Genomic DNA, 57,671 nt, shown 5'->3' with positions numbered 1-57,671 from the left:
CCCTTTGCCCGCCGCCTGTCGACATTGGATCACCTGACCAAGGGGCGCATCGGTTGGAACATCGTCACGTCTTACCTCGACAGCGGCGCGCGTAACCTCGGCCAGAAGGCGCTGAGTGATCACGATGCACGCTACGACTACGCCGACGAATACCTCGAGGTGCTCTACAAACTGTTCGAAGGCAGTTGGGAGGAGGGCGCGGTGGTGCGCGACCGTGAGCGCGGCATCTTCAGCGACCCGGGCAAAGTCCATGAGATCCGTCACCAGGGCAAGCACTTCCAGGTGCCGGGTATCCACCTTTGCGAGCCGTCGCCGCAGCGCACGCCGGTGCTCTACCAGGCAGGGGCATCGAGCCGTGGCAAGGATTTCGCCGCCGGCCATGCGGAATGTGTATTCGTCGCGGCGCCGTCGAAGGTCATCCTGAAAAAGACCGTGGCCGATATCCGCCGACGTGCCGCCGAGGCCGGGCGTGATCCGCGCAAGGTGCTGATCTTCAACCTGCAAACGGTGATCGTCGACGAGACCGATGCCAAGGCACAGACCAAGTGGCGGGAGCTGAAATCCTACAGCAGCTATGAGGGCGCGCTGGCGTTGGTTTCCGGCTGGACTGGCATCGATTTCAGCCAGTACCGACCCGACCAGGTGCTCAAGCACATCCATACCAACGCCATTCAATCGGCCGTGGAAACCTTCTCCACCGCCGACCCCGACAAACAATGGACAGTCCAGGAACTGGCCGATTGGGTCGGCATCGGCGGCTTTGGTCCGTTGATCGTCGGCGGCGCGCAAACCGTCGCCGACGAGTTGCAGGCCTGGGTCGAGGAAACCGATGTGGACGGCTTCAACCTGGCCTACGCCCTGGCCCATGAGACCTTTCGCGACGTGGTCGAGCTGCTGGTGCCCGAACTCCAACAGCGCGGCGTGTACAAGACCGACTATCGCCCTGGCACCCTGCGCGAGAAGCTGTTCGGCGACGGCCCGCGCCTGCCCGCCAGCCACCCGGGCGCTGGTTATCGGGACTTGAATCGCCTGGCCCAGCGCGCTCGTGTCGCTGAGCCGGCCCTGGTTGAGGAGTAAGCGCATGAGAATTTTCGAAGTCAATGCTCCATTGCCCGAAAGCGTGACGGACAGCGCCCTCGTGGCGTTGCAGCGCTGGGCCAGTGAGCGTCCGACGCAGATCGCCATGCGTCATCGACGCCTCGGCGCCTGGAGGGCCTGGCGATGGATCGATGTGCAACGCGAGGTCGAGCGGGTTTGCGATGGCCTGCGCCAACAAGGCTTCGCCCCTGGCGCGCGGTTGGCTCTGAGCGGTGCCTTCGAGCCGAGCCTGCTGATTCTGACATTGGCGGCGCGCCAGCTGGGTGGACACAGCGTGGTCGTCGACCGCGACAGTCAGGGCGAGGATCTGCAACGCCAGTTACGTCTGATCCGCCCGGCGTTCGCCTTTGTCCAGCGCCGCGAAAGTGTCTCGCACTGGCTGCAGTGCGGCCTGGATGAAGAGTGGCCGCTGCGGCTGTATTCGGCCCAGGCCAGTGCGGCGCGTCGTGGCCTGTGGCAGGTGCAGTCACTGTCGGTGCTGTTCGTCACCGAGGCGCCGGCAGCGCAGCGCCAGGGCTGGGCCCAGGTCGCCAACGACGCGGTGGTATGGATCGATGAGGGCACTGAATGGCGTGATGGGCTGACTCATCTGTTCCGTCGCTGGCTGGAGGGCGGCGAAGGCCTGGCCTTTCCGGAAGCTCGCGAATCGGCCAGCCGCGATCGCCGCGAGATTGCCCCGACGGCCTTGCTGTTGTCCGCTGCGCGAGTCGAATCGCTGGCGGCGGAAATCGAAGCCCGGCTGCCGATTGCGGGCAGTTGGCGGCGACGCCTCTGCGAATGGACCCTGGATGATCCGCGACGTGGCCTGCGCCGCTGGCTCAAGGCGCGGGTGCGGCGTCTGCTCGGGTTCCAGCGGCTGCGCCGGATCGAGGTGCCAAGCGCGCCCGCAGACGCCTTGTTGCAAGGCTCGGCGCGCCAGGCCTGGTTGCAGGAATATCTGGAGCGAGCCGCATGAATGCGCTGTTGGAGGTGCGGAATGTGTCGCTGTCGTTCAGGGGCGTGAAAGCGATTTCCGACCTCTCGTTCAGTGTCAGGCTTGGCGAGATCTGCGCGTTGATCGGGCCGAACGGTGCGGGCAAGAGTTCGCTGCTGAACATCCTCAACGGGGTCTACCGGGCCGATGCCGGCCAGGTGTTCTTCGCTGCCGAACCGTTGCGCCGTCCGCATCCACTGAAAGCGGCGCGGCTTGGTATCGGCCGGACGTTCCAGAACAACGCGCTGTTCAAGAAAATGAGCGTGGTGGACAACCTGCTCACTGGCCTGTCGCGCTTGCAGCGTACGTTTTTTCTCGAGCAGGCCTTGGGCTTGCCGCGCGCCCGGCGCGAGGCGCGGGCGTTCGCCGAGCGGGCCGAGCAGGTGCTGGAATTCCTCGAACTGCAGGCCTGGCGTGACGTCGCGGTGGGCAGCCTCGCCTACGGTTTGCAGAAACGCGTGGAGCTGGGCCGGGCACTGATCGCGCAGCCGACCCTGCTGTTGCTCGACGAACCGATGGCTGGCATGAACGCTGAAGAAAAACAGGAGATGAGCCGCTTCATCGTCGATATCAATCGCGACCTTGGCACCACGGTGATTCTCATTGAACACGACATTCCGGTGGTCATGGGGCTGTCCACCCATGTGGTGGTGCTGGACTACGGACGCAAGGTCGGTGACGGCACGCCCGCGCAGGTGCAGGCCAACCCCGATGTGATCGCCGCTTACCTGGGGGCCTCGCACTCATGAATTTCTTTCTGGAAACCCTGGTTGGCGGGCTGCTGGCCGGCACTCTGTATTCACTGGTGGCCATCGGTTTCGTGCTGATCTACAAGGCCAGCGGCGTGTTCAATTTTGCTCAGGGCGCGATGCTGCTGTTCGCCGCGCTGACCTTCGTCAGCTTGCGTGAGCAGGGCCTGTCTTTTGCCCTCGCGTTGGTCCTGACGGTGCTGGTGATGATCCTCGGCGCATTGTTGATCGAGCGCCTGGTGCTGCGGCCGTTGGTCAACCGATCGCAGATCACCCTGTTCATGGCCACCCTCGGCCTGTCGTTCATCATCGAGGGCCTGGCCCAAGGACTGATGGGCGCCCAGGTGCGTGCGCTGGACCTGGGCATCGAGGACGTCCCGCTGTTCGTGGGGGAGATCATGATCAGCCAATTCGACTTGATGGCGGCGGCAGTGTCCGGACTGACGGTGGCGGTGCTGGCCTTGCTGTTCAACCAGACCCGCATCGGGATCGCCCTGCGCGCCGTGGCCGATGATACCCGTGCGGCGTTGTCGCTGGGCATCAACCTCAATCGCATCTGGCAGATTGTCTGGGCCGTGGCCGGGGTGGTCGGCCTGGTCGCCGGGTTGCTCTGGGGCGCGCGGCAGGGCGTGCAGTTCTCGCTTTCGCTGGTGGTGCTCAAGGCGCTGCCGGTGCTGATCATCGGCGGCTTCACCTCGATCGGCGGGGCCATCGTCGGCGGGCTGATCGTCGGTGCGGCGGAGAATCTTGCCGAGGCTTACATCGGTCCGCTGATCGGCGGAGGCATCACGCCCTGGTTCGCCTATTTCCTCGCCTTGATCTTCCTCTACATCCGTCCGTCCGGCCTGTTCGGCGACCGGATCATTGAACGGGTATGACGCCATGACCGCTACTGTTACGCGCCTCACTGCCAGCTTTGACGACTCACCCCTGACCCTGGTGCGCCGGCGTTGGCGGCCGGGCCTGTTGTTGCTGCTACTGGTGGCTTTTATCGGGTTGCCGTGGCTCGGTAATGACTACTGGCTCAACGCGATCCTGATTCCCTTCCTGGTGCTGTCGCTGGCGGGCCTGGGGCTGAACCTGTTGACCGGCTACACCGGCCAGACCTCGGTCGGCGCCGCCGGCTTCATGGCCGTGGGCGCGTTCGCCACATACGGCCTGCTGCTGCGCGTGCCCGGGCTGCCGTTGCCACTGGCGCTGCTTGGCGGTGGGGTGATTGCCGGGTTGGTCGGGCTGCTGTTCGGCATCCCCAGCTCCCGGATCAAGGGTTTTTACCTGATGGTGACCACGCTGGCCTCGCAGTTTTTCCTGGAATGGGTGTTTGCCAAATTCCCCTGGTTCTACAACTACGCCTCGTCCGGCACCATCAGCGCGCCACGCCTGGAGCTGTTCGGCCATAACCTCGGCACCCCGGTCGGTCGCTACCTGTTGACCCTCAGTTGTGTGGTGCTGTTGACCTGGATGGCGGTCAACCTGGTGCGCAGCCAGATTGGCCGCAACTGGATGGCCATCCGGGACATGGATACCGCTGCCGCTGTCATCGGGATCGCCGTGGAGCGCGACAAGCGCATGGCCTTCGCCGTCAGTTCGTTCTACCTCGGAATCGCCGGGGCGCTCTGGGCGTTCGCGTACCTGGGGACCGCCAGTGCAGGCAGCTTCGACATCAATCGTTCGTTCCAGATTCTGTTCATCATCATTATCGGTGGCATGGGCAGCATTGCCGGCAGCTTCATCGGCGCGGCCTTCATCAGTCTCGTGCCGATCCTGCTCAGCCATGCCGGCCTATGGCTGTTCAACGGCAACGTCGACGCCGGGCAACTGCAGAACCTGCAGAAGGTGCTCTTCGGTGGCCTGATCATCTGGTTCCTGATCAAGGAACCGGAAGGGCTGGCACGCCTGCTCGGTGACCTGCGTGAACGCATCAGGGTCTGGCCGCTGCGGTTCTGAGCGCCTTCCCACAACCCAACGAACCTTGACCCTACCGAGGGAAAGGAGGTTTCCAACACTGCACAAGACCCAATCGAGAAGACCAACATGCATGCAACTTTAAAACGCAGCCTCGCTGCCATCGGCCTGGCACTGGGCGCCTGCGCAACGCTGGTACCGGTTGCCCAGGCGGCCAACGAACAGTTCTTCCCCCTGGCCACCTACCGGGTCGGGGCCTATGCCTCCAGCGGCATTCCAGTGTGGGCCGGAATGATCGACTATCTGCGCTACATCAACGAGGTGGAAGGTGGGATCAACGGTGTCAAGCTGGTCTGGCAGGAGTGCGAGACCGAATGGACGGCGGAAAAAGGCATCGAGTGCTACGAGCGCTTCAAGAACGGCCTTAACGGCGCGCCGGTGGCGGTCTACCAGCCCAACGGTGCACCGGCGGCCTATGCCCTCGCGGACAAGGCCGAAGCCGACCGGATTCCGCTGATCACCCTCGGCTATGGCCGTACCGAGGCCACCGATGGCAGGGTGTTTCCCTACAATTTCCCGGCCATGCTGACGTTCTACAGCGAGGCCTCGGCATTCATCAATTACGTGGCTGAGCGCGAGGGCGGGCTGGACAGGCTCAAGGGCAAGAAGATCGCCACCGTCTACCATGACTCGGCCTATGGTCGGGAAACCCAGGGGCCGCTGGCTCTGCTGGCGCAGAAGTATGGCTTCGAGAACATCCAGATCGCGGTGGCGGATCCGGGCAACGAACAGGCCGGGCAGTGGCGCCAGGTGCGGCAGCTCAAGCCGGACTGGGTGTTCCTGCGTACCTGGGGTGTATCCACGCCGGTGGCGATCAAGACCGCGGCGCGTTTCGGCTACCCGGTGGAGCGCATCGTCGGTGACATCTGGGCCAGTTCCAACGAGGACGTGTTGCCGGCCGGTGAGGCCGGCAAGGGCTACCTGGCGTTGACACCCTATCCAGGCGGTGCAGATTTCGACATCCACCAACGCATTCGCCAGTACATCCTCGATACCGGCAAGAGCGATCTCAAGGATCCGAAGAGTTTCGGCAGCGTCTATTACAACTCCGGCCTGGTGAATGCCGCCATTGCCGTCGAGGCGATCCGCACCGGGCAGAAAAAGTTCGGCAATCGTCCGCTCAACGGTGAGGAAGGTCGCTGGGGCCTGGAGCATCTCGACCTCGATGACGCGCGTCTCAAGGAGATCGGTTTCCTTGGACTGATGCAGCCGCTGAAGCTGTCTTGCAGCGACCATGAAGGTGGCGGGGCAGCCAAGGTACAACAATGGGACGGCCAGCAATGGAAACTGATCACCGACTGGGTCCAGGCCGACCGCGCGACGTTGCGCCCATTGATCGACGCCAAGGCCGCCGAATATGCGAAAGAAAAGGGCGTAACGGCCCGCGATTGCGCGGCGCAGTAGCCGTGCGCACGAGGAGGAACAACCCATGACCATTGCGGCCCTTGCGGGCACAGCAAGCAGCGAGTTGCTGGCGGTGCACGACATCGAAGTCATCTACGACGGCGCGATCCTCGCCGTGGCCGGGGTTTCCCTGCGGGTCGGGCAGGGCGACATCGTTGCGCTGCTGGGCGCCAACGGGGCTGGCAAGAGCACCACGCTCAAGGCCATTTCCGGGTTGGTCCAGGCTGACCGTGCGCAAGTCAGCCGCGGCCGGATCACTTTCCAGGGGCAGGATACCGCCGGCGTCGCCGCCAACCTGCTGGCCCGCCAAGGCATTGTCCATGTGCTGGAGGGGCGCCACGTGTTCGCCCACCTGACCGTCGAGGACAACCTGCGTACCGGCGGTTTCCTGCGTAACCCGACGCGCCGGGAACTGGAACAGGATCTGGAGCGCATCTACGCCTGGTTCCCTCGTCTCAAGACCAAGCGCAAGACCCAGGCCGGGCTGACATCCGGCGGCGAGCAGCAAATGCTTGCCATCGGTCGGGCGCTGATGACCCGACCTCGGCTGGTATTGCTGGATGAACCTTCGATGGGGCTGGCGCCGATCCTCGTCGAGGAGATTTTTGCCATCGTCGCCCAGCTCAATGCCCAGGAAGGCATGAGCTTCCTGGTGGCCGAACAGAACATCAACGTTGCGCTGCGCCATGCCACCTACGCCTACGTCCTGGAAAACGGTCGGGTCGTGGGTGAGGGCAGCGGTGCGGAGTTGGCGGCGCGGGAAGACATCCAGCATTTCTATCTGGGCGGCAAGACCGGTTGAGTGCCGGTTTCCCGCTGTCTTGTGGGCAACAGTGAATCCGCAGTTTGCTGTTGCAGGGGCTTTGTCCAACCCGCTGCTGGTTCACAACTCTTTGAAAAAAAAGGGTTTAGAGGGTTGGTACGGACTGTGCTCTGGCTGTTGATGAACCCGTTACGAAAGGAGCAACACATGAGCCATTCAGCGACTATTGATCCATCCGAGCAGGTTCGTCCGGTGCCTCGGCGCCCGGCCCATCTCATTCGCAGCGACGCCGAGGCGATCGAGGTGGCGCACCGTGTGGCCGGGGATTTCGCTCGCGAGGCGGCAACCCGCGACCGCGACCGACGTCTGCCCTGGGAAGAACTCGAACGCTTTTCCGAAAGCGGGTTGTGGGCGATCAGCGTGCCGAAGGCCTACGGTGGCGCCGGGGTGTCCTATGTCACCCTCAGCGAAGTGATCGCCATCATTTCCGCGGCCGATTCATCCCTCGGCCAGTTGCCGCAAAACCATTTCGGCGTGCTCAGCAATCTCGGCTTGACCGGCAGCGAAGAGCAGAAGCGGCGCTACTACGCCAAGGTGCTCCAGGGGTATCGCTTTGGTAACGCTTTTTCCGAAGCGCGAAGCCAATACGTTACGACCTTCCAGACGCAGATCCGCTTCGATGGCGACACGGCGGTGCTCGACGGCGAAAAGGCCTACTGCACCGGCGCATTGTTCGCCCATATCGTGCCGGTTGCCGGGGTGGACGAGGCGGGGCATGTACATATCGCGCTGGTTCCGCGCGATGCCGCCGGATTGACGGTAATCGACAGTTGGGACGGTTTCGGCCAACGCATCACCGCCAGCGGCCAGGTGCGCATCGAAGGCGTACGCGTGCCTGCCCGCGACGTGGTACCTGCTTGGAAAGCCTATGACCAGCCCACTTCCGATGGCCCGATTTCGCAGATCATCCAGGCCGCGGTGGACACCGGCATTGCCCGGGGTGCCTTCGCCGAGACCCTGCGTGTCGCCCGCCAGGCGCGTCCTTGGGTCGACAGCGGCCTGCAACACGGTTGGCAGGATCCGCTAGGCCAAGCGCTGATCGGCGAGCTGGCCTGGCGGCTGCAAGCGGCCGAGGCGATTTTGCAGCGCGCGGCCCAAGCGGTCGATCTTGCGGTTGCCGAGCCCAGTGAGGAACGGGTCGCCGAAGCCTCTGTGGTCGTAGGCCAGGCCAAGGTGCTGTCCACCGAGATTGCCCTTGAGGCTTCCAGCCGCCTGTTGGAGCTGGGCGGCACGCGCAGCGTCTCGGCCAGCCAGGGCCTGGACCGGTTCTGGCGCAATGCGCGGACCCATACCCTCCATGACCCGGTGCGCTGGAAATATCACCTGGTCGGCAACCAGCTTCTCAACGACATCAAGCCGCAACGTCACTCCTGGAACTGAGGTATCGAGCATGTCCCATTCACACTCCCAGGGTCGCAGCGACCTCGTCCATGCCCGCCACGTCGAGGCGGCTCTCCTTGACTACCTGCGCGGGCAGAGCGCGCGACATGAAGCCCTGGTGGTCGCCGCGGTCGGCAACCTGCGTATCCGCATCGACGCCGCCGATGCGTTGCTCGAACGCGCCAACGCTTCCCAATCGTCCGCCATTGCCTTTCGTCTGGCTGCTGCCGAGGCGGCGCGTGTCGGTGCGCATCTATTCTTCGAGCTGGCCGGGCGCAGCTTGCCGCGGCCGTTGCCGGATGCAGCCGAGCCGGCGTTACTGACCCAGCGTCGGCTGCTGGGCGACCATTACCTCAACGGCGCGGCGCTGGCTGATGGACAGGGAGGGCAGGCATGACGGCTGCTCAAAAGTCCTTTCAACGCCCGGACGATATCGAGGGTCAATTGATCCGCGATGCGCCCTGGCACTGTCCAGGGCGTAGCCACCGCGCAGGCATGTCCAGCAGAACTGATTGGGCTCCGGCAACCAACTGAACGTGCCTGTCTGCCCGCTGGGATAGGGTGATTGCGCTGAGCCTGGGCAGTGATGACTCAATGCCCCTGATTGTTCCTGATCAGCTCATAAGCCCGGCGCACCAGTGCGTTGACGGTGTTCGGCCGGATCCACAGGTGATAGGTCACATCCGGCAGTCGCGGCAGCCCATCGTTCTCGCCGAGCACACGCATGTCCGGGCCGAGCATTTCCATGCTGCGGGGCGTGACGCCCAGGCCGGCGCGGGTCGCGGCCTTGATGCCGATCAGGTTCGAGGCCAGGTAGGCCTGGCGCCAGGGGATATTGGCGCGCTCCAGGGCTTCGAGGGCATAGCGCCGATAGATGCTCGGCTCGTCCACGAGGATCAGCGGCAGCGGTTCGGCGGGGTTGTGGAGGTACTGCGCCGAGCAGATCCACCACACCGGTGAGGTACGCAAGGCGAAGCCTTCGAGGTTCGGATCCTGGCGGGTGGAAATGACCATGTCGACCTTGCCGCGATGCAGGTCGTCCATCAGGAATGGGCTGCGGCCGACATCGATTTCCAGGCGCAGGCGCGGGGCCGAGCGGGCGATGTGGCTGAGGATCGGCGGCAGGATCGTGTCAGCAATATCGTGGGGCGAGCCGATACGCAACACACCGCTAAGGCTGCTTTCGCGCAGGGAATTGAGCGCATCGTCGTTGAGCGACAGCATCTGCCGCGCGTGCCGCAGCAACTGCTGGCCCGCTTCGGTGAGCTGCTTTTGCCGGCCACGTTTTTCGAACAACGTGACCCCGACCTGCTGTTCCAGGCGCTGCATATGCTGGGTGACTGAAGATTGCGTGCGGGCCAGTCGGGCACCGGCTTCGGCAAAGCTGTGGTGATCGACCACGGCGATGAAGGTGCGCAGCAATTCGAGATCCAGGGTCGCCATGGCTATCGCTTCATATCAAGACTGAAAACCTAAACATTACAGTTTTTTATGTATTGATTGCATTTCCTTTACGTGAACTTCGCTGTGGGCTAATAAAATAACGGTTATATGTTTTTCGCCTGTAAACCAAACCGGGCGAGTTATAACGATATGAGATATCTGCATTTCCGTTGGCTCCAAGCGGTACCTAGGATGCCCACTCATCAGGTCGGGGTACGCCGATCATCCATGAGGGGAAATCCATGTTGTTCGAGCGCTCACCTGTCAAACATCTCCTGCCTGTGTTGCTGGGCGCCTTGGTCTCGTTGGCAGCCGTCGACATTGCCCAGGCCGACGCCACCCTGGAGAAGATCGAGCAGCGCCACGAGTTGGTGGTTGGCGTGCTGCTGTCCGGCGGCCCGTTCGGCGGCATTGACCCCGCTACCCAGAAACCTCGCGGCCTCAACGTTGACCTCGCCCAGGAACTGGGCCGGCAACTCGGCGCCGAGGTGCAACTGGTGCCGGTATTGCCCGCCAACCGCGTGCAGTTTCTGCAGCAGGGCAAAGTCGATCTGTTGATTGCCAACATGGAATGGACCACCGAGCGCGGTGAAATCCTCGGGTTCGTGCCTACGCCGTTCTACCGTGTCGGCGGCACCGCGGCGGTGCTCAAGGACAGCCGGATCAGCCGCTGGGAAGATCTGAAGAATCAACCGGTATGCACCTCCCAGGGCAGCAGCTACATCAAGCCGCTCACCGAGTTGGGCGTGCAGATCAAGGCCTTCAAGAGCTCCTCGGAGTCGCTGCTGGCGTTACGGGGCAACAACTGTGTTGCCGCCGTGCATGACGCCACGTTGATCAATCCACTAATTGCCGACATCGCCGAATGGCAGGGCTACCGCGCCCTGAGCCCGGAGCTGAACCCGGCCCCCTCGGTGATCTGGACGCGCAAAGGCGAAAACGATACCCAGGCCAGGCTCGATCCGATCATCAAGCAATTGCACCGCAGCGGCTGGTTGATCGACGCCCAGGCCCGTAATCGCATCACCCCGGCGTCACCCGCCCTGGTCGAGTTGCAAAAGCAGTTCCAGGCCAACGGCGCCTGAGCAGCGGCGCTTGCAGCTTTCTCAACGACCCTCGACCGACGCGCAAGGTAATCGCCCATGTCTTCATTTTTCTCCCCTCGAACGCTGGCCGCCCTGTGCCTGGCCTTGACTGCCGGCTGCGCTGCCAGCCTGGCCCAGGCGGACGCCACGCTGGACAAGATCGAGCAGCGCCACGCCATCAGCGTCGGGGTGATGCTCAGCGGCGCGCCGTTCGGCACCATCGACCCCAAGACCGGCGAGCACCGGGGCTATAACGTCGAGTTGGCCCAGGGCATCGGCAAGGCGCTGGGGGTGGAGACGCAGACCGTTTCCGTGCTTGCGCCGAACCGCGTGCAATTCTTGCAGCAGGGCAAAGTCGACATCCTGATCGCCAACATGCAGTTCACCGAAGAACGCGGCGAGATTCTCGACTACGTGCCGACACCTTATGAAGAGGTCGGTGGCGCGGCGCTGATACGCAAGGGGGCCGGCATAGCGCAATGGGCCGACCTCAAGGGCAAACCGGTGTGCGTGTCCCAGGGCAGCAATTTCATCAAGCCGCTGCAAGAAACCTATGGCGCACAGATCAAGGCTTTTCGCAGCCAGTCCGAGTCGCTGTTGTCGCTTCGCGGCAATGGCTGCGTGGCTGCGGTGCACGTGAGCCCGACCATGCACGCACTGTTGAGCGAAGCCGAGTGGTCAGGCTTTGAGATCCCGCTGCCGGGGGACCTGATTCCTTCGAATTCGGTGATCTGGCTGCGCAAGGGCGAGCACGACACCCAGGCCAGACTCGATGCTGTCGTGCGCGACTGGCATCGCAGCGGTTGGCTGATCGAACTCGGCGAGCGCACCGGCATGGCACCGTCCCAGGCCCTGCGTGATCTGCACGCCAGGTATCAAGGTGCGGCTCCCTTGGCCTCGCAGCCATGAGCCATTCACTCTTTTTGACCTTGCAGGCCCTGCTGGGCGCCAGGCATGTGCAACGCGGCGAGGAAGCCGCGCCGTACCTGACCGACAAACAGGGGCGTTACGTCGGGCGAGTAATCGCCGCGGTCCATCCGGGCAGCACCGAAGAAGTCGCGGCGGTGGTCCGGGCTTGCGCCGCGACGGCTACGCCGGTGGTGGTGCAGGGCGGCAACACCGGACTGATGGGCGGCGCCACCCCGGATGCCAGCGGCCGCTCGGTGTTGCTGTTGCTCGATCGGATGAACCGGATCCGCGCCGTGGACACCGACAATGACACCCTCACCGTCGAGGCGGGCTGCATCCTGCAAACCGTCCAGGACGTTGCCCGCCAGGCCGGACGCCTGTTCCCCTTGAGCCTTGGCGCCGAAGGCAGTTGCACCCTCGGCGGCAACCTGGGGACCAACGCCGGCGGCACCGCGGTGCTGCGCTACGGCAATGCCCGTGAACTGACCCTGGGCCTGGAAGTCGTAACCGCCGAGGGTGAAATCTGGAACGGTTTGCGCGGCTTGCGCAAGGACAATACCGGCTACGACCTGCGGGACCTGTTCATCGGCAGCGAAGGCACGCTCGGCATTATCACCGCCGCGACGCTGAAATTGTTTCCGCTGCCCAAGGCGCAGGCCACCGCGCTACTGGCGTTCGACTCCCTGGAGCAGGCGGTGGCGTTGTTGTCCCATGCCCGTGCCGGTTTTGGTGCCAGCCTGACGGCGTTCGAGCTGCTGAGCGCCGAGTGTCTTGCGCTGTTGCGCGAGCAGTGTCCCGATGGTCCGCGGCCCTTCGCCAATGCTCGCCAGCCTTGGTTCGCGCTGTTGGAGCTGTCGGATAACCACAGCGAAAACCATGCCCGGGAAATCTTCGAACAGGTGCTGGGCGAAGCCTTCGAACAGCAGCTGCTGGCCGATGCGCTGATCGCCGAGAACCTCGTCCAGAGCCAGGCATTCTGGCAACTGCGGGAGAACATCAGCGATGCGCAAAAGCGTGCCGGTCGCAACATGAAACATGACATCTCTGTGCCGATTTCTCAGGTCGTCGCGTTCGTTGCCCATACCGATGCGTTGCTCCAGCAACATTTTCCCGGCGTGCGGCATTACACCTTCGGGCATCTGGGCGATGGCAACCTGCATTACAACGTTGCCCATCCGCTGGACTCCACGATTGACGCACACATGGCCCATTACGCCGCGCTCAGTCAGCGGGTGCACGACAGCGCCCATGCTCATGGTGGCTCGATCAGTGCCGAACACGGCATCGGCCAGCGCAAGGTGAACGAGTTGGGGCGCTACAAAAGTGCCGTAGAACTGGACCTGATGCGCCGGATCAAGCAAGCGCTGGACCCACGCAATCTGCTCAATCCGGGCAAGGTACTGGAGGAGGCGCGGCCATGACGCTCCATCTGTCCCAGCGCGTGCAGCGTGTCTCGCTGTCCGCCAATGCCGCCGCCAAGTCCCGTGCCACGGCCCTGCGTGAAGCCGGTCGGGACATTCTCGACCTGACCACCGGCGAGCCGGATTTCGACACGCCGGTGCACATCAAGCAAGCGGCCTGTGCCGCCATTGCGGCCGGGGCCACCAAGTACACCCCGACGCCGGGCGTGAAAGCCTTGCGTGTGGCGGTGCAAGCCAAGCTGCGCAGGGAGAACCAACTGGACTATCCGCTGGCCTCCATCGTGATTGCCAACGGTGCGAAGCAGATCATTTTCAACGCCTTCGCTGCGACCCTCGATGATGGCGACGAAGTGCTGGTGCCGACGCCGTACTGGCCGTCCTTTCCGGACAGCGTGCGTTTTAATGGCGGCGTGCCGGTGTTCATCGAGTGCGGGTTGGAGCAGGGTTGCAAGCTCACGCCACGACAGCTTGAGCAGCATATCGGCGAGCGCACTCGCTGGCTGATCCTCAACAGCCCTGGCAACCCCAGCGGTGCGGTGTACAGCGAAGCCGAACTGCAAGGCCTGGCCCAGGTGCTGCGCCGATATCCCGACGTGCTGATTCTGCTGGATGAACTCTACGAACATATTCGTTTCGACGGGTTTGCCGTCCAGAGCCTCCTCAATGTCGCGGCGGATTTGCAATCACGCTGCCTGGTGGTGGGCGGGGTCTCGAAAACCTATGCCATGACCGGCTGGCGCATCGGTTTCGGCGCCGGACCGCAGGCGCTGACCGACGCCATGAGCGTGGTGCAATCGCAATCCACCTCGGGGGCTTCCTCGGTCGGGCAGGCGGCGGCGCTGGCGGCGTTCGAGGGTGGCCTGGATTTTCTGCCGGAACAGGTCGCGGCCTATCGTCAGCGCCGCGATGTGCTGGTGAGCCGCTTGCGTGATGTCGCAGGCCTTGAAGTGCTTGAGCCGCAAGGTGGCTTTTTCGTTTTTGTCTGCTGCGCCGGGCTGCTGGGGCGCTATCGCCCGGACGGCCAGCGCCTGCAGCACGACGCCGATGTGGTTGCGTATCTGCTGGAAGAGGGCGTCGCCGGCGTCGCGGGCAGTGCTTATGGCTTGTCGCCGTGGTTCCGCCTGTCCATCGCCACGGCGACCGAAACCGTCGCCGAAGCGGGGCGGCGTATCGCCCACGCCTGCGGCAAATTGAGGCGCGAGCCATGAGCCATTGGCTGGAGCAACTCGTCCAGTGGAGCGCCGGGCTCGGCCTCAACTACAACTTTCTGCTCGACGCCTATCAGCGCGGCACGCTGGAGCAGGGCGCGCTGACCACCCTGTGGCTGTGCCTGCTGACGATTGCCGGCAGCTTGCTGGCGGGTGTCGGATTGGCCGCCCTGTTGACTTCCGGCAAGCCTTGGCTGGCCAGACCTGCGCGAGTGTTTATCGAAGTCACCCGCAACACGCCGACGCTGGTGCAGCTGTATTGCGCCTTCCTGGTGCTGAACATGCTGCTGACCCAGGCCGTCGGCGCGGCCAACCCGCTGACGCCCTTCGCGTGGGTGGTGATCGTGATCTCGCTGCACAAAGGCGCCTTCCACGCCGAGGCCCTGCGTGCCGGCATCGAAGCGGTGCCGACGGTGACCCTGGAGGCGGCCAGTTCACTGGCTTTCAACCACCGCCAATTGTTGTGGAGCGTGCAACTGCCCCTGGCCCTGCGTTTTGCCTTGCCGTCGCTGATCAACAACCTGATCGACCTGGTGAAAATGACCGCCGTGGCCTCGGCCATCGCGGTAGGCGACATCACCTACGCGGCGATCATGATCTGGACCCAGAGCGACAACGTGCTGGAGCTGATGATTTTGATCCTGGCGTTTTTCGGCCTGCTGAGTTTTACCGTCAATTGCGTCGGGCGCTGGCTCGAAGCCCGCCTGAGGATGCCCGGTTATGGCCATTGATTCCTCCGCTGTCCTGCCCGTGGCCTGGCCGCGGCGCCATCTCGGCAAATTGCTGCTGGGGCTGGGAGCGCTGTGCTGGCTGGCTTATCTCGCGCCGAACAGCCCGGTGCTCAAGGCGCTGTGGCAATGGTCGCCGGCGTTGGTCGCAGGGTTTGGCCAGAACATCCTCATCAGCCTGCTGGCCATCGGTCTCGGCTCGGTGATGGGGCTGCTGGTAGGCGCCATGGTGCTGTCGCCGCTGCGGCTGTTGCACTGGCCGGCGCGGATCTGGGTGCAGGTCTTTCGTAATGCGCCCTGGCTGGTGCTGATCTATTTCACCACCTATGTGTTCCCGTTCGAGATTCGCATTGGCACGGCCTATGTCGCGTTTCCCGACTGGGTCAAGGTGACCCTCGGCCTGGCCCTGCCGGCCAGTGCGAATGTCGCGGAAATCTTCCGTGGCGCCATCGCCTCGATCCCCAGCACCCAATGGGAGGCCGCGCGATCTTTGGCGTTCAACCGTGGGCAGATTTTTCGCTCGATCATCCTGCCCCAGTGCTTCAAGCGCATGTTGCCGCCGTGGATGAACCTCTATGCGGTGATCACCATGGGCACCGCGCTGGCCTCGCTGGTGGGCGTGCATGACGTGATCGATACCGCGCAGATCGCCAGCAACACCGTGAACCTGACGGGCTTCACCGTGCTGATCTACCTGAGCCTGCTGGTGCTGTTCTTTGCCTACTGCTACCCGATTTCCCGTCTTACCCAATACCTGGAGCGACGTTATGCCTTCTACTGAAACCGTCGCCGAGCCCCTCGTCAGCCTGCGCGACCTGCACCTGTCGTTCGGCAGCAACCCGGTGCTCAAGGGCATCGACCTGGACGTACGCCGTGGTCAGGCCGTGTCGATCATCGGTCCGTCCGGCTCGGGCAAGTCGACAATCCTGCGTTGCATCACCGGGCTGCTGCAGCCCCAGCGTGGCAGCATCCGTGTCGGTGCCACCGAGGTCCATACGCTGGCCCAGGAGGCCCAGCGCATCGAACTGCGCAAGCGCGTCGGGTTCGTGTTCCAGCAGTACAACCTGTTCCCGCACCTGTCGGTATTGGAGAACCTGGTGATCGCGCCGCGCAAGGTGCTCGGCCGCAACCGCAGCGATGCCGAAAAGGACGCGCGGGCCTTGCTCGCCAAGGTGCGCATGGAGCACAAGGCCGACGCCTATCCGGGGCAACTCTCGGGCGGCCAGCAGCAACGCGTGGCGATCGCCCGCGCGCTGGCGATGCGCCCGGAGCTGATTCTGTTCGATGAAGTGACCTCGGCCCTCGATCCGGAAACCGTCGGCGAAGTGTTGACGGTGATTCGCGAGCTGACCGAGGAGGGCATGACCTGCGTGCTGGTGACCCATGAAATGCGCTTCGCCGAAGAGATCAGCGACGTCGTCTATTTCACCGAGAACGGCGTGATCGTCGAGCACGGTAGCGCCGCCCAAGTCTTCCAGCATCCCGCCAGCGAGCGCACCCGGGAATTCCTGCGCCACGCCCTGGGCGACCCGGGGCGCCGGCCGCCTCTCGTCCAGGACGACCCGTATCTGTTGACCAACCTGAGCCGCTATAGCCTGTCCGTCTGAAAAGGAACCTGCCATGAATACCCGTAACCGTGCCGATGTGATCGAGGGCTTCCTCAAGCAAGTGCGCGTCATCCATCAGCGTGGCGTCGACCGCGCCGCGCTCAAGCAGATCGTCGTGCTGCTGGAAGGCCTGGCCGAACGCCGCGACCTGTTCAATTTCGAGGCGTTCCCGGCGCCGCAGCCGGGGCAGGGCAGCACCGCGTTTCGCTATCGCCTCAACGATGACGGCGACACCCCGACGCTGTACCTGAACTCGCTGCTGCCGGGCAAAAGCACCATCCCCCATAACCATGAGACCTGGGCCATCATCAGCGCCATCGAAGGCCAGGAAATCAACTACGTCTACCAGCGTGATGACGAAGGACGCGAGCCTGGATTCACCACGCTGCACTTGGAAAAGGAAGTGATCGTGCAGCCTGGAACCTCCATCGCTTTCCTTGGCGAGGACCTGCATGGCATTCGGGTCGCAGGCGAGCAACCGACCCTGCATTTCCATCTTTATGGCCTGCCGCTGGAGTCGCTCAACGGCCGTTACGGCGTCGAAGCCGATGGGCGAATCCTCAACTACAACGCCTCGCAGATGGCGCCGTCGATCAAGGCCTACGCCTGACGGCCTCTTGCCTTGCAGCCTTTCAATTTTTCCAGCGGGACTACCATGAGCCAGACCTTGACTCCCCAGCAACTGCAGCAGTGGTTGTTCGACGGGCAGGAAATCGCCCTGTTTGACGTGCGTGAGCACGGCCAGTACGGCGAAGCCCATCTGTTTTTCGGGGTGAATCTGCCCTATAGCCGCCTGGAGCTGGAGGCTCGACGGCTGGCGCCGAACCTTCAGGTCCGGTTGGTGCTGCATGACCAGGATGGCGGCGACCTGGCGGAGCGCGCGGCGCAGCGCCTGCACGTGCTGGGCTACGCCAACGTGCACATCCTCGAAGGTGGCGCCGACGGTTGGCAGGCCGCCGGCTATCAACTGTTCGCTGGCGTGCATGTGCCGTCCAAGGCTTTCGGCGAGCAGGTGGAGGCGGTCCGTCACACGCCTCACGTCAGCGCTCGCCAACTGGCGCAATGGCAGGCTCGGGGCAAGCCGTTGGTGATCCTCGACGGCCGGCCGCTGGAGGAGTATCGCAAGATGACCATTCCCGGTTCGATCTGCTGCCCGAATGGCGAACTCGGGTACCGCGTGCATGATCTGGTGCCGGACGAGCAGACCCCCATCGTGATCAATTGCGCCGGCCGGACCCGCAGCATCATCGGCGCCCAGACGCTGATCGACCTCGGTCTGAAAAACCCGATTTATGCGCTGGAGAACGGCACGCAGGGTTGGCATCTGGAAGATTTTCACCTGGAGCACGGCAGCCAACGGCGTTATGCCGACCAGGTGTCGAGCGCCACATTGCCGACCCAGCGCCTGGCGGCGACACGCCTGGCCGAGCGGGCCGGGGTGCCGACCGTGGAGGCTGCCCAGGTCGAGCGGTGGGCGGCGGAGGCCGGGCGCAGCCTGTTTCTCTGCGACGTGCGCACCGCCGAGGAGTTTGCCGCCGGCACATTGCCGGGCGCGCAGCACGCGCCGGGCGGACAGTTGATTCAATCCACCGATCTGTATGTGGGCGTTCGTCAGGCGCGGGTGGTGCTGTTTGACAACGACGGCGTGCGTGCACCGATCATCGCCAGTTGGCTGCGGCAGCTCGGGCATGAAGCTTTTGTATTGTCGGGCGGATTGAGCAGTGGCCTGGCGTTACCGCTTCCAGCCGTCTTCGCGCCTGCGGAACTGCCCGGGATCAGCGCGCAGGCCGTGGCGGATGCCCTGAGGGATGACGCGGTGGCGCTGATCGACCTGCGTTCGAGCAACGCCTATCGCAAAGGTCACATTGCCGGGGCGCGCTGGTCGATTCGACCCTTACTGGCCGGTGCGCTGGCGGGCGAGCGGCGGCTGCTGGTGCTGGTCGCCGATGATCCTCGGCTGGCGGCCGTGGCGGCGCTGGAGCTATCGCGAACCGATGTTCATTGGCTCGATGGCGGGGTCGATGCGTGGCGCTCGGCCGGCCTGGCGCTACGAGAAGGCGCCGACACGTTGCCGGATGAACAGTGCATTGATTTCCTGTTTTTCACTCACGACCGGCATTCCGGAAACAAGGACGCGGCGCGCCAGTACCTGGCGTGGGAAATCGGCCTGCTGGCGCAAATGAACGAAGCGGAGATCGCCAGCCTCAACCCGTTGCAGGGCCCGCCTCAAAGCGCTGCCGATGCGCGGCTTCGCACCCGCCTGGTTCATGGCGCGCACAGCGAGAAGGGCACCGGCGCCCGGTCCGTCAATGTGCCGGTCAGTCGTTTGAGCACGGTGCTGTTCGACAACCTCGCACAGATGCGCGACGCCCGTTCCCGGCGCGACAGCGAGCGAGTGCTGACTTATGGCGCTCGCGGCAACCCGACGGCCTTCGCCCTCGAAGACCTCGTTACCGAACTGGAGGGCGGCTACCGCACCCGGCTGTTCGGTACCGGGTTGGCTGCCGTGGCGCAAACCTTCCTGGCCTACCTGCGGCCCGGCGATCATGTCCTGATCACCGATGCGGTGTATGCGCCGGTACGCCGCGTGGCCCGGGATTTCCTCGAAGCCTTCGGCGTAGAAGTCGGCTATTTTGCCCCCGACGGCAGCGACCTGCCCGGACGGCTGCAAGCCAACACCCGGATGGTCTACACCGAAGTGCCCGGCTCACTGCTGTACGAACTCTGCGACTTGCCGGCCATCGCCGCGCTCTGCAAGCCGCGCGGCATCCTGCTTGCCGTGGACAATACCTGGGGTTCGGGCGTGCTGTACCGGCCGCTGGCATTGGGCGCAGACATCTCGATCATGGCCCTGACCAAGTACCTGAGCGGCCACAGCGACGTGGTCATGGGCAGCGTGTGCACGCGCCAGGAGGCTTGGCCAGCACTGGCGGCCATGAGCGACACCTTCGGCAACACCGTCAGCCCCGACGACGCCTATCTGGTCCTGCGTGGCGCACGCACCCTGGCGCCACGCCTCGACACTCATGAGCGCCAGGCACTGGCGATCGCCCATTGGTTGCAGGCGCAGCCGCAGGTGAAACGGGTCTTCCACCCAGCACTGCCCGATCATCCCGGTCACGGTCTGTGGTTGCGGGACTTCAAGGGCAGCAATGGACTGCTGTCTTTTGAGCTTCGCGAAAATGACGACGCGTACCTGGAGGGTTTTATCGATGCGTTGCAGGTGTTCGGGTTGGGGGCGTCCTGGGGTGGGTTCGAGAGTCTGGTGACCGTTGCCGATACCCAGGATCGGCAAAGCGCCGAGGATCGGGCGTTGAACCCGGTGGTGCGCTTGCATGTGGGGTTGGAGGATGTCGAGGTGTTGATCGAGGACCTGCAGCGGGGCTTTGTGGCTGCCGGATGATTTACCAGACTTCTGGTTTCTCCAATGAGGCAGGCATGAGGTCTACCGCCGAAAAACGCTTGGCCCAGAGATGCTCCTGACGAAATTGCTGAACGGTGGCATGGTCGCTTTGACTGGCGAGCGCTGCAACGACGGTGTTGCGCAGGTCAGTGCCTTGATCCACGATCCAGACGCCCGGCTCCCGGTCGCGCAGGGCCATTTCACCGAAGCGGGTCGAGATGACAGGCAGGCCGAGGGCGCGGTACTCGTAGTATTTGATCGGGTCGACCGAGGCGGTGAGGCGGTTGAGCTTGAACGGAATCAGGCCTACCGAAAACGTTGCCATGGCCGTCATTGCATCGGCATGGGAACACTCGGGTAGCAGCTCGATGTTGGCGGGCAATACGCAGGGCGCCGGTGTGAAGACGGGGCCGATCAGCCGGATCCGGTTTCCAGGATTGGCCTGGGCCAGCGCGGTGACCAGGTCCCAGTCGAACCAACGACCCAGGGTGCCGACATAACCAAGCACCTGTTGTTTGGCGGCCAGGTCCAGGCTTTCGGCCGGCGCCAGTCCGCGCACGTCACAGGCATTGAGGGCCAGTTCCACCTGGTCGGTCATGCCCAGGAGTTTGTTGCGCAGAGGGCTGGAGGAGGCCAGCACTTTGCCTACCTGTCGAATAAGCTGCGCCTGGCGACGCTCCATGGACCGGCGTGACAGGCCCTGATAAAAGGCCGGAAAATCATCCATCGCGTCGTAGACGGCAGGGCTTGCAGGCATGCGTGCCAGCAGTTGCAAGGCCAGTTCGGAAGGTTTCCCGACACCTATCAGGCAGGGGCCGGCGGCGGCAAACGCCGCAATCTCCTTGAACAGATTGCGCCACAGTCGCTTGAGCAGCAGTGCCGAGCCTGGAAGCGGCTCAATGGGGAGGCTCCGGGGTTTGCAAACGTGCAACCAGGGGGGAACGGTGACGCTGTGCTGATCGGCAACAGGCGGCTTGGACCTGATGTCGTTCAACGTGGGCAAGCGCGTCGGGTATGGATCGATCCAGAGCACCTGTGCGCCAGTCTGGTGGTGATACCAGTTGACGAAATGATGCGGGCGCTGGCTGAAACTGGCCCATGGCACCGGGGACAGGTAGATCATTCTCATGGCTGAAAGTGCTGGCGCAGGACGTCGGCAATACGCGTTGCGGCCCTGCCGTCGCCATAGGGGGAAACGCCCCGCGCCATGCCCTGATAGGCCTGAGGGTCATCCAGGAGATGCTGTGCCTGTTCAACGATGGTGTCTCGATTGGCGCCCACCAACTTGACTACGCCGAGGTCGACCGCTTCGGGGCGTTCGGTTTCTGTCCTGAGTACCAGCACCGGCTTACCCAGGGCAGGGGCTTCTTCCTGCACGCCCCCGGAATCGCTGATGATCAGGTATGAGCGCTTGATTGCCGCGACAAACGGAGCGTAGTCCAGCGGTGCGCAGAGGATGATGTTCGGGGTTCGGCCGAGCAGTTGATGGGCGACGTCCTTGACGTTCGGGTTGGGGTGGACGGGATAGAGGATCTGGATGTCCGGGTTCCGTTCGGCCAGGCGCTTGAGTGCCTGGCAGATATCCTGGAATGGTTCGCCGAAGTTTTCCCGACGATGGCAGGTCACCAGCACCATGCGTCTGTGCGCATCGAGTGGGACGGTCAAGGCTGAGTCCTGTGCCGCGGTCATCAGCAAGGCATCGATGACAGTATTGCCGGTCAGGGTGATATCACTGGCGGCAACACCTTCGTCCAGCAGGTTGGCCACGGCGCCCTGGGTCGGCGCGAAATGCCAGCGGGCCAGCTTGCCGGCGATCACCCGGTTGGCCTCTTCGGGGAACGGATTGTACAGGTCCCCGGTACGCAGGCCCGCTTCGACATGGCCGAAGGGTATTCGCAGGTAGAAACACGCCAGTGCGGCACTCATGACGGTGGTCGTGTCACCTTGAGCCAGTACCACATCCGGTTTCTCGGCTTGCAGGACGCCGTCGAGTTCACGCAGCAGGCGTGAGGTCAGCGCTGCCAGAGACTGGTTGGGACGCATGATGTCCAAATCGAGGTCGGCATTGATCGCAAAGCCCTTCAGTATCTGGTCGAGCAGGCCGCGGTGCTGGGCGGTGGCGAGCACCCGGCACTCGATGTTTTTCTCGGCCTTGAGGGCGTTGATCACCGGGGCCATCTTGATGGCTTCGGGGCGTGTACCGACGATGCAGAGTACTTTGCGGGTCATGACTGCTGATTTCCTATCATTGTTGTCAGAGAGCGTGCTATCCGGTCCGCGTTGGCCATCAGGGTCAGCGTGTGCGATTTCTCGGTAAGGCTGGGCAGACAGGCGCCGTCGACGACATGCACGCCGTCGAGGCCTGCGACCTGGCCAAGGCGATCGGTCTGGCCAATCTTCGGCGTCGAGTGCATGGGCAGGGTTCCCGCATAGTGGATATCTGCTCCCGGTCTGCCGACGGTGAAGCTCATGGGCATCAACAGCGCGCCCATCTTCCAATAGATCCGCCGCAGCCTGGTCTCGGCGGCTTTCATGATCCCGGGGAGCTCGGGATGCACTTGGCCGGTGATGCTCAACGAACCGTCGGGGCGCAGCAGCGCCGTATTGCTGGACAACTGCCCGGGAAGGAAGATGTTGCCGACGACGCACGCGCTGAGCAGGTTCCTCAGCAATTCGATGCTGTAGCGTTTGCTCATGGGAATCCGGCTGACGAACTCGGTCATGGGCAAGCCCGTGGTGCTGAACGTCGAACCGAAAGCTGTGGCGCCGGACTTCAACTCCAGGGTGAACGAGAGCTGGCCCAGGCCAAATACCGGCACTCCCGGGGTGCCGAGCATTCTTGGCAACCATAGTAGGAAGGCCGCCGTCGGCGATGACAGCAGCGGTACCGGTGCCGAATGGTTCAGGCACTTGAGGACGAGCCGGGTCGAGGCCAGCGTGCCCGCCGCCAGTAACAGGCGGGCACCGCGCAAGCGCCGGGCGGAGCGATGATCGGTGACGGTCCATGAGTCGTCCTGTTTCAGCAGATCCTCCACCAGGAAATTCTGGACGTGCTGGAACCCAGGGTATTGCTTGAGTTTTCGCAGCTCTTGCGAGGCGCTGTACAAGGCTTGGTGGTGACAGCCCCACAAGCAGTTTCCAGAAAGATCGCAGGCCTTGCGCTCGTCGAGGGGCTGGCTCAAGGCGGCGACCCTTGAACGGCCAAGGCGAAACCCCAGGTCGGGAAACACCGCTCGGCGCCGGGTGTAGCGGTCGAGCAAGCGCTGATGCAGGCTGTCCAGCGGCAGGGGTGGTTGCGACCACTCATCCAGACCGAAGTAGCTGGAGAGATCGTCGTCGAGCCGGCCACTGATACCGATCCGGCGCGCAATCGTTTCGTAGGACACTTGCATCTCGGAATAATCGATGGGCAGCCCGGCGAAGTCACCGGCGCCCAGCGCTGCCACGCCGCAACCCCAGGCATTGGACAGGCCTCCGGTGGCCAGTGATCCGATGCCGATGAAGTTTTCGGTCTCGATGCGATTGCCGGCGCTGAACCCTTCGAAGACATGGGCGTGGGTCGGCGTCTTCAGCTTGGGCGATACGGCGTCCAGTTGGTCCAGGGCGTGGAAGTTTTCGCCGATCATCCATTTCCATTGATGCGCGTCGTTGGTCCTGGCACTGAGGAATGGGCGGGTTGGCGGCACCGGTGAGTCGCTGTTGGCCTGGGCATCAACCATGAGCACTCGCAGGCCCGCCTTGACCAGCGGATAGGCCGCTGAAGTCCCGGCTGGGCCGCTGCCGACAATGATCACATCGAACTCAGGCTTCACGGTGGGCTTCACTTCCAAGCAGCAGCGGGCGGGCAAAAGCACGGCACGACAACGCCGCGATCTTCCACACCAACGCTTTGACCGAGGTCAGTCCCAACGCAACCAGCGTGGCGACAAGGCTGCGCGGCCATCGGGTGCCGAGAAACACCTGCGCGCCTTGGGGGCTGGCTTCGGCGATACCGAGTGCAACCTGCAGGCGCCAGGCCAGTTCCTGGCCCTCGGGCGTGCGCAGGACGCCGGGGTTGTCCAGCAGCGTCAAGAGTATCGGCCAGCCCATCAGCAGGCGTGAGTGGATGACGGGACGGGTTTTGCCCGCACGCTCCAGTGCCCTTGCATAGCGCCTTACCAGGCTTTTTTGCGGCGGGCGTTTGAGCAGGTAGCCCAAGAGCACCGCCGCTTCCTGTAGCAGGCCTCGACGTTGCCCATGGCCGGAGCGATGCATGCCGTGGGCAAGAGGGCGCAACGCGATGCCGAGTTTTTCCAGGGAACGCTCGCTGTCCATGGGCGGCAGATGAATAAGGGAAAAGATCCGCTCCAGGCCCAGTTTTCTGCTCAAGGATCGTCCGAGTAACAGCCGCAACAGCCTGAGCAATGCCACCGGCAGGGGGATTGGCATGCGCACGGCGCGGACCCGGTGCGTCGCAATGGCGCTCAGGAAGCGCCCAAAGGCAATCGGTTTTACGGCACCCAGCTTGAGGACCTCGCCATGAATGTCGCCCCGCTCGGCGATGGCCAATATCGCGGCCGCGAGGTCGTCGACATGGATGGGCTGCACGCAAGGCGCCGGCAAGAGGATCGGAATGAACGGGCTCCGGCGAACCAGCCCGGTCAACAGGCCAAAGAGCCCGCACTCGGGACCGCCGTACACTTGTCCGGGGCGGATTACGTTACCCCCGGCGGCAAGCACATGCTGTTCGATACGCCACTTGGTCCGGCCATAAACGCTCGGGGCCGTGGCCCCGGCGGTTTGGCTGGAAATGAAGATGAACCTGGCCGAGCCTTGTCGGGCGCAATCGATCAGCGCCAGGGCCGCGTTTATTTCAGCGTCCGCGTTAGTGTCAGTATGGGGCGATGTGTCGGCCGCCAGATGGATCACCGCCTGAGTGCCGGCCGGGCACTCGGGCGCCGGGCCCCGCAGATCGTAAGGAAGCCAGGCATAGGGGGCAGGGCACGGCTTGCGGGTGGCGCAAATGACTTCGTGACCGCTTGCCGCCGCGAGGGCAGTCAAGCGTCGTCCAATGTAGCCGGTCGCGCCGGTGATCAGTAGCGTCATGGTCGTGCGCCTTGGGCTCGGTCAGCGGGAGCCGGCGGGTGCGTATCGGTACGAAACACGAACCGCTTGCTGATCCAGTAGGTCAGCGCTACGCAGATCACGTCGCTGACAAATTTCACCGGGACAGGGTTATCGATGAGGTACAGCCCCGCGCTGAGCAGCACCGAAGCGAGCGGAATATTGATGGCGAGCAACGAAAAATAGCGCAGCGCTTGAGCCTTGCTGCCGACGCGTGTCGTCTGGAATGTGAAATGCCGATGCGAAAAGAACGCGAACGTCCCGGCCACGACTTTGCCAGCGACGTTGGCCAGCACGGGTTGGTTGTCGAATAGCGCGAGCAGCAACAAAAACGCCCCCATGTCCAACCCATAGGCCACGAGTTGGATGGCGCCGTATCGGATAAAGGTCAAGACGTCCTCCGGATCACCACGATGTGGTGCAAGGCCAGTATCCGGCGCAGCGGATACAGCAGTTTTTCGATGACCTTGAGCACAGGGATGAATACGTCAGGCAGTAGCTGGCGAAAGTTCAGGCCGCCGGATATCAGGTAGCGAAGATAATTGCCGCAGATTTCCTGGTGGACGATCTCCAGACCCGGGTACTTACGCTCGAACGCCTGCCGATCGCGAACGAAAACGATGTAGCTGAGGGCCTGGTTGGCGCCGTTCATGGGGCCGGTTGACGGTGTATGCCAAGAGGGGAAGTGCATGTCGAAGCCTTCGGACTTGAACAGGCGCTTATAGAGGAACGCGGCAAAGGGGCCATGAAAGGGCTCGATCAAAATGGCCCCGCCGCCGATCCTGAGCGTCCTTTCCAGCTCCGTGAAAAAGCGCTCGGGGTGAGGAAAATGATGAAAACAATTCTGGCCATAAAAGGCCCTGACCGAATCATCGTCCAGGCTCATTGCCTGGGCATCGAGCGCCATGTCGAGTTTCTCGCTGGCGACAACGTCCGTGGCCAGGACTTCAGGGTACGAATCGCGCATGGGCGCGATGCCCGCCCCCAACTCCACCTCAAGACCCCCGACCTGGAAATAGCGGTCTGCCAGTCGACGGAACGCGTGGTGGAACTCTACGAAGACGTCCCGAAGCATTTGCTTGCGCTCAAGCACTTTGCCGTGAAGTTCAAGGCGCTCGCAGCCATCGACATCCAGCGTCTTGAGCGACGGGTCCGATAAAAAATCTCTTAGCGCTTTAATGACTTTTCTTCCCGCAATGAAGTGGCCCTGCGCCTGGAATGCCGAGGCCTGTTGGGGACCGAGGCGATGTCGTAACCGAGAAACGCCATGATCAGTTGCAGCCCCATGAGCATGGGCAATGCGCTGAGCATCACGGTGCCGGCTGGCGTCGCGACGCCATGCTGGGCCGACTCGAACCAGTGATAACTGCCGAACAGGATGCCGAACACGAACATCAGGATCCCGATCGGCAGCTCGATCGAAGCCAGGGACATGTCGCGCAAGTAGTAGTTGTAGAGCACGCGCTTGGTGAAGTTGCGCAGATGCTTGAAGAGAAATTCGCCCACGATCTTCGAGATCTTCAGGTGACTGACTTCATCGCCGTAGCGGGCTTCCATCGGAATATCCACTACCACCGCGCGCACGGTGTTCAGCCGGAACAGAATGTCGGTCTCGAAAAAATAGCGTTGGCTGACCTTGTCCAGGGGCAGCAGCCTGGCGACGTCACGGTGAATCGCGGTATAGCCGTTGGTCGGGTCGAACAGATCCCAGTAACCCGTCGACAGTTTGGCCATCAACGACAACACGGCATTGCCGAACAGACGAATTCGCGGCATCGACTGGACTTCCTCCAGGTCGAAAAACCGATTGCCCTTGGTGTAGTCGGCTTCACCCGCCAGGATCGGTTCGATGAACAGCGGAATCAGGGTCGGGTCCATCTGACCGTCGCCGTCGACCTTGACGATGATACTCGCGCCGTCAGCGAGGGCTGCTCGATAGCCGGTCATGACCGCACCCCCCACACCTTTGTTGATGTCATGGGGCAGCACCTTGACCCGAGGGTCGTTACAGGAGGCCAGGACATGCCCGCCCGAACCGTCCGGGCAGGCATCGTCAATGACATAGATGCGCCAGACTTCCGGCCCGATGGCGTCGATGACGCCGACGATATGTGCGGTGACCCGATAGCTGGGGATGACGACGGCAACGCGTAGTTCATCCGTGAAAATCGCTGTTGTTGTGTTCATCGATTTGCCAACTATTGCCTGAATGAAAGTGATTTGAACTCCAGGGGAGTGTCGGTATGCCCGGACGCATAAATGACCGCGGACGTAGCATTAGCCGGGGCAATGACACTCATCTCATGGGTCTCCCAATGCGTGGTGCAATCAAACGTTGCGATGCTGGCGCTGATGAAGTCGCCTTGGTCGTCAATCCAGTTGGCCTGGATTCTTCCGGTAGTGGCTGCCTCCGTGCAGCGTGCGGACACACTGTTGGTGTAGGTCAGCCCCGGCGTGACGTCGACGCGCTGTGTGGCGGGTGTCTTGACGTTGACGGTGAGGATCTTGCGCGAGGTGTCATAGGTCGAGGGTGACAGCAGGTTCCAGCCGTCGAGGCTGGACAGGTCCGGATTGAGCAGGAGCTCGTAGTGGGTGGCGTTGAGTTTGCGCAGGTCCAGGTTACCCAGCCTGGAATACGACGTGGACACGGCGAGCAGGCGGTCGAGCTGTGCCTGGGGAAGAGACTTGAGATCGATCACCAGCCAGTTCACCTGGCGCTGGCGCAAGCGCCGGGTAAGCTCCGCCGGCGAGGTCGCTGCGTCGAATTCGCCCTTCCACTTCAGGTTGTACCACGATGCGTAAAGGGCATCGCCATGCAAACCCGCCATCAAGGGCGACGCAAAAACCGCCACGGGTTGATAACCGCTGTTCAAGGCGTTGACGGTGTCGACCAGTTTCCGGATCGGCAGGCGCTCCAGCAGAAAGGCCTCCCGACCGGCCTGGCTCAACAGTGCCGAGGGTTTGATTTCGCCATAGTAAGTCGCGGCCTGGATGAAGCGAGTGTTGGCCAGGACCAACACGGCACCGGCCGCGATGGCGAGGCTGCGGGGGAACGCCCTGGCGTCGGAAAAGGGCAGGGCGAGGATCACCGAGAACAGCGCAAAGGAGGGAAACACATAACGCAGGTAGGCCGTTGACTGGAACGTCATGAACATCGCGCCGGCGCCGACCAGGAGGATGCACAGGGCTTTTTTGTTGCCGCTCAGCAGCACGGCGACGGCCGCTGTGGGTAGCAGCAGCCACTGGAAACCCGCCGCGCCGACCCGCCCCTCGATGAACTGCGGCGACTGAAAGACCATTCGATAGAGGGTGTCCCAGGTCATCCCGGTACCGAACGTGGCGGGCGGTTCGAAGTTCATGTCCGGCCAGAGCGGCGAATGGAAAACCCCGTTGAAAAATGGGAACACCGGATTACCGGTCAAGTACCCGGCGCAGACGTAAGGGGTAGCGCCCGCCAGCAGCAGGCCGGCGCTACCGAGCATGAGGGTCTTGGCGATTCCTCGCACGGCCCAGGCCTTGTACTGCAGCAAGAGGACCAACAGCAGGACCGGCAGGACACTCAGGGTCACCGCCTTGGTCGCCATGGCGAAACCCAGCAGGACACCGGCCAGGACCAGTTGCGAAAGGCGTTCCCGAGGATCCGCAGTGAAGCCTGACACCTTCAGGATCGCCAGGGTCCCGGCCAGCATGAAGGCGGTCCACGCCGACTCTATGTGCAGGCTGCTGCTTTCAGCGAAGGCGAGGGGCGTCGACAGGAAGATCAGGCTTGCCCAGCGAGCGCTCGTGGCGGAGCCCCCGGCCCAGAGGGTCATGTTGCGAATCTGCCACGCCACCAGCAAGGCGAATGCGCTATTGCTCAGGCGTGACGCCGTTTCGCCCGCCAGCATATAGACGATGCTATAGATCCAGTCGGCCAGCATGGGCATTACGGCCCACACATAGGTGTTTGCATCGAACGACCATTGGTGCCGCTGGGCCAGGTGTGAAGGGACGAAGAGGTGCATGGCCAAGGCGTCGTGGCCGACCTCCGGCATGAAGGCTACCAGCACGTAGAGGCAGGCGAAGCCGCCAATCAATACATCGAGCCCGGTTTGCATGGGCGTATGTGCCGAGCGGGTGGCCTGGATTTGTGCCAGCAGTTCGCGACCTATCGACAGGACCTGTTTGCGCCCCAGTACAAGCGGCAGTGCCAACATCGCGCCATACAGCCAGGGATAATTGATCGGCATATACGCAGCCAGGCCTGTCAGCGTACCGAACGTGCCGGTGCCCATCAGCAGATGGATGCTCCAGTCGGCCGGATTTTCTTGCCTGAGCAGCCACCTGCCGAGCACGGTGGCAGACAGCGCGAAGACCGCGACGACAACCACCGGCCAGATCTGCGAGCAGGCAATGGTCAGGCACGCCAGCAGGCCAAGGCAAAGAACGATCGGCGGCTTGCGAGTGAGGGCGGTAAGGGCCGCCAGGACTGCCACTGACAGCAGTATCGTGCGGCTGCTGCTGTTCATGGAGGCCAGTTCAAGCGTCGAAAAACCGTACACGCCGACCGCCGTACTCGCCAGTAAAACCAACAGCACCACTGCGTACTTCAGGCTGAATCTGGGCAAAATATCGTCTCGGCTGAAGGAACTCGCTTAAGGCTTTCTCGATTCATTGTGGCGAGGGAGCTTGCTCCCGCTGGGCGGCGCAGCAGCCCCAAAAGCTGAATGCAACCTACCTGGCACGCTGCGGTGGCCGGGTTCAGGGCCGCTTCGCAGCCCAGCGGGAGCAAGCTCCCTCGCCACGGTTGGTCAACGCTCGTAAACAACGTTGCATCCAAGAGGGGCCTATACATCTCGGTACGTGTGCGGAACCCAGGATCCCCATTTGTTCTCGTAGATCGCCCGGTTCTTCTCGAAAAGTGCCTGTTTTTTCCTGGCACCCAAGGTGTTGAACGAGGCGGACAGGTGGTGATGGACGAAGACGTCTTCGGCGCAAGCCGCGCGCAGGCCGCGACGCTGCACGCGGCGGCAATAATCGTCATCCTCGAAGAACCCCAGGCCGTACTCCTCGCACAGGCCCCCAATCTGCTCGTAGGTCGAACGCGGGAACATCACGCAGAAAAACGCCAGGGTGTTGATTTCAAACCACTCGCCCATGCGGGCACGGGTCATTTGCGCGGCTTCGGCGGGCATATCCTCCATCCGTCCATAACGGGTGCGGACTTTGGCTTCGTTGCCGATGTTGTTGGTGACCGGACCGATGATGCCGATTTCCTCGTGGTCCTTCAGATGACGGATCAACCCCTTGATCCAGCCGGCGGTGACAACCGTATCGTTGTTCAGGATGACCAGGTAATCGCCACTGGCTGCCGCGAGCCCTTGGTTGTTCCCTGCGGCGAATCCCTTGTTATCTGGATTGAGGATGACGATCCGTTCGGGATGTCCCTTGGCCCAGGCAGTGAGATAGGTCGGGGTCTGGTCGCTGGAGCAGTTGTCGACCACGATGATTTCAAGGTTCGGGTACTGGCTCTGGGTCAACAGACTGTCGAGGCAAGCCTTGGTCAGTTCGAGGTTGTTGTAGGTCAACACCACGACGCTGACCTTGGGCAGGGGCAATGACGCGATGGCCTTGCGCAGGCTGGCGGCCCGATGCTGCCAGGTCTGGCCCTGGGCGAACGATTGACGCGCCCTTGGCGTTGCGCCGACCTCTGGCAGAGCGTCGAGTACACCGCGTATGGCCGAGATGAACTCAGCCGGCTGTTCAACCGTCCAGACCAGTTTGCCGAACTGGCTCAACTCCGGCAGTTTCACCGACACTACCGGTTTTCCTGCGCTCAGGTATTCATAGACCTTGACCGGATTGGTGGCGAGCGTCAGGGGCATGACCTTGAACGGAAGCAGGCAAACGTCCATGGCGTAGAGGTAATAGGGCAGGGAGGCATACGGGACTTCGCCTTCCAGGACCACATTCGGGCAGGCCTTGAAATATTTTTTCGCCTGGACGATATCGCTGCCGATCAACAGGATCAGATGCTGCGGGAAGGACTGGGCGACGCGTTTGACCAGTTCCAGGTCGAACCATTCGGCGATGACGCCGTAGTAGCCGATGATCTTTCTGTTGGCCGGGTCCCGGTAGATCTTGTCGGGGCGTTGGCTGAAAAAACCGTATTCGCAGGCGTTGCGGATCACCTCTACGTTGCGGTTTTCCCGCTTGCCGTGTTGTTCGATCCAGTCGGAAGTCGCCACCAGCAGATCGGCCCGGCGCATCAAGGCGATTTCCAGGTCGAGCAGTTCCTGGGCAACATTGCCGAAACCTTCGTGATGATCCATGCAGTCATAGACCAGCGTGGCGTTGGGGACACGTCTTGCCAGCGGGAACCAGTAGGCGTGCTGGACGATGCAATCCACGGCACCGACGTTCGCCGCGTCCAGCAACATGGCCAGTCCCTGGCGCAACTGGCGGATCGCGGCGGCTGACGGCGGGGCATGATAAATGGCCGGAGCCCCGCGCACCTTGAAACGGATCTGGAACAGCCGCTCGGAGCCCTCCAGGCGCTCCGCCTCGAAGCCGGGGGCATCACCGTCGATAAAGTGGTTGGAGATATAAAACGTCGTTTGTCCCGCCCGCGCCAACTCCTTGGCCAGGTTTTGTGGGCGCTGGATGCGAAAGTGCCAGTCGATTACGCCGAACATCAGGATCATCGGCTGCCCGTGACTGGATGGCACGGCAAGGTCAATCGGTGGTGGCAGGCGCTGCAGCGGCGCGAGGCTTGGGGACGCCGATGATTCGCCGGGTGTCGCGCTGGTGGGTCTCAACCAGCTTCGAAGCCGCTGGGCCAGCCTGCTTTTCCGATGTGCGGTGAGCGGCAACCAGGCGTAGATCCGGCGCGATAATTTATACAGCTGCTTGCGTATCGAATAACGCAGCGGTGCGCGTTCGATGGCGTTGGCCCAGTCGGAAAGCTTGAACAGCTCAGTCTGTTTCGCCGCCAGTTGTGCGCGCAAATCCACTGCCCAATCGGACAGCTCCACGGCTTGGCGTTCTTTTGCGCGAAGTAATGCCTGGGTGTCTTTGAGGCGCCGTTCGGTCACCTGCAACTGCTCGCGCAATCGCCCGGCCTTGCCTTCCTGAAGCGACAGCCGAGTGCGAAGCGCTTGTGAACCCAGGTTCAGTTGTTTGATCAGCCGGTCCCGATTCTCGATTTCCTTGACCAGCTGCAAGGCTTCAATGGATCTGGACTGTGTTGAGCGAGTCAGTTTGTCAATGTGATCGACAAGACGGTTGATATGATCCATGCGTTCTTCCAGTCCCTTGGACATTACGGCAACGCACCCCGGGTCTTGCAGGTGTGTTGTCGACTTCAATAACCAGGTAGGCCCAGATTCCAGCCGTGCCACCCATCAGCATAGCGGCTGCTGGACGAGGCGCCACGTCAACAAACTCATATGACATCGGCAAAGCCTTTGCGTGTCCTCTGGAACCAGGCGAATCCGGCACAGGCAATCGACAAGGAAATTGCCGAATAAGTTGCCAGGTGCGCCCATTGTGGCGTCCTGCCCCAGAACAGTACGTCACGAACCATTTCCACCGGCAGCGTCAGGGGGTTCGCCTGCAAGGCGGCCTGATAGCTTTGTGGAAGTATCGAAAGGGGATAGAAAATCGGCGAGAGAAAGAGCATCGCCGTGATGACAATGCCAATGAACTGGCCGATATCGCGCAGGTATACGCTTATCGAGGCGAGGAACCAGGAAATACCCAGCGTCAACAACACCAACGGAAACAGTACCAATGGCAGCAGAAGGGCGGTTGCCGGAGGGGTTCCGAACAGGACGATATAGAAGAGCAGCCAGGCCAGGATGCTGATCGCCATGTGGAACAGCGCCGCGCCGAGCGACACCATCGGCAGGGTTTCCAGTGGGAAGACGATCTTCTTGACGTAGTTGGTATTGGCCAGCACCAGGCCCGGCGCGCGGTTCAGGCATTCGGAAAACAGGTTGAACACCAGCAAGCCCGCGAACAGCACCAGGGCGAATTCGCTCTTGGACTCGCCGCCACCCGACCAGCGGGCCTTGAAGACCACGCTGAACACGAATGTGTAGACCACCAGCATGAACGCCGGGGTGAAGAACGACCATAGGATACCGAGCATCGAGCCTTTATAACGACCGATGATCTCCCTGCGGATCAACACGTAGATCAGGATTCGATTGACCAGCACACTCTTGATCATGGCGGCAGGGGAAGTGCTGAACGACTGCATTGGTACTGGGGCCTCAGGACAAAAAAATCGGAACTCGGTGAATCGCATCCTCATGGAGGGTAGGCCAAGTTCAGGGCATTCGAAGTTTTTTTCCCGTTTTGTGCTTAACTCATCGGCAGTGCCCAGCGAAGGAATGATTCAGTAGTGCCGCAAATGGAAGTGACTCATGGAAGGGCTTTGCCGATGTCGTTTGAAGTGGCCATCAGCGCCGAGAACCTGAGCAAGTGTTATCAGATCTACGATGCACCCAAGGACCGCCTGTTGCAGATGCTGGCGCGCGGCAGGAAGCGTTTCTACCGCGAGTTCTGGGCCCTGGACGATGTTTCCCTGACCATCGCAAGGGGGGAGACCGTCGGCATTATCGGCCGTAACGGCAGTGGCAAATCCACCTTGTTGCAACTGATCTGCGGAACGTTGATGCCGACCCGGGGCAGCGTCCGCGGGCATGGCCGGATTGCGGCGTTGCTTGAGCTCGGGTCGGGCTTCAATCCGGAGTTCAGCGGCCGCGAGAACGTCTATGTGAACGCGGCGGTGCTGGGCTTGAGTCGCGCGGAAATCGACGCTCGTTTCGATGACATCATCGCCTTCGCCAACATTGGCGACTTCATCGACCAGCCCACCAAAATCTATTCCAGCGGGATGCTGGTACGGCTGGCTTTCGCCGTTTCGGTCTGTGTGGAACCGGAGATCCTGATCGTCGACGAGGCCCTCTCCGTCGGTGATGCATCCTTTCAATTCAAGTGCCTGAACCGCCTGGAAGAACTGGCTGCCAAAGGCACCACGCTGCTGTTCGTCTCCCACGACATGAGCATGGTCAAACGGTTTTGCCACCGGGTCATCTATCTGCGCGCAGGCCGCGTCGTTGCCAGCGGCTCGCCCGATGAAATGGCCGAGCTGCATTTGCTCGACATGCGTGACGAGCAACGTCGATGGGCCAGTGGCGGGGTCATACCGGTTACCCAAAAGTCGTTTATTGGCGGTCAGCAGGGGATGGCCTTTGGAACCGCGGAGGGACACATCAGCGCCGCCTGCTTCACCAACACTCGGCAGCTTTCTTCGAGTTACCTGTACGGCGACGACATCGAGATTCGTGTTGAAGCGTTACTGCATGAGTCGATCACTCAACCCAACATCAGCTTCACTATCCAGGAAGCGAGGCTGCTGGTGATCGGCGGGGGCAACTTTGCCCTGCAACCGGGCCCGGTCGAAAACGGCTGGCGGCATACGGCCATTACGGTGCGCTTCCCGGCTAACCTCGCCGAGGGGCGTTACCACATCACGCTCAAGCTGTTGCATGGCGCGACGGAAGACACCTCGCAACTGATCGAGAAGCAAGTCGCGCCCTTGGCGTTCGACATGTTGCCCAGCCACAAGCATTTCCTCGGCATGGTTGACCTGGGATTGCAGAGCGTCGACCCGCGAGCGGCCGAGTCGCTTCCCAAGACTTGCGGGATTCAAGCAGAGGAGGACCTGGCGGAACACTTGGATGAGCGCACGTGGCAGGTGGCTATCTTCGGCACCTTCGACGTAGAAAACTATGGTGACCTGCTGTTCCCCATCATCGCCGAGGCAGAGCTGGCCCGGCGCTTGGGTTCGGTCAATCTGCAGCGGTTTTCCTATCACGGGAAAAGCCCATCCGAATGGCCCTATGCCGTGACGTCGTTGACAGAGCTGCCCGCTGTAGCGGCAAGCCTGGATGGCGTGTTGATCGGTGGTGGTTTCCTGATCCGTTTCGATAAAGTCGTTGCCCATGGCTATGGTCCGACCACTGCGGACATCCATCACCCTACCGGTTATTGGCTGACCCCCGCGCTCATCGCGCTGCAGCATGCGGTTCCGGTCATGTGGAATGCACCGGGGATGCATTGCAACAGTATCCCCGATTGGGCCAGGCCGTTATTGACGATGGCCCTTGAGCAGAGCCGGTACGTGCGCGTCCGTGATGCCCTGTCGCGCGATACCCTCGGCGCGCTCAGCCAGCAAATCGAGATCGAAGTGCTGCCCGACACCGCGTTCGGCTTGCCGCGCCTGATTGATGAGCAACGGCCCTCGGCCGAGTTTGTTCGGCTGCGCGAGCATGCCGGGCTGACCGGGGCCTACATCGTGATCCACGCCATCCATGTGGTGGAGTCCTTTGTAAAATTGTTCGAAGACCACCCCGAGGCGTTCCTGGGCTACCAGTTCGTGGTGGTGCCGATTGGACCGGTCCTGGGTGACGATCCGTCAGTGATTGCCGGTCGGCTGCCCGGATCCATCACCTTGCCGTTCTGGCCGGAGCCGTTGCTCATGGCCGAAATTCTCAGCCAGGCCCAAGCGGTGATCGGCCATAGCTATCACCTGGCGATCACCGCCCTGGCGTTTGGCGTGCCGGTGTTTTGCTCGGCGGACCTGACCACGGGCAAGTACACGGCGCTGGCTGGGTTCGACACGCTGCATGCGTTGCCGAACGTCGCGACGGTCGATCCGCAATGGTTCCTCGCCCGCGTGGGCAAGACTCAGCCATCGCCCTTGGCGCGTGCGGCGGCGGATCAGTTGGTGGAGCATTGGGACCGGGTCGCTGAGATCATTCGCCAAGGTAAAACGGCGTCGCAGCCGGTGCTGGGGGCTTTTCTACAGCACTTGCCCAATCTGCTCGAAGCCGCGGCCGAGACGTACGACCCAGTGCCAGCTGAGTCGCCGGTGAGTCCGGTCATGCCTGTGCCGCAGATCAACGAACCCGCGCAGGATCTGGCAGCACGGGAGCTTGCCCAACAGCAACGGATCATCCAGCTCCGTGAGCAACTGGCTCGCAGCGATGCCAGGATGCGTGAGCTGCAGAACTCCAATTCATTCCGAATGACCGCGCCACTGCGTTCCATCGCCCGTGGTATCAGAAACCTGACAGCGAACAAGAACCGACAATGCTAGATCTCTCTCGTCTCACGCCAGCGGCGCTAAAGGATCAGCCGTTCTCATGGGCTGAAATCGGCAACCTTTACTCGGCCGAGGATGCCGCCGCGTTGACAGCGTCTTTTCCTCATGATCACTTCAAGACGGTGAGTGGTTATGGCGGTGAAAAAAACTATGACTACGAGGCACGAGCCTTGTTGGGCATGGGCGACGATACCATCGCTCATGCGCAGGAATTGAGCGAGGCATGGTTGCGGCTGGCTCGGGATCTTGGCTCGGCTGGTTATCGCGAAGCCATGTCGCACATGACTGGGATCGATCTGCGCAGCGTGCCGATGGAGGTCAATGTCTTTCATTATGGTCCGGGTGCGAGCCTGGGCGCCCATCCGGACCTGCCCGATAAACTGGTCACCCATATCCTCTATTTCAATGAGTCCTGGGACCGCAACGACGGCGGTTGCCTGAACATCCTGCACCGCAACGATCCCAGCGCAGTGGCGGCCGAGATCGAGCCCCTGGTGGGTAATTCGGCGATCCTGGTGCGCTCGGATAATTCCTGGCATGCCGTCACGCCCGTAGTCAGTGGCTGCCATTCTTCCCGTCGTAGCCTGACCGCAACGTTCTACCGGCCGGGCTCGCGCAGTTCCATGTGGCCGCCGGATGACAGCACGCCGCTGCATCGGTACCCGCATGCTTAAGCCCGACAGCACCTTGATCGACCGGGACGCCGCCTTGGCTCAGCGAGATGCGGCCGTCAATGAGCGCGATACCGCGCTGGCGAAAGTCGACTTCCTGCAGAACACCCGTTCGTGGCGTTTCACCCGGCCACTGCGTACGCTGTTCCGGGTGCTGCGTTATGGGTTTGCCGCGACCCGGGAATTTCCTGAAACGGCCCCGGCAATCGTCTACCCGGCAGCGCCGGAACCGTTGCCGAACGTTGAGGTACAAGCGGATTTCGCCACCAGAGGGCAGCTGGATATTCTCTGCTTCGCCAATATCGACTGGGCCGCGCGCTTCCAGCGACCGCAGCAGTTGATGAGCCAGTTCGCGAGCAATGGTTATCGGGTGTTTTATATCGTTCCATCCAGTGTGCCGGAGCAGGGACAGCTTTATCGAGTGACCTCAGTGGCGTCCAATCTTTTCGAGGTGGCGCTGCATCGCGATGTGCAAATGGCCTATTACGAAAAGATAGTGACGCCTGAGAACCATCAGGCGTTGCTGCGCGCGATTGCTGCATTGGTCACCGACATGCAGATCAGAACCGCCCTCTCGGTGGTGCATATTGCCTACTGGAGCCCCGTGGTACTCAGCCTGCGCGCGCTGCATGGCTGGCGCATTCACTATGACTGCATGGACGACTGGGATGGTTTTCCGAACATCGGCGAACAGCTGCTGAGCGAGGAAAAGACGCTGATTGCCCAGGCTGATCTGGTGACCGTTTCCGCGGCGTTGCTTTACCAGAAATGGTGCGCCCATAACCCTCGCTGCGTGCTGGTGCGAAACGCTGTGGATTTTGCTTTTTTCCACCAGCACTGTTTTACCAACGATGTGCTGAGCGGGCTGGTCGGCCCGGTGATTGGCTATTACGGCGCCTTGGCTGAATGGCTCGATTATCCACTGCTAGCGGCGTTGGCGGACTTGCGACCGACGTGGAATTTCATCCTGGTGGGGGATATTTTCGTCGAGGACCTGGCGGGGCTCGAGCACAAGCCCAATGTGCGGTTGTTGGGCCGCAAGCCGTACACCGAGATGCCGCTGTACCTGGATCATTTCGACGCGTGCCTGATTCCCTTCAGGCTTTACAACGTGACCCATGCGGTCGATCCGGTGAAGTTCTACGAGTACATCAGCGCCGGCAAACCGGTTATCTCCACGCCGCTGGCGGAGATCGCCATCTACAAGGACCTGCTGTACTTCGCAACCGGAGTCGATGAGTTCATCGAGCAGATCGAGCGTGCCCTGGCCGAGCGCGATCTGGCCCTTTACAAGCGGCGTGTGGAGCTCGCTCGGGCCAACGATTGGAAGGATCGATTTGATAGCATGCAACTTGCCATCGTCGGGCTGTACGAGAAAGTCTCCATCGTGATCGTGACGTACAACAACCTCAATCTGACGATTCAATGTGTAAACAGTGTTCTGCGTAATACCACCTGGCCCAATTACCAACTGATTGTCGTCGACAACGGCTCGGACGATGGTACGCAAGATTATCTTGAACGCCTGGGCCGTGAGGTACCGTTCACGAAGATCATCCTCAACCCGGACAACCGGGGCTTCGCTGCGGCGAACAACCAGGGTTTACGAGAAGCCGACGGTGACGTCCTGCTACTGCTAAATAACGACACGGTGGTGCCGGGCGGTTGGCTCGATCCGCTGGTCAGGCATTTGCGTGATCCGAGCATCGGCCTGGTCGGGCCGGTCACGAATGCGGTAGGAAACGAAGCGAAGATCGAGATTTCCTATACCGACATCCAACGGATGCAGGCGTTTGCAGACCACTACACCGAAGCCCGTAAGGGGCAGTCGTTCGATATTTCCATGCTCGCGATGTTTTGTGTCGCCTTTCGTCGAACTACCTTCGATGAGGTGGGGTATCTAGATGAAACGTTCGGTATCGGGTTGTTCGAAGATGACGACTACAGCCGTCGTGTCCAGGCTGCCGGCTACCGCACGGTCTGCGCTGAAGATGCGTTTATCCATCACTACGGGCAGGCCTCGTTCAGCAAGCTGATCGCCAGCGGCGAATACCAGGCCCTCTGGGGCAAAAACCAGGCGTACTTCGAAAGCAAATGGGGGGCGTGGCAAGCCCACGTACATCGCGACGAGCCCGGCGCGGAGGGGTAGGGCGCGATAAGGTCACCCCTCGGCATCCTCGTTGACAGTAACTCCGCCTTCGCGAGCAGGCTCGCTCCCACATTGGATTTTTTGGCAGCCGCAAAATGCATCTACGCAGCAGATCCCTGTGGGAGCGAGCCTGCTCGCGAAATGGCCGGCCCATCCAATATCTTCGTTGATTGACACTCCGCCATCGCGAGCAAGCTCGCTCCCACGTTGGATTTTTGGCAGCCGCAAAATGCATCTACGCCGCAGCCCCTTTGTGGGAGCGAGCCTGCTCGCGAAATGGCCGGCCCATCCAATATCTTCGTTGATTGACACTCTGCCATCGCGAGCAAGCTCGCTCCCACATTGGATTTTTGGCAGCCGCAAAATGCATCTACGCCGCAGGTCCCCTGTGGGAGCGAGCCTGCTCGCGAAATGGCCGGCCCATCCAATATCTTCGTTGATTGACACTCCGCCATCGCGAGCAGGCTCGCTCCCACATTGGATTTTCGGCAGCCGCTAAATGCATCTACGCCGCAGGTCCCCTGTGGGAGCGAGCCTGCTCGCGAAATGGCCGGCCCATCCAATATCTTCGTTGATTGACACTCCGCCATCGCGAGCAGGCTCGCTCCCACATTGGATTTTCGGCAGCCGCTAAATGCATCTACGCCGCAGGTCCCCTGTGGGAGCGAGCCTGCTCGCGAAATGGCCGGCCCATCCAATATCTTCGTTGATTGACACTCCGCCATCGCGAGCAAGCTCGCTCCCATATTGGATTTTCGGCAGCCGCAAAATGCATCTACGCCGCAGATCCCCTGTGGGAGCGAGCTTGCTCGCGAAATGGCCGGCCCATCCAATATCTTCGTTGATTGACACTCTGCCTTCGCGAGCAGGCTCGCTCCCACATTGGATTTTCGGCAGGCAGGCACAAAACATCCTACCTATCGCCAAAGCCGTTTCAGCGTCCAGGCAAATCCTCATCCAGCAGCTGAAACGCCTTGGGGGCAAAGCCAAACTGTTGACTGGCCTGCGAGTGGTCGAACACCAGGTCCTGGTTCATCCGGGCCACCAGCGCGCTGGAAAGGTGCCGGTAGCGTGGCAGGCAGCGCATGATCGAAACGCCCCAACCCAATGCCTTGGCTGGGAGGGGCACTGTTCGAACCGGGCGTCCCATGGCCTGGAAGATGCGTCGCACCATGGTGTGATACGGCACGGTTTCTCCCCCCGACAGGTTGTAGCCAGCACTGGCCAAGTCAGGCATGTTCATGGCCGATAGGCAAGCCTGGATAACATCATCACCATGCACTGGCTGGCGCAACCCGGTGCCGCCACCGATCAGTGGGAAAAATCCAAAGCGCTGGATGAAACGAGCGATTTCCGAAATATTCTTGTCGCCACCAAAGCCATAGATCAGGGTCGGTCGCAGGATCACCCATTCGATCTGCCGTTCGGTCGCCCACTGCTCAAGTTGTTCTTCTGCACGTATCAAGCGTTGCGCCACGTCTCTTTCCCGAGGGTCGGGCGATGCGTGCTTGGCAAAACGGCTGGTGGAAGACAGGACGACAACGCGTTTGACCTGGGTGCTGGCAAGGCGCTCCAGATAGTCGGACAACACCCAGATGGGAGCAAAGGACAGCAGTGTGTCCAGCGTCAGTCCCTGCCAGTCGTCAGCCTCTCGCCAGGTCACTCCCGGGCAGGACGAAACCTTGGACAGGTTTCGGGTGAAGGCGCTTGTCAGGTGGCCGTTTCGTACCAGCAATGGCAGGACGCGTCGGCCCAGGAAACTGGAACCGCCCAGTATGCCTACCCGCAAATTGAAGTCTGTTGTCATAGGTTGCTTGCATTTTTAAATCGGCTCGTCGCGTGGCGAAGGACCATCAGGCTGAATCGAAACCAGACTCCGATCACCACGCTGATCCATAGGATGGCGGGGTATTTGCGGCGGAAAAATTTGCGATAGAAGCGCAGGAAACCCAAGTGTTTGTGCCATTCGACGAAATACGGGCGATGCCGACTGCAGCCTCCGAACACATGCTTCACCTGAGCATCAGGCACGAACAGAACGCTCCAGCCGGCTTGATGGAAGCGCATGCACCAATCCAGGTCCTCGCAGTGCAGGAAGTACTCTTCGTCCCACAACCCGACGCTCTCGATGGCTTCGCGCTTGACCAGCATGCAGGCTCCGGAGATGGCTTCAACCACAGTGGGCGTGCTGGGTAGCGGCTCCTTGTGCAATAGGAAATCAGACAGAACCGATGGGAAAAACATCGAGAGCCGTGAAAGTCCGAAAGCCCGCATGAAGGCGCGCCGGGGCGTGGGGAACACCCGGCGCCCACCGGCTTGCTCGCTGCCGTCCGGGTTGCACAGGAACCCTCCGACCATGCCGATCTTGGGCGAGCTGCGCAGTGCCAGGAGCAAACGGTCCATGGCATTGGCTTCCAGCACGGCGTCCGGGTTCAAGAAAAACAAATTGGTGGCTTCCGACAGGCGGGCACCCTGGTTGCACGCCACCGCGAAGCCGAGGTTGGCGGCATTGCGCACGATTTCAAGCTTGTCGTCGCCGGCGTGGGTACGCTCCAGCCTCGCCAGGCTGTCATCGTGGGAATTGTTATCCACCACGATCACTCTGGAAGCGCCGGCGGCAAACGCCGACGCTACACACGCCAGCAGAAGCTCACCGGCGTTGTAATTGACGACGATCACATCGCACTCGCCGCAAAAGGAAGATTTGGCCGATTCATCGATAGCGCGCAGATCCATTGCTTTCATAACTCCCTGCACAACCTGAATACATATGGAATCGCAACTACACAGGTGTGTATTTCAAGATAGCAGGTCCGCGCACTTCGACCAGTTTCTGGGCCGGTGTGCGCTTCGAGCCAGTCATATTCCACCGCGTCGAGTGTCGACTTTTGCTGTGTCAGGTCCGGCACAACTGTCGCGGCCAATGCGACAGCTGTCGCACGCGGACGCAATTGGCGGCCAGGGACGAGGGCCGCGTACTGCGGGGGTTGCAGCGATATTCATAACGGTGGCATGGGGGTTGCTCTTCTTCTGGTGCGCAGCGCAATGGCTTCGCTACTAATAAGAACCAGGAGTCTCCCATGACACAGATTGGCCTCGCCGTGCCTACTGCTTCTGCGAACGCGTCCCTGCGCGTTCCCCTCAAGACGTTATTTATCGTGCTGGCGCTTACCCTCAATGCCGCCCCAGGCTGGGCGCAGGACATGCCGGCGAATGTCGATGGCAAGCGCATCATTGCCGCCGACCGGGAGCCGGGTAACTGGATGAGCACCGGCCGGACCTACGACGAGCAGCGCTACAGCCCCCTGAACAAAATCAGCGACCAGAACGTTGGCCAGCTGGGCCTCGCGTGGAGCTACAAGCTCGACCTGGACCGCGGTGTCGAGGCCACGCCGATCGTGGTCGATGGCGTGATGTACACCACCGGTCCGTTCTCCGTGGTCTACGCCCTGGATGCGCGCGACGGCAAGCTGATCTGGAAGTACGACCCCAAGTCTGACCGCAACCGCGCCGGCGAGGCCTGTTGCGATGCGGTCAACCGGGGTGTCGCGGTATGGAAGGGCAAGGTCTACGTGGGTGTGCTCGACGGGCGCCTGGAGGCGATCGATGCCAAGACTGGCCAGCGCGCCTGGTCGGTGGACACCCGCGCCGACCACTCGCGCAGCTACACCATCACCGGGGCCCCGCGGGTGGTCAACGGCAAAGTGGTGATCGGCAACGGCGGCGCCGAGTTCGGCGTACGCGGTTACGTCACGGCCTACGACGCTGAAACCGGCAAGCAGGCCTGGCGTTTCTTCACGGTACCGGGTGACCCCAAGCTGCCGCCGGAAGACAAGGCCATGGCGATCGCCGCCAAGACCTGGCACGGCGATGCCTATGTGGCCCAGGGCGGGGGCGGTACGGCCTGGGACTCTTTCGCTTTCGACCCGGACTTGAACCTGCTGTACATCGGGGTGGGCAATGGCTCGCTGTGGGACCCGAAATGGCGTAGCCAGGCCAAGGGTGACAACCTGTTCCTGTCATCCATCGTCGCGGTCAATGCCGACACCGGCGAGTACGCCTGGCACTACCAGACCACGCCAGGAGACGCCTGGGACTACACCGCCACCCAGCACATGATCCTGGCGGAACTGCCGATCAATGGAAAGCCGCGCAAGGTCCTGATGCAGGCGCCGAAGAACGGTTTTTTCTACGTGATCGACCGCGCCACGGGTGAGCTGCTGTCGGCCAAGGGGATCGTGCCGCAAAGCTGGACCAAGGGCATGGACATGAAGACCGGCCGGCCAATCGTCGACGACGAGAACGCTGCGTACTGGAAGGATGGCAAGCGCAAACTGGTAACACCGGCGTTCTGGGGCGCCCACGACTGGCAGCCGATGTCCTACAACCCGAACACGGGCCTGGTGTATATCCCGGCGCACATCATGTCGGCCTACTACGAGCACATCCCCGAGGCGCCGAAGCGCAACCCGTTCAAGAGCATGTACCAGTTGGGCCTGCGCACCGGGATGATGCCGGAGGATGCCGACGGGCTGCTGGAAATGGCCAAGGGCTGGTCGGGCAAACTGATTGCCTGGGATCCGGTCAAGCAGCAACCGGCCTGGGAAGTGCCTTATGTGACGATCTTCAACGGCGGCACCTTGAGCACCGCCGGCAACCTGGTGTTCGAGGGCAGCGCCGATGGCCGGGTGATCGCCTACGCCGCCGACACCGGCAAGAAGCTCTGGGAGCAGCCGGCGGCCAGTGGCGTCATGGCCGCGCCGATTACCTACAGCGTGGACGGTGAGCAATACGTCACCTTCATGGCCGGCTGGGGCGGAGCCTTCTCGACGTTTGCCGGGGCTTTGTCCCTGCGCGCCGGGGTGCGGCCGTTCTCCCAGGTGCTGACTTACAAACTGGGCGGCACCGCGAAACTCAACGAGCCGGCGCCGCTTGCCGACACGCCGAAACCGCCGCCGCTGACCGCTGACATGGCGGCGGTGGACGCCGGCGGCAAGCTCTATGACGGCTACTGCTCGCAGTGCCACGGCATCCATGCCGTCAGCGGTGGCGTGCTGCCGGACCTGCGCAAGCTGACCAGCGAAAAACACCAGATGTTCCTCGGCATTCTTTATGGCGGCCGAGTACCTGACGGCATGCCGTCCTTTGCCGATGCCTTCACGCCGGAACAGGTCGAGCAGATTCATCAATACCTGATCAAGCGCGCCCACGATCTGCAGCAGGAAGGCGGCGTCTGGAAAACCTTCAGCGCCAAATGAACGCCCGCGACGCAGGGGCCGGTGCGCCTCTGCATCGCTTTCGACACTGACCGCGAGAGCAGACCCATGACCGAGATCATCGATTACCAGAACTTCATCGCCAACGCCTTTGTCCCCAGCGAACCGAGCATCGACGTGCACAACCCGGCCAACGGACGCTTGCTGGCGCGGGTGCCGCAAGCCAGCGGCGAACAGGTTGAAGCGGCCGTTGCCGCGGCGCGCAAGGCGCAGAAAGGCTGGGCGGCCCGCCCGGCCATCGAACGCGCTGGTTACCTGCGCAAGATCGCCAGCAAAGTGCGCGACAACGCCGAGCGCCTCGCCCATATCATCACCGCCGAACAGGGCAAGGTGCTGGGGCTGGCGCGGGTGGAGGTCAACTTCACCGCCGACTATCTGGATTACATGGCGGAATGGGCGCGGCGCCTTGAAGGCGAGGTGCTGACCAGCGATCGCGCCGGCGAAAGCATCTTCCTGTTGCGCAAACCCCTGGGTGTGGTGGCCGGCATCCTGCCGTGGAACTTCCCGTTCTTCCTGATCGCACGCAAGATGGCGCCTGCGCTGGTGACCGGCAATACCATTGTGATCAAGCCCAGCGAAGAAACCCCGATCAACTGCTTCGAGTTCGCCCGCCTGGTCGCCGAGACCGACTTGCCGGCAGGCGTGTTCAACGTGGTCAGCGGCACCGGCGCAACCGTGGGACATGACCTGACCAGCCATGCCGGCATCGACCTGATCAGCTTCACCGGCAGCGTCGGCACCGGCTCGCGAATCATGGCCGCAGCGGCGCCGAACATCACCAAGCTCAACCTGGAACTGGGCGGCAAGGCCCCGGCGATCGTGCTGGCGGACGCCGACCTGGCGCTGGCGGTCAAGGCGGTCACCGCGTCGCGGGTGATCAACAGCGGGCAAGTCTGCAATTGCGCCGAGCGGGTGTACGTCGAACGCAAGGTTGCGGATCAATTCATCGAGCAGATCGCCGCGTCGATGGCCGCGACCCGCTACGGCGACCCGCTGGCCGAAGACAATCTGGACATGGGCCCGCTGATCAACCAGGCGGCGCTGGACAAGGTCGCACAAATGGTCCGGACCGCCACGGGGCAGGGGGCCGAAGTGGTCACCGGCGGCGCGGTGGCCGACAAGGGCCAGGGCTTTCATTATCAGCCGACGGTGCTGGCCGGGTGTGGCGGCGACATGGCGATCATGCGCGAGGAGATTTTCGGCCCGGTGTTGCCGATCCAGATTGTCGATGACCTGGACGAAGCCATCGCCCTGGCCAACGACAGTGAATACGGCCTGACCTCATCGATCTATACCCGCAGCCTGAGCGCGGCCATGCGCGCCAGCCATGAACTGGATTTCGGCGAAACCTACATCAACCGGGAGAATTTCGAAGCGATGCAGGGTTTTCATGCGGGGGCGCGCAAATCCGGTATCGGCGGCGCGGATGGCAAGCACGGTTTGTATGAGTACACCCATACTCATGTGGTTTACATCCAAATCTGATCATCACCTGTGCTTGGAAAAATGCCGGCTCCCCGCCTGATGTTGTCAAAGGGAAACCGGGATCCCGTGGCGAGGGAGCTTGCTCCCGCTGGGTTGCGAAGCGACCCCAAACCTGGCGAAACGCGGAGCATCAGATGCACCGCAGCCGCTGGTTTACGACTGCTTCGCAGCCGAGCGGGAGCAAGCTCCCTCGCCACGGGGCTGTCGAAAGCCTTCGAGTAGCATCAGGGCTGATCGTTGGGCGCGACGACGCCGTGCGTTTTCATCTTGCGGTACAGCGTCGAGCGCGAAACGCCGAGTTCGGTTGCGGCGGCGCGGATGGCAAGCAAGGTTTGTATGAGTACACCCATACTCATGTGGTTTACATCCAAATCTGATCACCTGTGCTTGGGAAAATGCCGGCTCCCCGTCTGATGCTGTCCGAGGGAAAACGGCGATCCCGTGGCGAGGGAGCTTGCTCCCGCTGGGTTGCGAAGCGACCCCAAACCTGGCGAAACGCGGAGCATCAGATGCACCGCAGCCGCTGGTTTACGACTGCTTCGCAGCCGAGCGGGAGCAAGCTCCCTCGCCACGGGGCTGTCGAAAGCCTTCGAGTAGCATCAGGGCTGATCGTTGGGCGCGACGACGCCGTGCGTTTTCATCTTGCGGTACAGCGTCGAGCGCGAAACGCCGAGTTCGGTTGCGGCGGCGCGGATGGCAAGCACGGTTTGTATGAGTACACCCATACTCATGTGGTTTACATCCAAATCTGATCATCACCTGTGCTTGGAAAAATGCCGGCTCCCCGCCTGATGCGGTCAAAGGGAAACCGGGATCCCGTGGCGAGGGAGCTTGCTCCCGCTGGGTTGCGAAGCGACCCCAAACCTGGCGAAACGCCGAGCATCAGATGCACCGCAGCCGCTGGTTTACGACTGCTTCGCAGCCGAGCGGGAGCAAGCTCCCTCGCCACGGGGCTGTCGAAAGCCTTCGAGTAGCGTCAGGGCTGATCGTTAGGCGCGACGACGCCGTGCTTTTTCATCTTGCGGTACAGCGTCGAGCGCGAAACGCCGAGTTCGGTGGCGGCGGCGCGGATGGCAAGCACGGTTTGTATGAGTACACCCATACTCATGTGGTTTACATCCAAATCTGATCATCACCTGTGCTTGGAAAAATGTCGGCTCCCCGCCTGATGCTGCCCGAGCGAAAACGGGCTTCCGTGGCGAGGGAGCTTGCTCCCGCTGGGTTGCGAAGCGACCCCAAACCTGGCGAAACGCGGAGCATCAGATGCACCGCAGCCGCTGGTTTACGACTGCTTCGCAGCCGAGCGGGAGCAAGCTCCCTCACCACGGGGCTGTCGAAAGCCTTCCAGTAGCGTCAGGGCTGATCGTTAGGCGCGACGACGCCGTGCTTTTTCATCTTGCGGTACAGCGTCGAGCGCGAAACGCCGAGTTCGGTGGCGGCGGCGCTGATGTTCCAGCGCAGCCGACGCAAGGTGCCCAGCAGTTGACGGGCCTCTTCGCTCCCGAGTTGTTCACCCAGGTTGCTGGTCGACGGTTGGGTGCTGCCAGGCAATCGCAGCGCTTGCGGTGAGAGTAATTCGCCGGGCAGGCAATCCAGGTCGATCACGCCGTCTTCCGCCAGGGCCACCGAGTAGCGCAGGCTATTGAGCAACTGGCGGATGTTGCCGGGCCACGGGTAGTCGATCAGGCATTGGCGCGCATCGGCGTTCAGCCGTAACCCGCGGGCGCCAGGTTGGGCGGCGAGCAATTTGTCGATCAGCTCGGCCCGGTCACTGCGTTCGCGCAAGGCCGGCAGCGCCAGGTTCATGCCGGCGAGGCGATAGAACAGGTCTTCGCGAAAGCGCTTGTCGCCGATCATCGCCTGCAGGTCCTGGTGTGTAGCCGAAATCACCTGGACATCCAGGGTCACCTGCACCTCGGCCCCCAGAGGCGAGATTTCACGCTCCGCCAGCACCCGCAGCAAACGGGTCTGCAAATGGGCGGGCATGTCGCCGATCTCATCAAGGAACAGGGTTCCGCCGTTTGCCAGCTCCAGTTTGCCTTTCATGCCTTTGCGGTTGGCGCCGGTGAAACTGCCGGCGCGATAGCCGAACAGCTCGCTCTCGATCAACGTTTCCGGAATCGCCGCGCAGTTCAATGCCACGAAAGGCCCGGCGCGACGTTGGCTGGCCTGGTGGATGGCACGGGCAAAGGCCTCCTTGCCGGTGCCGGTCTCGCCGGTAATCAGGATCGGGATGCCGTTGTCGATCACCTTGCGCACGCGTCGCACGTTCTGTTGCAGCCGGGCGTCGAGACCGGCGAGTTGCTGCAGATCCGGGTGAGCCTCAGGGGCCGGGCGGGCGACGGGCAGCGGGCGGTGCCGTTCGGAAGGGATACGCAGGCCGACGTCCAGCAATGCTTCATCCTGACGACGGCGCAAGCGCACACCCTGGGCGCCGCCATTGGTGAGCCGGAGCAGTTCGTCCACCGTAGTCGGGAGCAGGCTGTCGATGAGCGTGCCGAGCAGTGCCGGCTGATCTGCCAGCTCCAGCGCGACAAACGCGGCACGGTTGGCGCCGATGACGCGACCACTTTCATCGAGCGCGAGCAGTTGCTCGTTGGCCAGATCGGCAATTTCATCGATGGGTTTGAGGGACAGGGTCAAGCGGTCGCGATAGCGCTGGCGAAAGTCTGCGTTCTCGATCAGCCGCGCATACATGATCACCAGTTGCAGCGTGAGGTACTGGCTTTCCCGAGGGCCCTCGTTGTTCATGCAGGTCGCATTCAGGCAGCCGCGTAACAAGCCTTGGGCATCGAAGATCGGCGCCACCGAGCAACTCAGGCTGAAATTCGATGCCAGGAAGTGCTCCTCACGATGAATGATCAACGGCTGCGCCGCCGCCAGGGTGGTACCGATACCGTTGGTGCCCACCACCGACTCGTCCCACTGCGCGCCCACTACCAGCCCCGATCGGGTGTAGATGTCGTGCTGGCTGGGGAGCCGGGAATCCAGGGTGATGCCATGCTCGTCGCTCAGCAGTACGGCAAAACCGGCTGGCACCACGCGCTGGGCCAGGCCGCTGACGCCCTGGCTGGCGATGGAAAGATATTGCTGGTGCTGTTCCTGATGACGCCGTATGGCGTCGGCGCTCAGGATATTCTTGCGGCTCGGCGCGCCAGGATCGAGCCGGTGCTCCACGACGCTGCGGTACCAGGATTGCGCAATGACCCCGTCCGGCCTGAGGCCGCGCCCGGAAAAGTGGTCGTTGACGAACGCCGCGAGTTCGCCGGGGATCGTCTGCGTGTCATGCAGGGTCATGAATTGCTCCATCAGGCGTGAGGCCCGCGAAGGGCCTTCACAGCGATCTTGTTATTGGACGATGGCCGCCGTTGCAAGTATCTACCATAGACGCTGGAGCGTGAATTTTCAGCCTCTGGAAATGTTCGTAATTGATGCCGAGGAAGTTTCGCCGCGTGAAATCACCTGGCGCCGGGGACCGGTGGGAGCAGGAACCCGAGCACCTCGTCAATCAGAAGCCCTGGCGCTTCCTCTGCAATGTAATGCCCCGACGGCAGGGCTTTTCCCCGGACGTCGCCGGCAACCTTTTGCCATTCGCCAAGCGGATCGAAGCAGCGGCCCACAACGCCGTCAGCTCCCCATAGGGCGAGTAACGGCAGTGAGAGTTTCCTGCCGGCTTGCAGGTCGCTCTTGTCGTGCTCCAGATCGATACTGGCACTGGCCCGGTAGTCTTCACACAGACCATGGGCTGCCCCCGGTAGTCTCAGGCAACGCAGATACTCGGCCAATGCCGCTTCGGTGAAGGGCGCCATGCCCGCGCTGCGAGCCCCCATGACGCTGCGCAGATACAACTGCGGATCCGCTTCAATGAGCGTCTCGGGAAAAGGGGCTGGGCGAATCAGAAAGAACCAGTGCCAATAGGCGCGGGCGAAAGCTTCATTGGTCTGCTCGTACATCGCCAGCGTCGGAGCAATATCCAGAACGATCAAGCGTTTTACTGCGTCCGGGTGATCCATCGCCATCCGACAGGCCACTCGTGCGCCCCTGTCGTGAGCCAACACGTCAAACTTTATGAATCCCAGTTCGCGCATCAGCTCCACCCCGTCCAGCGCCATCTGCCGTTTGGAGTAGGCCAGGTGCTGCGCGTCGCCCGGCGGTTTTTCGCTGTCGCCGTAGCCCCGAAGATCCGCCGCCACCACGGTGAAATGTTGCGCCAGCGGCTCGGCGATCTTGTGCCACATCACGTGAGTCTGAGGGTGCCCGTGAAGCAGTAGCAAACCTTGGCCACTGCCGCCTTTGCGGTAGTTGACGGTGATACCGTTGACGTGGCATCGACCCGATTCAAATGAGGCAAACATCGCTCGAAACTCCTTTTGGTTGTTGCTCCCATTCTAGGGCGAGCGCGCTGTGGTACGAAGGTACGGCCCGTGAAAGCTTTCTTCACGAATCGTGAGTAACTGGACGCCCTACACGCGATGGTTCAAAAAAATCGCCTCGGGTTGTCGATTTGCGTCATCGCCATTCGATTAACCTGCAGAGCCGCCACACGGACGGCTTGATCCATCTACTCTGAGGAGCTATGAGCATGCGATTTATGGTGATCGTCAAAGCCAGTCCCGAATCCGAAGCCGGAGAAATGCCCAGCGCGCAGCTGCTGACCGCCATGGGCGCCTACAATGAAGAACTGGTCAAGGCCGGGGTGATGCTCGCCGGTGAAGGCCTGCATCCCAGTGCCAAGGGTGTTCGCGTACAGTTTGCCGGAAACAACCGGACCGTCGTCCAGGGCCCGTTTGCCCAAACAGGGGAATTGATCGCCGGCTTCTGGATCTTCCAGGTCCAGTCGTTGCAGGAAGCTGTCGACTGGGTCAAGCGCTGCCCCAACCCTATGGTCAGCGACAGTGAGATTGAAATTCGCCAGATCTTCGAGGCTGAGGATTTCGGCGAGTCTTTTACCACCGAGTTGCGCGAGCAGGAAGAACGTTTGCGAGCGCAGATATCCGATCAATCGTGAAACCGCAGACAGGAGAGCAGAGCATGAAAATCATTCCCTACCTGACCTTCAACGGCCGCTGCAAGGAAGCCTTCGCGTTGTACCAGGACGTGCTGGGCGGCGAGCTTTTTTCCATGTCCTTTGCCGAGGCGCCCGAGGACGTCGGCATGCCCAAGGACCCCAATCTGATCATGCACACCTGCCTGACCGTGGGCGGCTTCAGCCTGATGGCTTCCGACTGCGCGCCCGGCCAACCGTTCAGCAAGCCGCAAGGCGTGTCGGTGTCTCTCAATGTCGACAGCGCGGAGGAGGCCGAGCGGCTGTTCAATGGCCTGAGTGCCGGCGGCAGCGTGCAGATGCCCTTGGGCAAGACTTTCTGGGCGGAGCGCTTTGCGATGTTCGAAGACCGTTTCGGGGTCGCCTGGATGGTCAATTTCGAGGGGCGGCCATAAGTCGGACTGCCGGCACGGCCGCGCCAATTCTGACAGGAATGTCAGGAAGCGGTCAGGCTGCGGACACCTTCGGCCCGATACTCTGCTGGACGCTGTACCGGTCTGCCCGGGCCGCTTGAAACATGCATGAGCGCCTGTACAGCGCACCCCTTTGCTGGAGGAAATATCCGATGCGGTTGCTCATCGTCGAGGACGAAGAAAAAACGTCTTCCTATGTCCATCGTGGCTTGAGCGAGCTTGGCTACATTGTCGATGTCGCGACCAATGGTATCGATGGCCTGCATTACGCGTTGGAAATGGATTACGACGTGGTGATCCTGGATGTGATGCTGCCGGGCAAGGACGGCTACGGCGTGTTGCAGGGCTTGCGCCTGCACAAGAAGACGCCGGTGATCATGTTGTCGGCCAGGGGCACGGTGGATGATCGGGTCCGAGGGCTGCGCGAGGGTGCTGACGACTACCTGGGCAAACCGTTTTCCTTCGCCGAGCTTGTTGCGCGGGTCCAGGCATTGATCCGACGGCGTGCCGATGACGCCGCCGACCCGACGCATTTGCGCATCGACGACCTGGAGGTCGATCTGCAGGCGCGCAAGGTTACCCGGGCCGGGCTGCGCCTGGACCTGACCGCCAAGGAGTTCTGCCTGTTGAGCCTGCTGGCGCGACACCAGGGTGAGATTCTCTCCAAGTTGATGATTGCCGAGCAGGTCTGGGACATGAATTTCGATAGCGACGCCAATGTGGTCGAGGTCGCGATCAAGCGGGTGCGGGCCAAGGTGGATGCGCCGTATCCGCGCAAGTTGTTGCATACCGTGCGCGGCATGGGTTATGTGCTGGAGAGCCGTGAACTCAGTGACAGGCAAGCGGGTACAGCGTGATGAAGGGATCCATAGCCAAGCGACTGGCGTTGATGTTCGCGCTTGCAGTCACACTGATCACCGCGGTCAGTGCGACGCTGTTGCGCTGTTCGTTGAAGCAGTCGCTCGACGAGCAGATGCAGAACGAGCTGATCCTGCGCCATTCGGTGCTCGATCCGGTGCTCGCCAAATACGATTCGCCGGCGTTCTGGGTCGGCTTGCGACAAAAGCTCGATGGCCTGACGCCCGCGGATGAGCGCGTGCGTTATTGGGTGGTGGTCGACGACCCGGCCTACAGTTATGGCGGGCCGATGCCGGACGGCCTGGACTGGTCGAAGCGCCCGGATGGTTTCGCCACCCTCGATCTGCCCGACCGGGACCGCCCGATGGTGCTGATGGTCGAGACCATTGCGGCCATGGGCAGCCGTCCGGAATTGCGTTTTATCGTGGGATTGGATTCGACGCCGTTCATGAAGACACTGGATGATTTCACGCGGATATTGATCCTGACTTCTGCGCTGGGGGTCGTGCTGGTGGCGCTGCTCGGCTATTGGATCGCGCGTTTTGGCCTGGGCCCGGTCCGGCGCCTGAGCCGGCAGGCCAACAGCCTGCCGCCGGGGGATTCGAAGCAGCGACTCGACACGCAGGCGCTGCCTGGCGAATTGCAGGAGCTGGCGGTGTCGTTCAACGGCGCCCTGGCGCGCCAGGAAGCCGCCTGGTGCCAGCTCGAAGGGTTCAACGCCAATGTGGCCCATGAGCTGCGAACGCCGCTGACCAACCTGATCGGGCAGACCCAGGTCGCATTGGCCCACGGGCGGGACGTGAATGAGCTTCAGGACCTGTTGCAGTCCAATCTCGAAGAACTGGAACGAATGGGCACCATCGTCAACGACATGCTGTTCCTGGCGGGCGCCGAAAGCGGCCAGCGGGCAACCGAGCTGAGCGATGTCTCGCTTTACGAGGAAGCGTCGAAGACCGTGGAATACCTGGAGCCGGTCCTGCACGACAAACAGTTGAGCGTGGTGATCCAGGGCGACATGCGCGTGTGCATCGATCGGCGTCTGTTCCACCGTTCCCTGGCCAATCTGCTGCAAAACGCGGCGCGCTACGCGGTGCCGACAAGCACCATCACGGTGAGTCTGGAAAACCATGGCATGCAGGCCAGGGTGAGCGTTTCCAACGCCGGCGAACCGATCGAAAGCGTGCACCTGGAGCATCTGTTCGAACGCTTCTATCGAGCTGACGTCGCCAGGGCCCGAAGTGACGCGCATCATGGCCTGGGGCTCTCCATCGTGCGGGCGGTGGCGTCGATGCACGGTGGGCGGGTGTTCGCCCACAGCAAGGACGGACTCAACACCTTCGGCTTTTCCCTGACGAGCCAGGCGGCGCGCTAGTCGCTGGCTCGCGAAGCGTCAACATCGCCGTCGGCCAAGACGGCGCTTTCGCGAGCAGGCTCGCTCCCACAGTGGATCTCCAGCAGCCGAAGAATCCCAGGTAAACGCCGATTTCTTGTGGGAGCGAGCCTGCTCGCGAAGAGGCCGCACATCAATATCCCGTTGGCTGAGCCACCGCGTTTTTCCCCGCGCCGGCGTTTGACATGTTCCTGTCAGTCGCCGGTCACCTTGACGTCAGTGTCCCCCTCATAAAGTGCAACCACTATCCCGGTAAGGGCATTTGTGGAGACCACTATGAACATTCAGAACCTGTCGATCGCCAGTCTGTTGGCCGTCATCGCATTAGGCGGTGCGCCGCTCTATGCGAAAGAGCAAACCAATCCCCCGGCTTACGAATACGGCATGCCGCTGGACGTGGCCCAGGCCATTCGCATCGAGGCGCCGAGCCCGTCGGTGTGCGAGGTGGTGCGGGCCAAGATGACCTATGTCGATACCCAGGGTGAACTCCGGCACGTCAGCTTCCTGCAGCTGGCCGATGCGTGCTCCATCCAGTGAACACTGGCCATACCCCTTCATCACCCCCACCAGAGAAGCCAGTCATGTGGAATAGAACAACAATCCCCGCAATCGGACTTTCGCCCAACCTGGGCCGGATCATCACGCTGGCCCGGACGCTCGCTGCGGGCGTAGCGCTGTTCAGCGCCATCAGCGTCGAAGCATCGGCTCGCGTTGCACCCAAACCCGACTGGTCCACCAGCGACATACCGTCGCAGAAAGGCCGGATTGTCCTGATCACCGGCGGCACCAGCGGCATGGGTTATGAAGATGCGCTGGCATTGGCGCGTGCCGGTGCCGACGTCATTATCGCCGCCCGCAACCCGGAGCGCGGCGCTGAGGCCATCGCTCGTATCCGCGAGTCCGTGCCCGATGCCAAGGTGCAATTCGAGGCCGTGGACCTGGCCAATCTCTCATCGGTAAGCGCGCTGGCCCAGCGTCTCCAGAGCAAGCTGCCGCGCCTCGACGTGTTGATCAACAATGCCGCCATCATGGCGCCGCCAGAGCGCGGTACGTCTGCCGACGGTTTCGAACTGCAACTGGCGACCAATTATCTGGGACACTTCGCGCTGACCGGCCTGCTGGTGCCGCTCTTGCGCCAGAGCCAGGACGCCCGAGTTGTGAGCCTTTCAAGTATTGCGGCGACGCGCGGCACGATGAATTTCGATGACCTGCAGTTCGAGCGCAAATACGACCCGTACGCGGCCTACGCGCAATCGAAACTGGCGGTCCTGCACTGGGCGTTTGCCTTGCAGCGGCGCAGTGATGCCGAAAACTGGGGTATTCGCAGCATGGCGGCGCACCCCGGGGTAGCGGTCACCGAGTTGGTCGCGCGCGGGCCCGGCCTCGAAAGCGAGTTCGGCCAGCGCTGGGCAAAGGATCGCGACGCGTACCACTCGGCGGCGCAAGGCGCGTTGCCCACGTTGTATGCCGCTACCGCTGTGCGAGCCGTGGGCGGTGCTTATTACGGACCGACTGGGGACGATGAAAGGCGCGGTCCGTTGGGTTTCGCCAAGACGCCGCCTGCCGCGAACGCGCAGGCGGATGCCGAACGGCTCTGGGCCATCTCCGAGCAACTGACCGGCGTGACCTATCGCTGACGCAGCCTGGGCGCGGGCATTCGTTCCCGCGCTCGACCTCCGGCTTGTTGCCGTTTCCCAGGAGTTTCCATGAGTACCCCTTCCTATTTGCATCGGCTGAGCCTGGCCCTCAACGCCCGTGACGATGAACTGCGTCCGGCAATGTGCGGGTTCCTGTTGTTCCTCTGCCTGTTCACCGGCTACTTCATGTTGCGTCCGATCCGTGAGTCGATGGGGATCGCCGCGGGTGTGGAGAATCTGCAATGGCTGTTTACCGCGACCTTTCTCGTCATGCTGGTGGCCGTGCCGTTGTTCGCCTGGCTCAGCGCGCGAGTGCCGCGCCTGCGCCTCGTCGATTGGGTGTATGGCTTCTTCGTCTTGAACTTGCTGATGTTCGTCGAGCTGTTCCAGTTCGATTCGGACAACGTCTGGCTGGCGCGTACTTTTTACGTATGGATTTCCGTCTACAACCTGTTCGTCGTCTCCGTGGCCTGGAGCCTGATGGCCGATGTATTCGACAGCGAGCAGGCCAAGCGCCTGTTCGCCTTCATCGCGGCCGGCGCCAGCACCGGCGGCCTGCTCGGGCCGGCCTTGAGTGCACTGCTGATCGACAGCCTCGGTGCCTCGGGGTTGATGTTCGTGGCTGCCGTGTTGCTGGGGGCCACGCTGGGATTGAAACGAACCTTGATGCGTTGGCGTGAAACCGGTGGGGCCGGGCGTCCCGGCGCGGCACCCACGCAAAGCCCGCAGCGGCCCCTGACTGGCAATCCGTTCAGCGGCATGACGGCGGTGTTCCGTTCGCCGTACCTGCTGGGGATCGCCGGTTTCGTCGTGCTGCTGGCAACGGTCAGCACCTTTCTCTACTTCGAGCAGGCACGTCTGGTGGCCGAGCTGTTTCCGGACCGCCAGGCCCAGGTACGCGTCTTCGGCACTATCGATTTTATTGTGCAGGCGGGCGCGCTACTGTCCCAGCTGTTCATCACCGGGCGCATCGCCCCGAAGCTCGGCATCGGTGCGTTATTGGCCATCGTTCCACTGATGATGTGCATCGGCTTCGTCGGTCTGGCACTGGCGCCAGGCTTTGCGATCCTCGCGACTTTGATGATTGTGCGACGGATCGGCGAGTACGCGTTCGTGAGACCAGGCAGGGAAATGCTGTTCACGCCGTTGGATGCGGAAAATAAATACAAAGCCAAGAACTTTATCGACACGGTGGTCTATCGCGGCGGTGATGCGGTCAGCGGTTGGATCAAGACGGCGCTCGACATGCTGGGGCAGGGCGCCGGCCTGGTCGCGTTGATCGGCGCAGGGTGTGCGTTGCTGTGGGCCGGCCTTGGATGGCGACTGGGACGGCAGGCTGACCATCGCCGTGATGAACTGGAGCTGGAAGCTGGCGTTGCCGAAACCTAGGCATCCATCGAGCTGTTCGCCCGGCGGGTTCGAAAGACCCTGTGGGAGCGAGCCTGCTCGCGAAGAGATCGGCACATCCAGCATATTCATCGGCTGTGGTAGCGCATTCGCGAGCAGGCTCGCTCCCACAGGATGAATAAACAGTCGTTCAAAGCGTGCCCGTGATCTTGTCCGATTCGTCCGGGCGCAACGTCAGCACCGAAAAACCGGACGCCGTAACGGCCACGGTATGCTCGAACTGCGCGGAGAGCGCGCCGTCCCGGGTCACCACGGTCCAGCCGTCGGCTTCGGTCCTGACGTCCGATGTGCCCTGGTTGAGCATCGGTTCGATGGTGAAGACCATGCCCTCGCGCAGGACCAGGCCCGTTCCCGCTTTGCCGAAGTGCAACACCTGGGGTTCCTCGTGCATTTGCCGGCCGATGCCGTGGCCGCAATATTCACGGACCACCGAATAACCGTTGCGTGTCGCATGGCCTTGGATGGCCGAGCCGATGTCGCCCAGGCGAGCGCCCGGGCGGACGGCGCGGATGCCCTTCCACATGGCTTCATAAGTGACCTGGACCAGCTTCCTGGCGGCTGGGTCGACGTTGCCGATCAGGTACGTCTTGCTCGAATCCGCGATATAGCCGTTCTTTTCCAGGGTGATGTCCAGATTGACGATGTCACCGTCTTGAAGCACTCGCGAGCGCGAGGGCACACCATGGCAGACCACTTCGTTGATCGAGCAGTTGAGTACAAAACCGTACCCGTACTGTCCCTTGCTGGCGGGGCGCGCATGGAGATCGCGGACGATGAAATCCTCGACCATTGCATCGATCTGCAGCGTTGACAGCCCCATCAAATTGGTTTGATCCAGCCGTTCGAACACCAAGGCGAGCAGTCGGCCGGACTCGGCCATCAGGGCC

At 62.1% G+C, this 57,671-nt stretch carries 46 protein-coding genes and 5 pseudogenes (2 of these 51 running past the window's edge); 31 read left to right on the top strand and 20 right to left on the bottom strand.

Annotated features, from left to right (window positions below; genetic code table 11):
• The 9 genes from J3P94_RS16320 to J3P94_RS16280 form a co-directional block, all read left to right on the top strand.
• Positions 1-1,077, top strand: partial view of an LLM class flavin-dependent oxidoreductase gene (locus J3P94_RS16320; protein ID WP_434568809.1) — the 3' portion only. Its footprint begins 339 nt before the window's first position; only the last 1,077 of its 1,416 coding nucleotides appear in the window; its start codon lies off the left edge, out of view; it ends in the stop codon at positions 1,075-1,077.
• Between the two features lie 4 nt (positions 1,078-1,081).
• Positions 1,082-2,053, top strand: a complete 972-nt coding sequence (locus J3P94_RS16315; RefSeq protein ID WP_434568808.1) for an AMP-binding protein — start codon at positions 1,082-1,084, stop codon at positions 2,051-2,053.
• Positions 2,050-2,820: an ABC transporter ATP-binding protein gene (locus J3P94_RS16310; protein WP_434568807.1), complete on the top strand. Its 771-nt coding sequence runs from the start codon at positions 2,050-2,052 to the stop codon at positions 2,818-2,820. The genes J3P94_RS16315 and J3P94_RS16310 overlap by 4 nt, the downstream gene beginning before the upstream one ends.
• Entirely contained in the window at positions 2,817-3,698 is an 882-nt protein-coding gene (locus tag J3P94_RS16305; RefSeq protein WP_434568806.1) for a branched-chain amino acid ABC transporter permease, read from the top strand. The genes J3P94_RS16310 and J3P94_RS16305 overlap by 4 nt, the downstream gene beginning before the upstream one ends.
• A gap of 4 nt (positions 3,699-3,702) precedes the next feature.
• On the top strand, positions 3,703-4,767 hold the full coding sequence (locus tag J3P94_RS16300; protein WP_434568805.1) for a branched-chain amino acid ABC transporter permease: 1,065 nt from the start codon (positions 3,703-3,705) through the stop codon (positions 4,765-4,767).
• 87 nt (positions 4,768-4,854) lie between these two features.
• Entirely contained in the window at positions 4,855-6,189 is a 1,335-nt protein-coding gene (locus J3P94_RS16295) for an ABC transporter substrate-binding protein (RefSeq protein WP_434568804.1), read from the top strand.
• Between the two features lie 25 nt (positions 6,190-6,214).
• The gene (locus J3P94_RS16290; RefSeq protein WP_434568803.1) at positions 6,215-6,991 is read left to right on the top strand and encodes an ABC transporter ATP-binding protein; all 777 of its coding nucleotides are present in this window, start codon (positions 6,215-6,217) and stop codon (positions 6,989-6,991) included.
• Positions 6,992-7,159: 168 nt separating this feature from the next.
• Positions 7,160-8,392 carry an SfnB family sulfur acquisition oxidoreductase gene (locus J3P94_RS16285; RefSeq protein WP_434568802.1) on the top strand — a complete coding sequence of 411 codons (1,233 nt, stop codon included), beginning with the start codon at positions 7,160-7,162 and terminating at the stop codon, positions 8,390-8,392.
• Between the two features lie 10 nt (positions 8,393-8,402).
• Positions 8,403-8,789: a hypothetical protein gene (locus J3P94_RS16280; protein WP_434568801.1), complete on the top strand. Its 387-nt coding sequence runs from the start codon at positions 8,403-8,405 to the stop codon at positions 8,787-8,789.
• 194 nt (positions 8,790-8,983) lie between these two features.
• Here the strand turns inward: J3P94_RS16280 and J3P94_RS16275 are convergent, their stop codons facing one another.
• A complete protein-coding gene (locus J3P94_RS16275; RefSeq protein ID WP_434568800.1) occupies positions 8,984-9,835 on the bottom strand; it encodes a LysR substrate-binding domain-containing protein in 852 nt (283 codons plus the stop codon).
• Between the two features lie 242 nt (positions 9,836-10,077).
• Here J3P94_RS16275 and J3P94_RS16270 point away from each other — a divergent pair, with 242 nt between their 5' ends.
• The 9 genes from J3P94_RS16270 to metC are packed head-to-tail and all read left to right on the top strand — an operon-like array spanning position 10,078 to position 20,196.
• Positions 10,078-10,920 carry a transporter substrate-binding domain-containing protein gene (locus J3P94_RS16270; protein WP_434568799.1) on the top strand — a complete coding sequence of 281 codons (843 nt, stop codon included), beginning with the start codon at positions 10,078-10,080 and terminating at the stop codon, positions 10,918-10,920.
• 57 nt (positions 10,921-10,977) lie between these two features.
• Positions 10,978-11,829 carry a transporter substrate-binding domain-containing protein gene (locus J3P94_RS16265; protein ID WP_434568798.1) on the top strand — a complete coding sequence of 284 codons (852 nt, stop codon included), beginning with the start codon at positions 10,978-10,980 and terminating at the stop codon, positions 11,827-11,829.
• Entirely contained in the window at positions 11,826-13,250 is a 1,425-nt protein-coding gene (locus J3P94_RS16260) for an FAD-binding oxidoreductase (RefSeq protein ID WP_434568797.1), read from the top strand. The genes J3P94_RS16265 and J3P94_RS16260 overlap by 4 nt, the downstream gene beginning before the upstream one ends.
• Positions 13,247-14,458, top strand: coding sequence for an aminotransferase class I/II-fold pyridoxal phosphate-dependent enzyme (locus tag J3P94_RS16255; RefSeq protein ID WP_434568796.1), 1,212 nt, complete (start codon positions 13,247-13,249; stop codon positions 14,456-14,458). Before J3P94_RS16260 ends, J3P94_RS16255 begins: the two co-directional genes overlap by 4 nt.
• A complete protein-coding gene (locus J3P94_RS16250; RefSeq protein ID WP_434568795.1) occupies positions 14,455-15,189 on the top strand; it encodes an amino acid ABC transporter permease in 735 nt (244 codons plus the stop codon). The genes J3P94_RS16255 and J3P94_RS16250 overlap by 4 nt, the downstream gene beginning before the upstream one ends.
• Positions 15,179-15,967, top strand: coding sequence for an amino acid ABC transporter permease (locus J3P94_RS16245; protein ID WP_434568794.1), 789 nt, complete (start codon positions 15,179-15,181; stop codon positions 15,965-15,967). Before J3P94_RS16250 ends, J3P94_RS16245 begins: the two co-directional genes overlap by 11 nt.
• Positions 15,954-16,793, top strand: coding sequence for an amino acid ABC transporter ATP-binding protein (locus J3P94_RS16240; protein WP_434568793.1), 840 nt, complete (start codon positions 15,954-15,956; stop codon positions 16,791-16,793). The genes J3P94_RS16245 and J3P94_RS16240 overlap by 14 nt, the downstream gene beginning before the upstream one ends.
• A gap of 13 nt (positions 16,794-16,806) precedes the next feature.
• Positions 16,807-17,403 (top strand): cysteine dioxygenase, encoded by a 597-nt coding sequence (locus J3P94_RS16235; RefSeq protein ID WP_434568792.1) that lies wholly within the window; start codon positions 16,807-16,809, stop codon positions 17,401-17,403.
• Positions 17,404-17,448: 45 nt separating this feature from the next.
• Complete coding sequence (metC, locus tag J3P94_RS16230) at positions 17,449-20,196, top strand: cystathionine beta-lyase (protein ID WP_434568791.1); 2,748 nt, start codon at positions 17,449-17,451, stop codon at positions 20,194-20,196.
• A 1-nt stretch (position 20,197) separates the two neighbouring features.
• Here the strand turns inward: metC and J3P94_RS16225 are convergent, their stop codons facing one another.
• The 11 genes and pseudogenes from J3P94_RS16225 to J3P94_RS16175 all read right to left on the bottom strand — a co-directional run bounded on the left by J3P94_RS16225 (position 20,198) and on the right by J3P94_RS16175 (position 33,541).
• Positions 20,198-21,325, bottom strand: coding sequence for a glycosyl transferase (locus tag J3P94_RS16225; RefSeq protein ID WP_434568790.1), 1,128 nt, complete (start codon positions 21,323-21,325; stop codon positions 20,198-20,200).
• Positions 21,322-22,425 carry a non-hydrolyzing UDP-N-acetylglucosamine 2-epimerase gene (gene wecB / locus J3P94_RS16220; protein ID WP_434568789.1) on the bottom strand — a complete coding sequence of 368 codons (1,104 nt, stop codon included), beginning with the start codon at positions 22,423-22,425 and terminating at the stop codon, positions 21,322-21,324. The genes J3P94_RS16225 and wecB overlap by 4 nt, the downstream gene beginning before the upstream one ends.
• The gene (locus J3P94_RS16215; protein WP_434568788.1) at positions 22,422-24,008 is read right to left on the bottom strand and encodes a GMC oxidoreductase; all 1,587 of its coding nucleotides are present in this window, start codon (positions 24,006-24,008) and stop codon (positions 22,422-22,424) included. The genes wecB and J3P94_RS16215 overlap by 4 nt, the downstream gene beginning before the upstream one ends.
• On the bottom strand, positions 23,998-25,281 hold the full coding sequence (locus J3P94_RS16210) for an SDR family oxidoreductase (RefSeq protein ID WP_434568787.1): 1,284 nt from the start codon (positions 25,279-25,281) through the stop codon (positions 23,998-24,000). Before J3P94_RS16210 ends, J3P94_RS16215 begins: the two co-directional genes overlap by 11 nt.
• Positions 25,278-25,691: a GtrA family protein gene (locus tag J3P94_RS16205; protein ID WP_434568786.1), complete on the bottom strand. Its 414-nt coding sequence runs from the start codon at positions 25,689-25,691 to the stop codon at positions 25,278-25,280. Before J3P94_RS16205 ends, J3P94_RS16210 begins: the two co-directional genes overlap by 4 nt.
• Positions 25,688-25,990 carry a hypothetical protein gene (locus tag J3P94_RS16200; RefSeq protein ID WP_434574334.1) on the bottom strand — a complete coding sequence of 101 codons (303 nt, stop codon included), beginning with the start codon at positions 25,988-25,990 and terminating at the stop codon, positions 25,688-25,690. Before J3P94_RS16200 ends, J3P94_RS16205 begins: the two co-directional genes overlap by 4 nt.
• Before the next feature lie 135 nt (positions 25,991-26,125).
• Positions 26,126-26,185: pseudogene (locus J3P94_RS16195) on the bottom strand (hypothetical protein); the annotation flags it as partial.
• 281 nt (positions 26,186-26,466) lie between these two features.
• Positions 26,467-27,486, bottom strand: a complete 1,020-nt coding sequence (locus J3P94_RS16190; RefSeq protein ID WP_434568785.1) for a glycosyltransferase family 2 protein — start codon at positions 27,484-27,486, stop codon at positions 26,467-26,469.
• An 11-nt stretch (positions 27,487-27,497) separates the two neighbouring features.
• Positions 27,498-29,906, bottom strand: a complete 2,409-nt coding sequence (locus tag J3P94_RS16185) for a phospholipid carrier-dependent glycosyltransferase (protein ID WP_434568784.1) — start codon at positions 29,904-29,906, stop codon at positions 27,498-27,500.
• 219 nt (positions 29,907-30,125) lie between these two features.
• Positions 30,126-32,576 (bottom strand): glycosyltransferase, encoded by a 2,451-nt coding sequence (locus J3P94_RS16180; RefSeq protein ID WP_434568783.1) that lies wholly within the window; start codon positions 32,574-32,576, stop codon positions 30,126-30,128.
• A 146-nt stretch (positions 32,577-32,722) separates the two neighbouring features.
• Positions 32,723-33,541 (bottom strand): ABC transporter permease, encoded by an 819-nt coding sequence (locus J3P94_RS16175; RefSeq protein ID WP_434568782.1) that lies wholly within the window; start codon positions 33,539-33,541, stop codon positions 32,723-32,725.
• Between the two features lie 183 nt (positions 33,542-33,724).
• Between J3P94_RS16175 and J3P94_RS16170 the strand changes: the two are divergent.
• The 4 genes and pseudogenes from J3P94_RS16170 to J3P94_RS16155 form a co-directional block, all read left to right on the top strand.
• Positions 33,725-34,951 (top strand): annotated as a pseudogene (locus J3P94_RS16170) (ABC transporter ATP-binding protein); the annotation flags it as partial.
• Positions 34,928-36,448, top strand: coding sequence for a polysaccharide pyruvyl transferase family protein (locus tag J3P94_RS16165; protein ID WP_434574205.1), 1,521 nt, complete (start codon positions 34,928-34,930; stop codon positions 36,446-36,448). The pseudogene J3P94_RS16170 and the gene J3P94_RS16165, both read left to right, overlap by 24 nt.
• Positions 36,442-37,128, top strand: a complete 687-nt coding sequence (locus J3P94_RS16160) for a 2OG-Fe(II) oxygenase (RefSeq protein ID WP_434568781.1) — start codon at positions 36,442-36,444, stop codon at positions 37,126-37,128. The genes J3P94_RS16165 and J3P94_RS16160 overlap by 7 nt, the downstream gene beginning before the upstream one ends.
• Positions 37,121-39,274, top strand: coding sequence for a glycosyltransferase (locus J3P94_RS16155; protein WP_434574203.1), 2,154 nt, complete (start codon positions 37,121-37,123; stop codon positions 39,272-39,274). Before J3P94_RS16160 ends, J3P94_RS16155 begins: the two co-directional genes overlap by 8 nt.
• Before the next feature lie 934 nt (positions 39,275-40,208).
• Here J3P94_RS16155 and J3P94_RS16150 read toward each other — a convergent pair.
• Together J3P94_RS16150 and J3P94_RS16145 are read right to left on the bottom strand one after the other, a co-directional pair.
• A complete protein-coding gene (locus J3P94_RS16150; RefSeq protein WP_434568780.1) occupies positions 40,209-41,081 on the bottom strand; it encodes an NAD-dependent epimerase/dehydratase family protein in 873 nt (290 codons plus the stop codon).
• The gene (locus J3P94_RS16145; protein ID WP_434568779.1) at positions 41,078-42,010 is read right to left on the bottom strand and encodes a glycosyltransferase family 2 protein; all 933 of its coding nucleotides are present in this window, start codon (positions 42,008-42,010) and stop codon (positions 41,078-41,080) included. Before J3P94_RS16145 ends, J3P94_RS16150 begins: the two co-directional genes overlap by 4 nt.
• A 344-nt stretch (positions 42,011-42,354) precedes the next feature.
• Here J3P94_RS16145 and J3P94_RS16140 point away from each other — a divergent pair, with 344 nt between their 5' ends.
• Positions 42,355-44,532 carry a PQQ-dependent dehydrogenase, methanol/ethanol family gene (locus tag J3P94_RS16140; protein WP_434568778.1) on the top strand — a complete coding sequence of 726 codons (2,178 nt, stop codon included), beginning with the start codon at positions 42,355-42,357 and terminating at the stop codon, positions 44,530-44,532.
• A gap of 66 nt (positions 44,533-44,598) precedes the next feature.
• Positions 44,599-46,035 carry an aldehyde dehydrogenase gene (aldA, locus tag J3P94_RS16135; protein ID WP_434568777.1) on the top strand — a complete coding sequence of 479 codons (1,437 nt, stop codon included), beginning with the start codon at positions 44,599-44,601 and terminating at the stop codon, positions 46,033-46,035.
• 224 nt (positions 46,036-46,259) lie between these two features.
• Here aldA and J3P94_RS16130 read toward each other — a convergent pair.
• The 5 genes and pseudogenes from J3P94_RS16130 to J3P94_RS16110 form a co-directional block, all read right to left on the bottom strand.
• Positions 46,260-46,325, bottom strand: a pseudogene (locus J3P94_RS16130) (hypothetical protein); the annotation flags it as partial.
• Between the two features lie 309 nt (positions 46,326-46,634).
• Positions 46,635-46,700, bottom strand: a pseudogene (locus J3P94_RS16125) (hypothetical protein); the annotation flags it as partial.
• Between the two features lie 311 nt (positions 46,701-47,011).
• Positions 47,012-47,074 (bottom strand): annotated as a pseudogene (locus tag J3P94_RS16120) (hypothetical protein); the annotation flags it as partial.
• Positions 47,075-47,388: 314 nt separating this feature from the next.
• Positions 47,389-49,332, bottom strand: coding sequence for a sigma-54-dependent Fis family transcriptional regulator (locus tag J3P94_RS16115; RefSeq protein WP_434568776.1), 1,944 nt, complete (start codon positions 49,330-49,332; stop codon positions 47,389-47,391).
• A gap of 161 nt (positions 49,333-49,493) precedes the next feature.
• The gene (locus J3P94_RS16110; protein WP_434568775.1) at positions 49,494-50,390 is read right to left on the bottom strand and encodes an alpha/beta fold hydrolase; all 897 of its coding nucleotides are present in this window, start codon (positions 50,388-50,390) and stop codon (positions 49,494-49,496) included.
• Between the two features lie 227 nt (positions 50,391-50,617).
• On the opposite strand from J3P94_RS16110, the gene J3P94_RS16105 reads away from it, so the two are divergent.
• From J3P94_RS16105 to J3P94_RS16075, 7 genes are all read left to right on the top strand, one after another.
• Positions 50,618-51,043 (top strand): YciI family protein, encoded by a 426-nt coding sequence (locus tag J3P94_RS16105; protein WP_434568774.1) that lies wholly within the window; start codon positions 50,618-50,620, stop codon positions 51,041-51,043.
• Between the two features lie 23 nt (positions 51,044-51,066).
• On the top strand, positions 51,067-51,474 hold the full coding sequence (locus J3P94_RS16100; protein ID WP_434568773.1) for a VOC family protein: 408 nt from the start codon (positions 51,067-51,069) through the stop codon (positions 51,472-51,474).
• A 170-nt stretch (positions 51,475-51,644) separates the two neighbouring features.
• A complete protein-coding gene (locus tag J3P94_RS16095; RefSeq protein ID WP_434568772.1) occupies positions 51,645-52,349 on the top strand; it encodes a heavy metal response regulator transcription factor in 705 nt (234 codons plus the stop codon).
• A complete protein-coding gene (locus J3P94_RS16090) occupies positions 52,349-53,722 on the top strand; it encodes a heavy metal sensor histidine kinase (protein ID WP_434568771.1) in 1,374 nt (457 codons plus the stop codon). The genes J3P94_RS16095 and J3P94_RS16090 overlap by 1 nt, the downstream gene beginning before the upstream one ends.
• A 294-nt stretch (positions 53,723-54,016) precedes the next feature.
• Entirely contained in the window at positions 54,017-54,277 is a 261-nt protein-coding gene (locus J3P94_RS16085) for a DUF2790 domain-containing protein (protein ID WP_434568770.1), read from the top strand.
• Between the two features lie 44 nt (positions 54,278-54,321).
• Positions 54,322-55,377: an SDR family oxidoreductase gene (locus J3P94_RS16080; protein WP_434568769.1), complete on the top strand. Its 1,056-nt coding sequence runs from the start codon at positions 54,322-54,324 to the stop codon at positions 55,375-55,377.
• A 69-nt stretch (positions 55,378-55,446) separates the two neighbouring features.
• Entirely contained in the window at positions 55,447-56,766 is a 1,320-nt protein-coding gene (locus J3P94_RS16075) for an NTP/NDP exchange transporter (protein ID WP_434568768.1), read from the top strand.
• A 148-nt stretch (positions 56,767-56,914) separates the two neighbouring features.
• On the opposite strand, the gene map is transcribed toward J3P94_RS16075, so the two are convergent.
• Positions 56,915-57,671, bottom strand: partial view of a type I methionyl aminopeptidase gene (map, locus tag J3P94_RS16070; RefSeq protein ID WP_434568767.1) — the 3' portion only. Its footprint extends 23 nt past the window's final position; 757 of the gene's 780 nt are visible here — the last part of the coding sequence; the start codon falls outside the window, past its right edge — the gene reads right to left on this strand; it ends in the stop codon at positions 56,915-56,917.

The sequence above is a fragment of the Pseudomonas sp. Z3-8 genome (genome assembly GCF_051131975.1).
In the GTDB taxonomy this organism is placed as follows: domain Bacteria; phylum Pseudomonadota; class Gammaproteobacteria; order Pseudomonadales; family Pseudomonadaceae; genus Aquipseudomonas.
The sequence above is the reverse complement of the archived record's forward strand: the minus strand, read 5'-3'. Positions and strand labels throughout refer to the sequence as shown.

What these genes read in the sequence shown, in the direction of transcription:
- J3P94_RS16300 (WP_434568805.1), top strand. Translation starts at nt 3,703, where the DNA reads ATGACCGCTACTGTTACGCGCCTCACTGCCAGCTTTGACGACTCACCC.
- J3P94_RS16145 (WP_434568779.1), bottom strand. Translation starts at nt 42,010, where the DNA reads ATGGATCTGCGCGCTATCGATGAATCGGCCAAATCTTCCTTTTGCGGC.
- J3P94_RS16140 (WP_434568778.1), top strand. Translation starts at nt 42,355, where the DNA reads ATGACACAGATTGGCCTCGCCGTGCCTACTGCTTCTGCGAACGCGTCC.
- J3P94_RS16250 (WP_434568795.1), top strand. Translation starts at nt 14,455, where the DNA reads ATGAGCCATTGGCTGGAGCAACTCGTCCAGTGGAGCGCCGGGCTCGGC.
- J3P94_RS16265 (WP_434568798.1), top strand. Translation starts at nt 10,978, where the DNA reads ATGTCTTCATTTTTCTCCCCTCGAACGCTGGCCGCCCTGTGCCTGGCC.
- J3P94_RS16305 (WP_434568806.1), top strand. Translation starts at nt 2,817, where the DNA reads ATGAATTTCTTTCTGGAAACCCTGGTTGGCGGGCTGCTGGCCGGCACT.
- J3P94_RS16200 (WP_434574334.1), bottom strand. Translation starts at nt 25,990, where the DNA reads ATGCACTTCCCCTCTTGGCATACACCGTCAACCGGCCCCATGAACGGC.
- J3P94_RS16150 (WP_434568780.1), bottom strand. Translation starts at nt 41,081, where the DNA reads ATGACAACAGACTTCAATTTGCGGGTAGGCATACTGGGCGGTTCCAGT.
- J3P94_RS16165 (WP_434574205.1), top strand. Translation starts at nt 34,928, where the DNA reads ATGGTTGACCTGGGATTGCAGAGCGTCGACCCGCGAGCGGCCGAGTCG.
- J3P94_RS16155 (WP_434574203.1), top strand. Translation starts at nt 37,121, where the DNA reads ATGCTTAAGCCCGACAGCACCTTGATCGACCGGGACGCCGCCTTGGCT.
- J3P94_RS16085 (WP_434568770.1), top strand. Translation starts at nt 54,017, where the DNA reads ATGAACATTCAGAACCTGTCGATCGCCAGTCTGTTGGCCGTCATCGCA.
- J3P94_RS16240 (WP_434568793.1), top strand. Translation starts at nt 15,954, where the DNA reads ATGCCTTCTACTGAAACCGTCGCCGAGCCCCTCGTCAGCCTGCGCGAC.
- J3P94_RS16245 (WP_434568794.1), top strand. Translation starts at nt 15,179, where the DNA reads ATGGCCATTGATTCCTCCGCTGTCCTGCCCGTGGCCTGGCCGCGGCGC.
- J3P94_RS16175 (WP_434568782.1), bottom strand. Translation starts at nt 33,541, where the DNA reads ATGCAGTCGTTCAGCACTTCCCCTGCCGCCATGATCAAGAGTGTGCTG.
- J3P94_RS16295 (WP_434568804.1), top strand. Translation starts at nt 4,855, where the DNA reads ATGCATGCAACTTTAAAACGCAGCCTCGCTGCCATCGGCCTGGCACTG.
- J3P94_RS16315 (WP_434568808.1), top strand. Translation starts at nt 1,082, where the DNA reads ATGAGAATTTTCGAAGTCAATGCTCCATTGCCCGAAAGCGTGACGGAC.
- J3P94_RS16285 (WP_434568802.1), top strand. Translation starts at nt 7,160, where the DNA reads ATGAGCCATTCAGCGACTATTGATCCATCCGAGCAGGTTCGTCCGGTG.
- J3P94_RS16160 (WP_434568781.1), top strand. Translation starts at nt 36,442, where the DNA reads ATGCTAGATCTCTCTCGTCTCACGCCAGCGGCGCTAAAGGATCAGCCG.
- wecB (WP_434568789.1), bottom strand. Translation starts at nt 22,425, where the DNA reads ATGACCCGCAAAGTACTCTGCATCGTCGGTACACGCCCCGAAGCCATC.
- J3P94_RS16280 (WP_434568801.1), top strand. Translation starts at nt 8,403, where the DNA reads ATGTCCCATTCACACTCCCAGGGTCGCAGCGACCTCGTCCATGCCCGC.
- J3P94_RS16210 (WP_434568787.1), bottom strand. Translation starts at nt 25,281, where the DNA reads ATGACGCTACTGATCACCGGCGCGACCGGCTACATTGGACGACGCTTG.
- aldA (WP_434568777.1), top strand. Translation starts at nt 44,599, where the DNA reads ATGACCGAGATCATCGATTACCAGAACTTCATCGCCAACGCCTTTGTC.
- J3P94_RS16310 (WP_434568807.1), top strand. Translation starts at nt 2,050, where the DNA reads ATGAATGCGCTGTTGGAGGTGCGGAATGTGTCGCTGTCGTTCAGGGGC.
- J3P94_RS16270 (WP_434568799.1), top strand. Translation starts at nt 10,078, where the DNA reads ATGTTGTTCGAGCGCTCACCTGTCAAACATCTCCTGCCTGTGTTGCTG.
- J3P94_RS16235 (WP_434568792.1), top strand. Translation starts at nt 16,807, where the DNA reads ATGAATACCCGTAACCGTGCCGATGTGATCGAGGGCTTCCTCAAGCAA.
- J3P94_RS16255 (WP_434568796.1), top strand. Translation starts at nt 13,247, where the DNA reads ATGACGCTCCATCTGTCCCAGCGCGTGCAGCGTGTCTCGCTGTCCGCC.
- J3P94_RS16225 (WP_434568790.1), bottom strand. Translation starts at nt 21,325, where the DNA reads ATGAGAATGATCTACCTGTCCCCGGTGCCATGGGCCAGTTTCAGCCAG.
- J3P94_RS16180 (WP_434568783.1), bottom strand. Translation starts at nt 32,576, where the DNA reads ATGGATCATATCAACCGTCTTGTCGATCACATTGACAAACTGACTCGC.
- J3P94_RS16105 (WP_434568774.1), top strand. Translation starts at nt 50,618, where the DNA reads ATGCGATTTATGGTGATCGTCAAAGCCAGTCCCGAATCCGAAGCCGGA.
- J3P94_RS16090 (WP_434568771.1), top strand. Translation starts at nt 52,349, where the DNA reads ATGAAGGGATCCATAGCCAAGCGACTGGCGTTGATGTTCGCGCTTGCA.
- J3P94_RS16190 (WP_434568785.1), bottom strand. Translation starts at nt 27,486, where the DNA reads ATGAACACAACAACAGCGATTTTCACGGATGAACTACGCGTTGCCGTC.
- J3P94_RS16115 (WP_434568776.1), bottom strand. Translation starts at nt 49,332, where the DNA reads ATGACCCTGCATGACACGCAGACGATCCCCGGCGAACTCGCGGCGTTC.
- J3P94_RS16095 (WP_434568772.1), top strand. Translation starts at nt 51,645, where the DNA reads ATGCGGTTGCTCATCGTCGAGGACGAAGAAAAAACGTCTTCCTATGTC.
- metC (WP_434568791.1), top strand. Translation starts at nt 17,449, where the DNA reads ATGAGCCAGACCTTGACTCCCCAGCAACTGCAGCAGTGGTTGTTCGAC.
- J3P94_RS16110 (WP_434568775.1), bottom strand. Translation starts at nt 50,390, where the DNA reads ATGTTTGCCTCATTTGAATCGGGTCGATGCCACGTCAACGGTATCACC.
- J3P94_RS16260 (WP_434568797.1), top strand. Translation starts at nt 11,826, where the DNA reads ATGAGCCATTCACTCTTTTTGACCTTGCAGGCCCTGCTGGGCGCCAGG.
- J3P94_RS16100 (WP_434568773.1), top strand. Translation starts at nt 51,067, where the DNA reads ATGAAAATCATTCCCTACCTGACCTTCAACGGCCGCTGCAAGGAAGCC.
- J3P94_RS16290 (WP_434568803.1), top strand. Translation starts at nt 6,215, where the DNA reads ATGACCATTGCGGCCCTTGCGGGCACAGCAAGCAGCGAGTTGCTGGCG.
- J3P94_RS16075 (WP_434568768.1), top strand. Translation starts at nt 55,447, where the DNA reads ATGAGTACCCCTTCCTATTTGCATCGGCTGAGCCTGGCCCTCAACGCC.
- J3P94_RS16275 (WP_434568800.1), bottom strand. Translation starts at nt 9,835, where the DNA reads ATGGCGACCCTGGATCTCGAATTGCTGCGCACCTTCATCGCCGTGGTC.
- J3P94_RS16080 (WP_434568769.1), top strand. Translation starts at nt 54,322, where the DNA reads ATGTGGAATAGAACAACAATCCCCGCAATCGGACTTTCGCCCAACCTG.